We start from the raw sequence: 57671 nt of genomic DNA on the forward strand, positions 1-57671 counted from the left end.
CCCTTTTCAGACACCCTCTAGCAGATATAAGCACAGCTGGTGCCGAGCCTGTGGCGCAGGGCTGACCGGTGCCGGGGGGAAACCTGCCAGCCGTCTCTCAACGTGCCTTGAACTCCACTCGCCCTGCGTCCATGACGAAGGTTCCGTCACCACGGAGGACCGGTCGTCGCTCGCTGCGGGGACGCGAGTATGTCTCCACGTGTTCGATGACGGCCTCCTCCTCGGCGGTGAGGTCGATGCGCGCTATCGCAACCCAGTAGGAGAAGCTGTTCCGGTGGTACAGAGGTGTTTGTATCACCGAACCGGCATGGTCGTCGACCTCCACGACCGCCCGGAATCCACGGAACGACCCGATGCCGTTCTCGACCGCCGAGTACGCGCAGATGAGGATGTGTCGGAAGGCGCTCGGCCGGGCGATCACGATCGCCTCCCGGCCCCGATGGCGGTCTCCGGTCGTCAGGCAGATGTGCGGCGGCCGCTTGAGGGAGCCCTGGTCACGGTAGTAACAGACACCCTCGCGACCGTCGCTGTCGATGTAGAGCGCGTAGAGGTCGAGGTCCTTGTCCTTGCGTCGCCAGGTCAGCTCCGCTGTGATCTCGTGCTGGGGCCTTTTGATGGTCGCGGACGCGCCGGGCAGCAGCTTCACGTCCCCGAGTGGAGTTACCGCACGAGCGGAGGAGGCGCGTCGTTCGGCCTTCTCCGACCTGCTCTCTTCCTTGCCCTCGGCCGCGTCCGGTGCCACATCGGTGGCAGGAACCTGCTGACGCCGCAGTATGTCGTTGATCGGGACCGCGAAGCGGAAGCTCAGACCGGTCAGCCCGTCCGTGAATCCGAATCCGACCGCCCGGTAGTACCAGCCGTCCGCACGCCGGTACAGCTCGCCGGGTATGTGGACGAGGTCCGCCGGGCCCGGGGCGAGATCGATCCGGAGTATCTCCGTGTTGTCTTCCGCGTCGATCAGGCGCAGCCGTGTTTCGGCCGCGTCGACCACGCGGCCGCCCGTGGCCGACAGGGCCATCAGGATCTGGTCGTACCGCGGGGGGACGGCGTTCAGGTCGACCTGGGCCCGGTCGGTGGACACCGCCGCGTCCGTCCTGCCCAGATGCCGTACCGCCGCGCTGGAATCAGTGGGATCCGTAGGATCGGCGAACTGAATCGCGCGCGCGGACCCCGCCACCCCGGCATTGTTCGCGGGGAGCACGAGGATGAGGTCGAGCTGGGGTGTGGTAGGGGTTTTCACCCAGTTCAGAACCACGTGGATCCGCCGCGGGCGGAGCGCGATCTGGGGGAGCATCGTCAGCGACACGAGCAGTACTCTCCTGAGTCGCTGTGATGGTAACCCCGGACCGGTCCGGGGTGTGCCCGGTCCGCCGAACTGGTTACGCGGGTACCGCCATGGTGACAGCCGGCCGGGCCGGGACGAGTATCTGGGTAGGCTTGCCGTGTGGAAGGCGGTGCTGAGATGCCGACGGTGAACGCTGACGCGGGGTTGGTGCCGCTGCGCAGGGCTCTCGCGGCCCGACTCGCGCCGCGAGCCTGGGAACGGTTCGGTGTTCTCGTCGATAATCTGGAAACCGCATGGTCCGCGGCGGACAGTGGCGAATTCGACAATGCCGTGCTGCGGCTGGATCTCGCGGTGCGCAAGCGCGCCAGCCGGCTCGGCGAGGAGCCGCTTGTTCCCATGACGCCACCGGTCCGGGAACGGGTGAACAGAATGATTCATGTTCTCACCGAGGTGTCGGGCCGCGACGCCGTCGGCCCCGGGAACCGTCGGCGCCCCGGGTCGTCGGAGATCCCGGCCCCGGCCGACACCGGCCACTGAGGGTGGCCGGACGCTCGGGGTCGGTTCCACCGGCCGGCCGGACCGCGGGTGCCGGGCCTGAACCAGCGGCGCACGAGCTCTGGGGGGCCGAACTCGTTGTCCACCTGTTTGCTCCGGTGGATGGGCCCGAAGCGGCGGACGCGTACGGGTTTCTCCGGGACGTCTGGTCGGCGTGCCGCCGCACTCTGAAGATGGGATCGGCTCTCGACCGGTTGGGAGTGCCCGCCGACCTGCCGGGTTCGGTTGGCGACCTGCCTTCCCGAGGTCTGCTCGCCGCCCAGCTCAACCTGGGCGACGGGACGCACCAGGCGCTGTTCCGGCGGGACCATGACCTGCTCTGTCTGTCCGTGATGCTCGCCCCGGCGGTGGACGACGGTGCCCTCGACTGGTCCGCGCCGGAGGACCAGTGGAGCGGCGTGGCGGATGAGCCGCCCGCCTCGCTGGTCGGCGCCGTGCGTCTCTACCAGGGGCATCTCGGCCGCTCGGAGGCGGGTCCGCGGGCGGTGGTGACCGCGGCCCCCGAGCTCGCCCGCACCTGCGCCAACGCCTGGTCCGGGTGGCACCAGGCGCCCGGATGGGAGGAACGCGGTGCCACCACCGGCCTGGGGTTCGCAGTGTGGGAACCGGCCGCTCCGGCGGACGACCAGATCGAGCGGAGGCTGCTTGTCCTGGTTCCGGGCTCACGGGACGGAGAACTGGTCGCCTGGACGTGGAACCGCCGGGACGCCGCCGCGCCCGCTTTCCAACGCTATCTGGCCGGGGCGGCGAAGGTCCGCTACCAGTGGCGTGTTCGGGACGGCGGGGACGCGGTCCACGGCCTGCGCGACCGGCTCGACGAACGGGGAGCACGGCTGCGGGAGTTCCTGCGCGACCCGGTCCCGTTCCCGGACCGCGTCGCCGCCTGTGTGCAACAGCTTCACGTCGACCAGGTGGACCTGACGACCGTCACCACGAGGATGACGGAGATGCGGCACAGCGTGAAGATCTCCGGGGCCAACATGGCGGCGATCCTGGCGGCCGATGGGACCGTGCCTCGCGACGGCGACCCGTTCGCCACTGACCGGCGGCTGGTGGAGCACGTGGTCGACCAGCTCGACGACGACCTGGTCTTCCTCGGCGCGGCGGGCACGCGCGTCGAGGCGGTCCTGGCCCTCGCGGCCCGGTCGACCCGGCACGTCCGGTCTGCCGAGCACGTCCGGCCGGCACCGGACATCCAACTCGATCCGGAGGAGATGACCCAACTGCGCGCGGAGCTCGCGGCGGCCTTCGGCGCCGGGGTACGGGCGTCTCAGCTGCTCGAGGAGATCGGTCTGCCCCGCGCGCGCCAGTTCGTCCAGGGCGGTGCGACTCCGCTGGAATGGTGGACCGAGATGCTCCGGGAGCTCGGCAACGGCGCGGTCGACCGGCCGTACCGCAGCACGCTGGAGGCCGCGCTGCGGGAGTACGGGTACAACGACGTCTTCGTCCGGCTGGCCCGTCGGCACGGGCTGCGCTGACCTCGGCGCCTGTCCCGGAAGGCGTCTCCCGGATCGCGGCCGAGGCCGGCAGCGACAAGGCGCAGATCTACCACTACTTCGGCAGCAAAAACGGCCTGGTTGAGGTGGGTGACAGCGTATCGCGCCTGTTCAGGACTGTCGGATGACGATGAGGCAGGTGTCGTCGTCGGTGTCCGGGGTGGTGTGCGCGAGCAGGTGATCGGCCCGGTGCGAGACGTCGAAGCCCGGTGCGGCCGCGATCCGCAGCAGCGCGTGGAGGGATTCGTCCAGCCCGGTTCCGCGGCGTTCGATGAGGCCGTCGGTGAAGAGAAGCAGGACGTCGTCCGGCTCAAGGACGTGGACGGTTTCCTGGTAGTCGACATCGGGTTCGACGCCGAGCAGGAGCCCGTCGGGCATCGGAAGGGCGTGGGCGGAGCCGTCCCGGACGAGCACGGGCGGCAGATGCCCGGCGCGGGCCCAGCGCAGCGCACGCTCGGCGGGACGATAAAGGCCACAGATGACGGTGGCGGTGATGTTGTCGGCGAGGTGGTAGGTGACGTTGTTGAGCCAGCGCAGCAGCTGCCCGGGGCCGGCGCCGGTGACCGCGAGGCCGCGCAGGCTGTTGCGCAGGGTCACCATGCCGGCCACGGTCCTGATGCTGTGCCCGGCGACGTCACCGACGACGAGCAGGACCTCGCCGGTCGGCAGGGTGACCGCGTCATACCAGTCGCCACCGACAAGGTGCTCCTGCTCGGCGGGGCGGTAGCGGACGGCGACCGCGAGGCCGCCGAGGTCGACGGGCTCCTCGGAGCTGGGCAGGATCGCCCGCTGCAGGGCGAGCGCGAGCTGATGCTGGCCGTCGGCCCGCGCCTCCGAATCGGCGAGCTGGTCCCGGGTGGCGTCAAGGACGACCTGCGTGCGGTAGTGGCTGGTCAGGTCCTGGTAGATGCCGCGGACGGCGACCGTCACGCCGGCGGCGTCGGTCACCGGCTCGGCGAAGGCGCGGAGCTGGCGCAGCGTCCCGTCGCTGCCGATGACCCGGAACGATCCCGAGGCGGCCCGGCCGAGCCGTAACAGCGCGTCACGCAGGTGGTCCACGGTCGCCCGGTCGTCCGGGTGGATGTGCGGATCGAGGTCGTCGAGCGGGACGGGTGACATCGTGCGGTCACGCTGGAAGAGCTCGTAGACGTGGTCGGTCCAGCGCACGGCCCCGGTGCGGACGTCCTCCTGCCAGCCGCCGAACCGGCCGAGGCGTTGCAGGTGGCCGGCCAGGGAACCGCCCGCGCCACCGCCGCCGACCGGCCGCCAACTGATCACGACTCCGTCGAGGAAGGGGGCGATGCGGACGTCGAGCTCCTCGGCGACGAGCACGTCGTCGACCAGGACGAGCAGGGCGATGCCGTCGGCCTGGTACTGCTCGCCGGTACGCACGACCGCCACGGCCCGCTCGAGCAGGCCGGCGTCGGCGGCCATGAGCGGGTAGAGGTCGAGCAGGCGCCGGCCACGCAGCTGGGCCGGGTGCCTGCCGGCCGGGTCGACGAAGCCCTCGTTCACGTGGTCGACGTGGAAGTCGAGGATCTCGCCGTCCTCGGCGCGCACCGCGTGGGCCAGCAGCACCGACCCGGCGACGGCGTCGAGGAGGGCGGGCAGCCAGGCCGTTCGCCCGCCGAGGGTCTGTGGCTGCGCCGAGCGGGTGTCGGCGGAGAATCCGCCCGGGTGCAGGCCGCGCAGGCACAGGTCCGCGAGCGCGACGAGCTCGCGTCGGAGCCCGGCGGTGAACTCCGCGAGCGGGGCGGGCCAGCAGATCTCCATGGCGCCCACGACGGCGCCTGCCTGCAGGAACGGCAGCGCCGCCCGCGCCCCGAGCCAGGGACCCACCCGCGGCACCGAGCCGACGCCCGCCCGGCCGCCCGCCGGGATGTCGGTCGGGACGTCGGTCGGATCGTTCGCCTCGGGCGGTGAGCCCTCGGGCCACCACTGCGGCGTGGCGCCGCGGGCCGCGCGCATCGCCACGCAGTCCAGCTGCGGCGGGATGCGTTGCCACCGGCTCGCCTCGAGCGGCCCCAGGCCGGTCTCGCCCACCAGGGTGAGCGCGCCATCGGATTCCAGCATCCAGAAGGCCACGGCGACGGCACCCTGATGGGCCAGGACCTCGGTGAACACGGCCTCGGCGACCGGGCAGCCATCGGTGGCGTGGCTGACCGCGGCCTCGGCCAGCCACAGGCGGCGCCGGGCGCCGTCGTCGAGCGGGGGTCGATGGAGTGTTCTGGTGGTCCCGCCGAGCACCTCGGCGGCGAACTCGTCCGGGGTGACCCCGGAGGCGGATGCGAGACGGCGCAGCTGGTCACCGGCCTCGGTGACCGAGCAGCGCAGCCGTTCGGCCAGGACCCCGACGGCCATGTCGATCAGAGCGTCGGCGGCGGACCGCGCCCGGAGCTCCGCCAGCTCCCGCTGCTGACGGGCGATCACATGGAGTAGCCCCGTCGCGGTGTGGTCGCGGGGGTCGGCGCTACTCTGCGACGCCCGGGACACACCTCTCCTCGTCCGCTCCGGGTAGTGGGGTTTCGGGGAGTGGCGGTCTGACCAGGCAGCGGTATGTGACCGAGAAGTGAGACTTAATCCGTCTACTCTACTGCGGGACATCCGCGAGGATCGGGACATCTCTCATGCCGCTTCTCGCGCCGCTTGGCACAGCGGCCGCACGACCGGGCTGGAGGACGACACGGTGACTGAGGTAACGGCGCGTAACCAGACCCCGGCCCAGCTGGACGACCCGGCGCTGCGTCAGTTGCTCGCCGGTCTCACCGCCGTGCGGGGTGGGGATTTCGGAACCCGGCTGCCGCGCGTCGGCGACGAGCTGATGGACGAGATCGCCACCGTCTTCAACGGGATGATCGACCAGCTCGCGCTGTTCACCTCCGAGGTGACGCGGGTGGCCCGGGAGGTCGGCACCGAGGGAAAGCTCGGCGGGCAGGCCGAGGTGCCGGGCGTCTCCGGCTCCTGGAAGGACCTCACCGACAACGTCAACGCGATGGCCGGAAACCTGACCGGCCAGGTCCGTGACATCGCGCAGGTCGCGACGGCGGTCGCGGAGGGCGACCTCTCCCAGAAGATCACCGTGCAGGCCCGGGGTGAGATCCTGGAGCTCAAGAACACCATCAACACGATGGTCGATCAGCTTTCGGGTTTCGCGGACGAGGTGACGCGGGTTGCCCGGGAGGTCGGCACCGACGGTCGTCTCGGTGGTCAGGCGGACGTCAAAGGTGTGTCGGGTACCTGGCGCGACCTCACCGAATCCGTCAACGTCATGGCGGGGAACCTCACCAGCCAGGTGCGTTCCATCGCCCAGGTCGCGACGGCGGTCGCGCGGGGTGACCTCTCCCAGAAGATCCGCGTCGATGCCCGGGGCGAGATCCTGGAGCTGAAGGAGACCATCAACACGATGGTCGATCAGCTTTCGGGTTTCGCGGACGAGGTGACGCGGGTTGCCCGGGAGGTCGGCACCGACGGTCGTCTCGGTGGTCAGGCGGACGTCAAAGGTGTGTCGGGTACCTGGCGCGACCTCACCGAATCCGTCAACGTCATGGCGGGGAACCTCACCGACCAGGTGCGTTCCATCGCGCAGGTGACGACGGCGGTCGCGCGGGGTGACCTCTCCCAGAAGATCCGCGTCGATGCCCGGGGCGAGATCCTGGAGCTGAAGGAGACCATCAACACGATGGTCGATCAGCTTTCGGGTTTCGCGGACGAGGTGACGCGGGTGGCCCGCGAGGTCGGCACCCAGGGCAATCTCGGCGGCCAGGCCAACGTCCGCGGTGTGTCGGGGACCTGGAAGGACCTGACCGACAACGTGAACGTGATGGCCTCGAACCTGACCGCCCAGGTGCGCTCCATCGCCCAGGTGGCCACCGGCGTCGCCCGGGGTGATCTCTCGCAGAAGATCACGGTGGAGGCGAAGGGTGAGGTCGCGGCGCTCGCCTCCACCATCAACACCATGGTCGACACCCTCGGCGCCTTCGCGGACGAGGTCACCCGGGTCGCCCGCGAGGTCGGCACCGACGGCCGCCTCGGCGGCCAGGCGAGCGTCAAGGGCGTCTCCGGCACCTGGAAGGACCTGACCGACAACGTCAACTTCATGGCGAACAACCTCACCAGCCAGGTGCGCAACATCGCCCAGGTCACCACGGCCGTCGCCCGCGGTGACCTGACCAGGAAGATCGACGTCGACGCCCGCGGTGAGATCCTCGAACTGAAAACGACCATCAATACGATGGTGGACCAGCTCTCCTCGTTCGCGGACGAGGTCACCCGGGTCGCCCGCGAGGTCGGCACCGACGGCCGCCTCGGCGGCCAGGCGGAGGTCGAGGGACTCTCCGGCACCTGGAAGCGCCTGACCGAGAACGTCAACGAGCTCGCCGGGAACCTCACCCGCCAGGTCCGGGCCATCGCCGCCGTCACCAGCGCGGTCGCCACCGGCGACCTGACCAGGTCGATCACGGTCGACGCACAGGGCGAGGTCGCCGAGCTCAAGGACAACATCAACGCGATGGTCCGCTCCCTGCGCGAGACCACCCGCGCCAACCACGAACAGGACTGGCTGAAGACCAGCCTCGCCCACATCGCCGGACTCATGCAGGGCCACCGCGAGCTGGAGACCGTCGCGCAGCTGGTCATCGACGAGCTGACCCCGATGCTCGACGCGCAGCACGGCACCTTCTTCCTCGCCGACGCCGGCGTGGACGCCCCGGCGCTCACCCTCATCGCGAGCTACGGGTACCGGCCCACCCCCGACATGCCGCGCAGGTTCGAGTTCGGCCAGTCGCTCGTCGGGCAGGCGGCGCGGACGAAACGGTCCATCGTGGCCCGCACCCCCGCCGACTACCTGAAGATCGCCTCCAGCCTCGGCGAGGCGACCCCGGTGACGCTGATCGTGCTGCCGATCCTGTTCGAGGACCAGGTGCTCGGCGTCGTCGAGCTCGCCTCCTTCACCCCGTTCACCCAGGTCCACCTCGACCTGCTGAACCAGCTGACGGAGACGATCGGCGTCAACGTCAACACGATCATCGCGAACTCGCGGACGGACGCGCTGCTCGAGGAGTCCCAGCGGCTCGCGGGCGAGCTGCAGGCCCGGTCCGAGGAGCTGCAGTCCCGCCAGGAAGACCTCCAGCTCTCCAACGCGGAGCTGGAGGAGAAGGCCACCCTGCTGGCCAGACAGAACCACGACATCGAGGTCAAGAACGCCGAGATCGAACGGGCCCGCCAGGAGCTGGAGGAACGCGCCCGGCAGCTGGCGCTCGCCTCCAAGTACAAGTCCGAGTTCCTGGCGAACATGTCGCACGAGCTGCGCACACCACTGAACAGCCTGCTGATTCTCGCCCGCCTGCTGGCGCAGAACCCGAGCCGCAACCTCACCGCCAAGCAGGTGGAGTACGCCCACGTCATCCACACCGCCGGCTCGGATCTCCTTCAGCTGATCAACGATATTCTCGACCTCTCCAAGGTCGAGGCCGGGAAGATGGACATCCACCTGGAACGGGTCGTTCTGCGTGATCTCGCCGAGGACATGAAGAGCACCTTCTCGCCGATCACCGCGGAGAAGGGCCTGCGGTTCACCGTGGATCTCGCCCCCGGCATACCGGCCGATCTCCTCACCGATCAGCACCGCCTCGCGCAGGTGCTGCGCAACCTGCTCTCCAACGCGGTGAAGTTCACCGAGCGCGGCAGCGTCGAACTCGCCATCGTCACCACCCCGGGCGGCGACCCGTCACCGGCCACCCCCGGCGTCACCTTCAAGGTCACCGATACCGGCGTCGGTATCGCCGAGGAGAACCTCGAACGCATCTTCGGGGCGTTCCAGCAGGGCGACGGCACCACCAGCCGCCGCTACGGCGGCACCGGCCTCGGCCTGTCCATCTGCCGTGAGGTCGCCGCCCTCCTCGGCGGCGAGATCGAGGCCCGCAGCGAGTTCGGCAGGGGCAGCACCTTCAGCCTGCGGCTGCCGCTGGCTCCCCCGCCGCCGACTGAGCCCGAGATGGTTCCTCGGCCCCGCCGCACGCAGGCCCTGAGTGACACCGAGCCTTCGTCAGGCGACCCGCGCCCCGTCGGCGCGCCGTCCGCCCTCGCCGCCCCTGCGTCGCCCGCGGACGACCGGCGTCCGCCGCGGCAGGCGGCCTACAACAACGACCAGCTGACCGGGCGCACGGTGCTGGTGGTGGATGACGACGTGCGCAACGTCTTCGCCATCACCAGCATCCTCGAGCTCTACGGGCTGAACGTGATCCACGCCGAGAACGGTCGCCGGGGCATCGAGATGCTGCAGTCCGATCCGAGCATCGACCTGGTCCTGATGGACATCATGATGCCCGAGATGGACGGCTACACGACCATGACCGCGATCCGCACCATGCCGCGGATCGCGGATCTGCCGATCATCGCCGTCACCGCGAAGGCCATGCCCGACGACCGGCAGAAGTGCCTCGACGCCGGCGCGACCGACTACATCACCAAGCCCGTCGACGTCGACGAGCTCCTCGCCTGCATCCGAACGAGGCTGGTCACCGGTTCGGGCGTCGGCGGGCGGCGGGCAGGAGGGCTGGGTGCCGGGTGAAGTGGTCGATCCCGCGGCTCGGTTGGCCAGCTATAGGAGAGTAATGATCAAGCGGATATTACTGGTCACCCGGGGGTGCGCACCGGACGACTTCGTGCCCGCCTGGCGCGCCGCCATGGGTGCCGCCACGGCCGCACCGCCGGACGTCCGGCCCTCCCGGGTAACCGCGGGAATCGTGCTGGACGAGGTCACGCCCGAACCGCGTCATCACGCCGTCGGCCAGGAGTGGTTCGACGACGAGGAGCACCTGAAGCGGTTCGAGTCATGGCTGGCGTCACCGGAGGGCGCAGTGGTCGACGAACTGCTCGGCCGCGCGGTTGAACGGGATGCCAGCGGAATTGTGGTGGCCAGCGAGCACGTGATGCGCGGTGAGGAATGGCTTTCGCGGCGGTGGCGGGACGGTGGTGAGAGCCTGAAGCACATGGCTCTCGCGACGCGCGCGGCGGGCCTCACCCAGGCGGAGTTCTTCGACCGTTGGCGGAATCGCGCGGGCCTGGTCGGGGCGGTGCCGATTCCCCCGGTGGCCCGCGGGCAGGCATATATGCAGAACCATCCGTTGCCGCGGGACGTGGGCGACTGGCCGTACGACGCCGTGAACGAGGTCTATTTCGACAATCTCGACGACCTGCGCGCGCGGATCGCGTGGTTCGCGGAGAACCTTGCCGGGAACGAGGACGACCTGGTCCGGGAGTCCTGGTTCGTCGCGGTCCGCGAGGAGGTCCTGTGGCCCGATCCGCCGCGTAGCCCGGCCCTCGGCTCGCCCACTCCCACCGCTGCTCGGCAACGGCCGGTGAGCCGGTGACGACCACCGGCCCGGCGGTGGGGCTGATGCTTCCCACGGTGGCGAACCCGGGCACGGGCGCGGTCGACACCGCGCGGGTGGTCGAGGCGGCCCGGCGGGCGGAGGCGGCCGGTTTCGACGGCGTCTACATCGGCGACCACCTGCTGCACCCGCATCCGATGCTGGAGTCGGTCGTCACCCTTTCCGTCGTGGCGGCGCGGACCGAGCGGGTCTCGTTCGGGCCGTGCGTGATGCTCATGGGCCTGCGGAATCCCGTGGCCCTGGCGAAACAGCTCGGAACACTGGCGGCGTTCGCTCCGGGCCGCCTGCGCGTCGGAGTCGGCGTAGGGGGCGAATACCCCGGCGAGTTCGAGGTGGCGGGTGTCGCGCTGCCGGAGCGCGGACGTCGCATGGAGTCGGTTCTCGGCCAGGTGCAGTCGCTGCTGAGATCGGGCGCGCAGCGTCCGGACGTGACAATCGCGCCGGGCGCGCCGGACGTCCCGTTCCTCCTCGCGGGCTGGAAAGAGGTGTCGCTGCGTCGGGCGGCGACGTACGGAGACGGCTGGATCGGTTATCTCCTCGCCCCCGACAGCTTCGCGCGGCGCCGGGCCTTTCTGCTTGAGCATCGGGAGAAGCTGGGGCGGGTCGAGGTCCCTTTCACGACTGGAATGCTCGTCCCGGTACACGTGGATCCGTCGGGTGGTGCCGCCGTGAGCGCCGCGGCCGCGTGGGCGAAGATCACCGACTCCGAGGCCGGGTTCCCGGCGCGGCTGTTCGCCGCCGGCCGGCCGGGCGAGGTCGTCGAGCAGCTGCACCGCTACTGGGCGGCCGGCTGCACCGAGCTCGTCCTGGCGCCGGCCGATCAGGGCGAGGGCTACCTCGAGCAGGTGAGCATGCTGGCTGGGGAGGTACTTCCACAGGTGAAGGCCTTCTCATAGGACGCCCTGGGACATCCCAGGGAGCGGCCCGCCCAGGTGCTCAGGTGCTCAGGCGCCGGTAGCGGGCGAGGCGGCGGACCCCGTCCGCGGCGGGGCGACCAGGGCACGGCTGGAGGGCCGCCTCGAGACGGGCGCGGACGGCGGCCTGGTCGAGACGCATGCCGATCGCGACCAGACCGCTGGCATCGTCCGCCGCGGGCCTGACAGCGCCGGGCCTGACAGCGCCGGGTCTGGTCGCGACATTGATCTCCCGTCCGACGACGTTGACCACATAGCCGCGCGGTCCCCGCGCCGTCTCCACGGTCACGGTGCCCTTGAGTCGGTAGACGTTCGCGGGGGGATCCTCGAGCAGGTCGACCAGCGGGCCGGGATCGATCGGACCGGCGGCGGGAACGGTCACCGCGTCGACCCGCGGGTGCGGGTCGTGACCGTCCTCGTGGTCGTGGTCGTGGTCGTGCCGGGCCAGGGCCGCGAGCGGGAGCTCGTCGACCGGGTCGTACGGGTTCGCGGCGTCGAACACGAGCACCGGGTCGACGCGGCCGTGCGTCGTGTCGACGACGTGGGCGTGCGGGTTGCTCTCGCGCACCCGGCCGGTGATCCGCGCCAACGTCTCGGCACGCCGCGCCGGCGGGATCCGGTCGGTCTTGTTGATGACGACGAGCGAGGCGGACGCGAACCGGGCCGGCGGCAGCCCGCCCGTGTCGACGGTGTCGAAGTAGGCGGGGGCGTCGATCACGTCGACGAGACCGCCGGGGCGCACGCGGTCCACACCGCTGAACCGGATGAGCCTGGCCAGCGCCGGCGGGTCGGCGACGCCGCTGGCCTCCACGATCACCGCGTCCAGCCGCAGCCGGGGATGGCTCAGCTTCTCCAGCGCCTGGTCCAGGCCGTCCGTGTCCGGCAGGCAGCACAGGCAGCCGCCCGCGATCGAGGCCGGCTGGTCCACCTGACCGGAGACCAGCGCGGCGTCCACGTTGATCGCCCCGAAGTCGTTGACCACGACCCCAAGGCGTGCCCCAGGGGCCTGGAGCAGGTGGTTGAGCACCGTCGTCTTGCCGGCACCCAGGTATCCGGTCAGCGCGATCACGGGCACCCGCACGACCATTCCCACCCGCCTCCTCCCGCGCCGCGGCCAGCCATCCGTATCGACTGGTCCCACGGATTTCCGGACTCAGGCTACGAGGACCGTCCACCCGGGCTGCCGGCGACGGCCGTCGGCGGTCAGAAGGGCGTGAGCCACAGGGTGGCGGACGTCGGCGCGGTGTCCTGGATGTAGGAGGCGAAGCCGGCGACGTCGTCGAAGGCGAATCCGTACGCTCGGCCGTCCGCGCTGTGCTCGTGCAGGACCCGGGCGTAGTGGTTGGTCGTCGGGTCGCGGTAGAAGCCCGCGGGTTCGGTCGCCGGCTGGGCTGGCTGGGTGAGCAGCGTCGAACGGTTGAAGCCGGCTCCCAGTACGGCGGCCACCGGCCCGGTGACGCCGTCGTTCGGCGCCGCGAGCGCGCCGTCGCAGAACAGGACGTCGCGGGTGCTCGGCCGGACGAACGGCGCGACCCCGCCGTCGAAGCGCAGCAGGCCGCCGTTCACCGTGCCGACCCGGGTGCCCGTCCCGACGTCCACCGTGAGCTGGCGCGACGTGTACTGGTTCCACACCGCGTCGATGTAGCCGTCGAAGTAGGTGGCGGGGAAGATGCCGGCCTCCAGGCCGTGGCCCGGCGCGATCACCCGGGTGCCCTCCCCGCCGGCGTCGTCGACGACCAGCGGGGCGAACACCGGGTGTGCCCGCATCGCGTCGAAGACGGCGGCCCGGCCGCCCGGCGCCAGCCGTCCGGTCGTCTGGTCGGCGCTGCCGCGCAGCCCGATGGCCATCGGCACGCTGAACATGTCGACCGCCGTGGTGTTGCAGAACATGCCGGCGTCGTTGTGGGTGAACTCGACGAAGTCGTGCACCACGCCGAAGCTGGGGTCGGCGCGCACCCAGCCGGCCGGGTGCTGGAGCGCCGCGTTGCCCGCGCCGTCGACCACGACCTTGAAGCGCAGCTTCGAACCGGTCGACACGTAGATCCGTCCGGACATCCCGTTCGGGACGACGAACTGCGTGTCGCCGTCCGCTACCAGGGGGATGGAGAGGTCGGCGAAACCGTCCGGTCCGTTGTCCGCGAGCGAGACCTGGGCGAGGCCGCCGTCCCGGCGGGCGTACACCTGGCGGCCGGTGATCAGGTCGGTGCCGACGACGTAGAGCCAGATCTGGTTGTTGGCGTACCGGTAGGTGTGGTTGACCACGGTCAGCGGCAGGCCCGCGCCGGCGGCGAGCGCGGCGTGCTCCCGGCTGCCGGCGGCGGCCCACGCGGCGCCTCCGGCGGTACCCGCGACGGCGGCGGAGGCCGCCAACAGGAACGTGCGGCGGTTCGGCATGGCGGTCCCCTTCACTGGGCGGCTTCTCACCGGGCGGCTTCTCACCGGGCGGCGTTGAAGGCGCGGGTGAAATCGAACGGCTGCGCCTCGATGCCGCCGCAGGTCGGCTGCGCGTACGGCACCGGCCCGCCGGGGCAGGGCTGGTCGCGGGTCAGCGACCACATCGACAGCCAGGCGAGGTCGACCTGGGACGCGAACCGCACCAGCTGCCGCGCGTCGGCCAGGGTGAACACCTCGCTGGCGACGTCGTTCACACCGATCATCGGGGTGACGGCCACCCGCCTCCACGCCTGCGCGTCGGACAGCTCGAACACGCCCTTGACCTGGGCCTGGGTCGCGGTGGCGGCGTCGATGGCGTACTGGCCCATCCGGCCCGCCGGGTTCGGCGCGGCGCCGTCGCCGTAGTCCATCGCCATGATGTTGACGGCGTTCACCGTCACGCCGTTCTCCCGGGCGTTGGCCAGCAGGTCCACGCCGGCCTGGGTCAGGCCGGACGGCAGCACCGGCAGCGTGAACGAGACCTCCAGCGGCCGGCCCCCGGCCGCGGCCTCCTGCTGAAGCCGGGCGATCGCCTGGGCGCGCCGGGTGTTCGCGGCGGCGTCCGGCAATGCGCCGCCCTCGACGTCGAAGTCGAGGCGGGTCACCCCGTAGACGTCGACCACCTTGCGGTACGCGGCCGCGAGGTCGCCCGCGCTGCCGCAGGCACTGGCGAGCTCGGTGCCGGACGCCCCGCCGAACGACACCCGGACGTCGCCGCCCAGCTCACGGAACCGGCCGATCTGGCCGGGCACGCCGTCCATGGTGAGGTCGCTGACCCCGCCCCACTTCGGCGTACAGCCGCCTCCACCGGCCACGACGAAGGCCAGCGTGACGTCACGCAGGCCGGCGGTCCGCGCCGCCGCGACCAGGTCGAACGGCGGGTACAGCGAGGTGTCGACGTACGGCGCGAACCCGCCCGAGCCGCCGGAGCCGCCGGAGCCGTTCGACGGCGGTGCCGATGGGGACGGCGGTGCCGGCGGCGCGGCGGTCGAAACGGGCGGCATGCTCGGGGTGCTCGTCGGAGCGCCGCCCGGCTGGCCGGTGCCCGGGCCGCCCGGGCCCGCGGTGGGCCGCGGCGCCGTGTCGGGTGGCGTGGCCGGGTCGGTCGGCGACGCGTTCGGCGGCGGGGACGACGGTGCGGCCGGCCCGGTGGCCGAGGGCGCGGGCTCCGGGCCCGGGTCGCCGTTGCCGGAGCCGGGCGTGCAGTCCTCGCCGTTGATCCGGCATCCGAGGGGGTCGGTGGCGCCGCCCGGAGCGGCGATGACGAAGCCGACGTCGACCGACTCCCGTGGCGCGAGTGTGGTCTGCCAGGCCGGCGGGGTGACGGTCACGTGCCGGCCGTCCACCTGGTAGGCGGCGTTCCACAGCGAGGTGAGGGTCGCGCCGTCCGGCAGGTCGAACTCGAGAGTGAAGCCGTCCGGCGAGTCCGCGGAGTTGGTGACCTGATACTGGGCGGAGTAGCCGGTGCCCCAGTCGCTGGTGCGGCTGTACGCGGCGTCGAGGCCGGCGGCGTCCGCTGTGCCGGGCACCACCACGGCCAGGCCGACCGCACCGCCAAGGGTGAGCAGGGCCGCGGTACCCGAAATGATCTGACGACGACGGCGTCGGTGCCGACCTCGCAAAGGCGACATGGCGTACATACCTCCCGCAATGGCGAATTGCGGCAGGACGCTAGTTGCGGGCGCGCCGCCGACCGGCCCTGCTGAGGCAGCGCAGAAACGCTCTTAAGACCCGCTTAGGGATGCACCCCGATTGCGGGCCCGGAAGCCACGGCGGTGGCGCAGGCGGCGTCCACGGCCGTCCGGCGGGCGGGTGGACGACGTGCGCAGGCGCATCCGCACCTCGGCGCCACCGAGCTGGGACCGGCCGATCGTCAGCTCACCGCCGGTCGACTCGGCCACCCGCCGGGCGATGTCCAGCCCCAGCCCGGTCGAGCCCGCGCCCCCGGCCCCGCCGCCCCGGCGCAGCGCCGCCGCGGGGTCGACGACCCCCGGGCCGGCGTCGAGCACGCGCACCCAGACGGCGTGGTCGGTCAGCCGCAGCTCGACCGCGAACGCCACACCCTCGGCGGTGTGCCGGAACACGTTGCCGAGCAACGCGTCCAGCGCGGTCGCCAGCTCGGCGCGCGCCACCGGCACCGGCGCCGGCCGATCGACGCCGGACACCGCCCACCCGCGCCCCTGGTCCTCGGCCAGCGCGGACCAGAAGTCGGCGCGGTCGCGCACGACGTCGGCCGCGTCGCAGCGCTGCGCCGCCACCTGCTCGTCACCGAGCGCCCGGGCGGCGCGGATGACGTAGTCGACCTCGTGCTCGAGCTGCGCCACCGCGTGCCGGGTCGCCTCCGCCGCCGCGGCGGCAGCGGCGTCGCCGCTACCGCCACTGCCGCCGCCGAGGGCGGCCGTGTTGAGCCGCAGCACGGTCAGCGGGGTGCGCAGCCGGTGGGACAGGTCGGCGGCCCGTTCCCGCTCGGCCGCGAGCAGCTGGCGCACCCGGTCCGCCATCGCGTTGAAGGCGACGGCAGCCTCGTGCAGCTCGGCGGGAGCCGCCCGGTCGGACGTCGGTGCGCGGGCGGTCAGGTCACCCGAGCCCAGTTCCCGGGCGGCGCAGGCGAGCCCGCGCGCCGACCGCACGATGCGGGTGCCCAGCCGGTCCGCGACCAGCACCGAGGCCAGCACCAGCGCCGCGGCGACACCCCCGAGGACCAGGCACGCCCTCGCCACGCCCCGGCCGAGCTCGGCCTCGGGCACGAACACCTCGATCACCGCGATCCGCGCGTCGGCGACCGCGACCGGCCGCAGCAGGACGGATCCGCCCGGCACCGCCACCACCGAGGAACTACCGGCACCCGCCACCGCGGCCAGCTCCGCCGCCCCGGCCCGCGACCGCCCGACGGCAACCAGCGCCGAAGGCTGGGCGGGTGCCGGCACGTGCACCGCGACCAGTCCTTCCGCCCCGCCGCGCGTGCTGGCGAGGGCCCGGCCCAGCGCCGCCTGGTCAGTGGTGATCGCCAGCGCCGGCCCGAGCTCGGCGGCCTGGCGCTCGGCGTCGGTGAACGCCCGGTCGTGCGCCGTCCGCTGGACCGTCAGCACCAGCGGGACGAGGAAGGCCAGCGCCACCATCGTGGTCACCGCGATCGACACCTTGGCGAGCGCCCACCTCATCGCGCTCTCACCCGTGCCCTCACCGTGCCCTCATCTCGCCCTCGCCTGGCCATTGCCGAGCCCGCATCGTGCCGTCGGCCGACTCACGGCCGAGGCGCCTCGAGCTTGACCCCGACGCCACGCACCGTGTGGAGGTACTTCGGCCGGGCGGCGGTCTCCCCGAGCTTGCGGCGCAGCCACGACAGATGGACGTCGATCGTCTGGTCGCCGCCGTACGCCTGCTGCCACACGGCGGCCAGCAGCTCCCGGCGCGGCACCACGTCGCCGGGGCGGGCGGCCAGGTAGGCCAGCAGGTCGAACTCGCGCCGGGTGAGGTCGAGATCCCGCCCGTCAAGCACCGCCGTGCGTTGCCGGGGGTCGACCACCAGCTCACCCACCCGGAACGCCGGTACCCGGCCGGTGGCGGCGGCCGGACTCGTGCGGCGCAGCACGGCGGTGACGCGCGCGTCGAGATGCTCCGGCGAGAACGGTTTCACCAGGTAGTCGTCGGCACCGCTGCGCAGCAGCCGGACCATCGCCGGCTCGTCCCCGCGGGCCGTCGCGACCACCACCGGGACGTCGCTGACGCCGCGCAGCATCCGCAGTGCGGCCGCGCCGTCCAGATCGGGCAGGCCCAGGTCGAGCACGACGAGGTCGCAGCCGACCTGCGTCACCTCGCGCAGCGCGTCGAGCGCCGCGCCGACGCTGCGCACCGCGTGCCCGGCGCTGGACAGGTGCCGCACCAGCGCGGCACGCACGTACGGGTCGTCCTCGACAACCAGGATCGTCGCCACGCCCGGCTACCCGGTCGCCTGCGGAGTCATCGGCGTGGCTCCTCTCGGGCGGCGGCGGTACGACGTGTCGGTAGCTGACGACGTGTCGGTAGCTGACGATGCGTCGATACCTGAACAGGGCGAATGTGGCAATATCGCACCGCTATGGCTTGGACTCTGCTCCGCCTGGCCGCCTGGGTGGTCGCGACCGCGCTGGCCGTCACCCTGTCCTGGTTCGCCGTCAACGGGGTACTCGCGGGCGACACCTTCGCCACGCCGTCGTCAGCCGTCGCCATCGACCCGCCGGACGTCCCGCCGCTCCCGTCGGTCAACCCGCCCCCGGGGCTGTCGCCGTCCGCGACGGTGGCGCAGTCCGGGACGGCGGTGCCCGCTGGGACGGCGGTGCCGTCGGCGACGTCCACCCTGTCGTCGACCGCGCTGCCCAGCGCATCCGCCCCGCCGACGCCGCGACCGCGGGCAACGGCCCTCCCGGCCCCGGCCGCAGCGTCGCCGTCAACCGGCCCCGTGGCCGCGCCGCCGCCCGCGGCCCCCGCACCGGCCGGCACCGCCACAGCCACCGCGCAGAGCTACCAGCTTGACGGCGGACGAGTGGTGATCGAGACCACCGACGTCTCGGCCCGCCTGGTGTCCGCGACGCCGGACGTCGGCTGGAAGGTGCAGGCGTGGCAGGCCGAGGGATGGCTGCGGGTCGACTTCAGCCGCGACGGCAGGACGTCCTCGTGCTTCGTCACCTGGAACGGACATCCACCCAGCGTCCAGATCACCTGAACCCCGGCCTGGCCCGCGGCGCGGGGTGCCGCGGGCCAGGCCGGGCGGATGATCAGCCGACGGTCGGCACGGTGCCGCCGTCGACGGTGTGCTCGGCGCCGGTGATGGCGGCCGCACGGTCGGACACGAGGAAGGCAACGAGTTCGGCGACCTCGGTGGGCTGCGCGGGGCGGCCGAGTGGGATGCCGCCGAGGGAATCCATGACCTGCTCCAGCGCCTGCCCGCGGGAGATGGCCTGGCTCGCTGCGATGCGATCGATCAGACCGTCGGCGCCGGCGGTCTGGATGAAGCCGGGGGACACGACGTTCACCCGAACGCCACGCGGACCGACCTCGTTGGCCAGGCCCTTGCTGTAGGTGGTGAGCGCGGCCTTGGCCGCCGCGTAGCCGAGGGTCGCCTCGTACAGGGGCATTCGCCGTTGGATGGACGACACGTGCACCACCGCCCCGCCGCCGGCGTCGATCATCGCCGGCAGCAGGGCACGATCCAGCCGGACGGCGGCGAGCAGGTTGAGACGCAGCTCGTGGTCCCGGTGCTGGTCGGTGAGGGCGGCGAAACCACCAGGTGGGGCCTGTGATCCGCCGAGGGTGTGCACGACGATGTCCAGCGTGCCGAACCGGTTCCGCACCTGGTCGACGACGGCGGCGACGCCCTCGGCGGTGGTGAGGTCGGCGGGGATGAACAGGTCCGGCCCGGCCTGGCCGGACGGGCGGGTGCGGGCGGTGGCCAGCACGATCGCGCCGGCCTCGCGGAGCCGGTCGGCGATGGCGGCGCCGGTGCCCCTGCTGGCTCCGGTGACCAGCGCGCGGCGGCCGTCGAGCCGGTCACTGATGGTCATGGCGGCCCACCCTGCTCCGATCTGCTCCGATCTGATTCGTCATGCGGCCACCGTCGAGCAGATCCCGTCCGCCCAGGTGATCCACCGGCTGCGGGAGCTGGACATGCCGCTGGCCGACGTCGCCCGGATCCTCGCCAACGAGGACCCGGGCGCGCGGGCCGAGCTGGTCGCCGGACATCTCCAGCGGCTGGAGGCCGAGCTCGACCGCACCCGGGCCGCCGTCGCCTCACTGCGCCAGCTGCTGCGGCCGGACGTCGCGGAGCTGGCGGTACGGCTGCGTTCCGTCCCGGCCCGGACCGTAGCCGCGATCAGCGGCACCGTCGACCACGACGATGTCCTGGCGTGGTACGCCGAGGCGATGACCGAGCTCGACGCGGCCCTGGCCGGGCGCGAACGGCTCGGCCCGCCCGGCGGCTGCTTCGACAACGAGCTGTCCACCGCCGGCCGTGGCACGGTTCTGGTCTACCGGCCGTCCGCCGACCCACCGGCGCGGGGCCGCGTCACCCCGCGGACCCTGCCGGCCGTCGAGCTGGCCACCGCCGTCCACCACGGCGCCCACGACGACATCGACGTCACCTACGGTCGGCTCGGCGCCTGGGTGGTCGACCACGCCCTCGCCGTCGACGGCCCCGTCCACGAGACCTACCTGACCGGCCCACGCGACGATCCCGCGCCGCGGTCCTGGCGCACCGAGATCGGCTGGCCCATCTTCCGCCTCACGCCGTCCTGACCACGACGGGATGTCCGCCCGCGGCCCGGGCCGGTCAGATCCCGGTCTGCTCAGGCCCCGTCGGCGGCGGTCTGGTCCGCTGCCGACCCGTCCGCCGGGTCAGCGTCCGGCAACGAGTAGGGGATGTACGGCGGGTCGCCCATGGGGTACGCGCCCGTCATGGTGGCTGAGGCGCTTCCGGTCTTGTCCAGAGTTACTGTTGCCTCGCCGGGCCGGAATCCGTGCCAGATGCGCACTGTTCCGGACGGTGGTGTTCCGCGGAACACCAGACCCCCGCGGACTGCGGTCACCACGAACCATGATTGATCCTGGTGTTCCGTGGAACACCAGAAAGGAGCGGGGCTTACAAGGTGGCGATCTGGCCCAGGCCGACAAACGGCAGCGCGACATACCCGTCCGCGGGAATTCCCTGGTCGTGGACGTACTGTTCGAGTGCGTCGAGGTCGACGAACGGTGCCATCACCCCCGCGCCGGGTACCACCAGCGCCCACACCTCCGACGGGATGATCGAACCCCGGATGTTCACCAGCCGTGCCAGCCCGGCCTCGATAGCCGCCGTCATCACACTCGGGCTCACCGTCGCCCCCCGTTCCCGTTGTCGCGCTCGGGCCCCCGTTGTCGTGTTCCGGCCCTCGTCGTCTCTACGGTCATGGTGTGTCGGATCCCCCTGGACTAGTTAGCCCGTAGGGTTCCCCCCGAACGCGGGGCTGCGCGGGATCGCTTTCAGTCCAGGCAGAACTCGTTGCCCTCGGGGTCGGTCATCACGATGTGGCCGGCGCCCATTGGGGGAACGGGTTCGTGGCGGCTTACCCGCTTGGCGCCGAGCGCGACGAGCCGGTCGCACTCGGCCTCCAGCGCCGCCATCCGCTCGTCGCCCTGTAGCCCGGGAGCCGCCCGGACGTCGAGGTGGACGCGGTTCTTGGCGGTCTTGTCCTCCGGCACCTGTTGGAAGAACAGCCGTGGGCCGTGCCCGTCCGGATCCTCGATGGCCGATCTCGTGTTGCGCTGCTCCGGCGGGACGCCGGCCCGCGTGAGGAAGTCGTCCCAGGCGGCCAGCGGGTCGGCGCCCTCGGGCAGGTCGACGCCGGGCGGGCCGGGGTGGACGTAGCCCAGCGCGTCGCGCCAGAAGGACGACAGCGCGCGCGGGTCGTGGGCGTCGAAGGTGACCTGGATGTGGCGGCTCATCGGGCTGCTCCTCTGCTGGCGGGTGGGTGACGACACGGCCTTCCGCCGCCGACATCGTCCCGCACGCGGCTGTGATCGCCCCCGCACACACCCGGCGCCCGTCGGGCTGCCCGGCCCGTCGGTCGGCACGGTGGCTTGAGTCGTTGGCCAGCGGGCAAGCCCGATGGCATGGGAGACGTGACCAACGAACCGGACCCGCGTCTACTCGGTACCTACCTGAACGACCATTTGGCCGGTGCCGGCGCGGGGGTCGATCTCGCGTCCCGGATCGCGCGGGTGCACCAGGGCACTCCCTCCGGCCCCGCGCTCGCGCACGTGGCCGCTGAGATAGCGCGGGATCGGACGGCGCTGCTGCAGATCATGAAGGATCTGGGAGTGCCGCGGCGGCGCACCAAGGCTTTGCTCGGGCGGCTCGCGGAGAAGGTGGGCCGGCTCAAGCTGAACAACCGGCTGCTGCGGCGGTCGCCGATGAGCTCCGTGGTCGAGCTGGAGACGCTGTGGCTCGGTGTGAACGGCAAGTCGCGGCTGTGGCGCTCGTTGGGGGCTGTCGCGGCGGGTGACAACGGGCTCAGCCCGCAACTCCTCGATCACCTGCTCGACCGGGCCCGGCAGCAGGCTGACGATCTCGAGGACCTCCGGATGCAGGCGGTCGAAGAGGTGTTCGGCGCACTGTCCCACCGCATGTGATCGTTCTACCGTGTAGGGCCGTCCCACCACTCGTCCCCGGCTGGTCTCCCGCCTCCCCGGCGGGGCGTTGCTGGTCGCGATCCCCGGTGTGGGTCGCATGGTCCAACTGCGCCGGGTGGCACGCCGTCACCGAAAGGCCGAGAACATCCCGCCGCCACCGTGACCGACGACGAGCGAGAGTTCGGCACGCGGGCCGCCTGGTCGCGGAAGGTGACGCGCGGGTGTAGCGTTTCGAGCGAGCGAGCGCGCCGGCACCGGCGTGAGGCATCGGTCTGAAAATCGCACCGAGCAAGCTCTCTTCTTGTTCCGTGCTCCCGGCGAGGTCAGCGTCACACCCGAAAATCGGCAATCGGGAGAAAGTAGTGTGACCGTCGGAAGAATCCTGTTGGATGCCGCGGCGTCGTTGACCACGCCACTGCTGCCCGATGATTACCTCGGACTGATTGATCCGCTCTGGTCGCGGCGCGGGTTGCGGGGGCGGGTCGAGGCTGTCCGGCGGGAGGCCGCCGGCGTCGCCACGCTGGTGATCCGTCCCGGCGCGGGCTGGAACGAGCATCGCGCGGGTCAGTACGTCCGGATCGGCGTGAATGTCGACGGCGTGTGGCACTGGCGCCCCTACTCGGTGTCCTCGGCCCCGAGGGATCCCGGCGGTGTCATCTCGATCACGGTCAAGGCCCTCCCGGACGGGAAGCTGTCCGGTCGTCTCGTGGAAGGGGTCCCGCCCGGCGCGATCGTGCGCCTGGAGAAACCACGGGGGTGTTTCGTGCTGCCGCAGGTGCTTCCGCCGCGGCTGCTGTTCGTGACCGCTGGCAGCGGCATCACGCCGGTGATGTCGATGCTGCGCGGCCTTGCGCAGGGTGGCGAGATGCCGGACGCGGTCGTCGTGCATTCGGCGCCGACGCGGGACGATGTCATCTTCGGCACCGAGCTACGAGAGCTCGCGGCCCGGTTCCCCACCCTTCGGCTTCACGAGCACCACACCAGGGTGCCCGGCGGGCCCGCCCGGCGTCTCACCATGGCGGCGCTGCCCGCGATCTGCCCGGACTGGGCGGAACGGCCGGCCTGGGTCTGCGGACCCCCAGGGATGCTCGCGGACGCCGAGGCCTGGTGGCGTCGGGCGGGGATCGCGGACCACCTGAGGGTGGAGCGGTTCCGTCCCGCCGAAGCGCCCGGTGGCGGGACCGGAGGGCGGGTCCGGTTCGCCAGGAGTGGCCGGCAGGCTCAGGCTGGCGGCAACACATCGCTGCTGGCGGTGGGTGAGGACGCCGGCGTTCTCATGCCGAGCGGCTGTCGCATGGGTATCTGCCACAGCTGTCTGGCCCAGCTCACCTCGGGCCGGGTGCGGGACCTGCGCACCGGGCGGGAGCACGGTGCGCAGGGCGAACTCGTCCAGACCTGCGTGTCGGGCGCGGCCGGCGACGTCGAGATCGACCTTTGAAGGGGTGGGCAATGGCCAGGCGGACGGCACTCACCGCAGCCGAGGCCGACGAGTTCGGCCGCGCGCTCGACCAGCTCCGGGAGGAGGTTCTCGCCGGCCGAGGGGAAGGCGATGCCCGGTACATCCGCAGGGTGATCGCCGTTCAGCGGGGCCTGGAGATGGGTGGGCGGGTGGTGCTGTTCGCGTCTCTGCTGCCACCGGCATGGCTGGCGGGCACGACGATGCTCGCGACCGCCAAGATCCTGGAGAACATGGAGATCGGGCACAACGTCCTGCACGGCCAGTGGGACTGGATGTGCGATCCCGAGATCCACTCGGCCACCTGGGAATGGGACTCGGCGTCACCCGCCGCGCAGTGGAAACACTCGCACAACTACGTGCACCACACCTACACGAACATCCTCGGCAAGGACCGGGACATCGGATACAGCCTGCTGCGCGTCAAGTCGGAGCAGCGCTGGCACCCCGCGTACCTCGCCCAGCCGCTCTATAATCTCGCGCTCGCGGCGGTCTTCGAATGGGGGATCGCCCTGTACGACACCGAGATCGAGCGGGCCTGGCGGGGGGAGAAAAGCTGGGGCCAGACGTGGGCGCAGCTCCAGGTGTCGCTGCGCAAGGCCGGGCGGCAGGCGGTCAAGGATTACGTGGCATTCCCGCTGCTGGCCGGCCCGGCGTTCCTGCCCGTCCTGTTCGCCAACCTCACCGCGAACGTCACCCGCAACGTCTGGGCACACACGATCATCTTCTGCGGTCACTTCCCGGAGGGAGCGGAGGCCTTCACCGAGGAACAGGTCGAGGGGGAGACCCGCGGCGGGTGGTACGCGCGGCAGGTGCTGGGCTCAGCCAACATCGACGGCCCGGCACTCCTGCACCTGATGAGTGGGAACCTGAGTTTCCAGATCGAGCACCACCTGTTCCCCGATCTACCCAGCAACCGGTACGCACAGCTCGCCCCGCAGGTACGCGCCCTCTGCGAACGCTTCGGCCTCCCGTACACCACCGGAGGACTGCTGCGACAGACGGCCAACGTGTGGAAGCGCGTCATCCGGCTCTCGCTCCCCGGACCCGCCCCGGCGGTGGCCGACTCCGCCACGTCGTAGCCGACGCCGGTGCTCGCCGGGGCCGTTCCATGATCCGGTTACGGGGCCGGCGGACGGGCGGGTTCCGTGCGCAGATAAAGGTCGCGCAGCAGGCAGACCTCGGCCAGATGGTGGATCAGCTCGCGGTGGATGTGCAACACCAGATCGGCCATGGGCGCCTCGGGGAAGGGCTCCTTCGCGCCGACCGGGACCCGCAGCCCGGCCTCGCAGAGGCCGCGCACCCCGGCGAGCCAGACGTCGAGCTGGGCGTCGAGCTGGTCGAGCGCGGTGGCCGCGCTGCCCGCGTACTCCCAGGTGTCGTACGACGCCGCCGGCGCGCCGAAGTGCGCCGCGTTGCGTGCGGCGAGCACGCCGACGATGACGTGACCGAGCCGCCAGGCGATCGTGGCGAAGGCCGCGGGGACCGGGTTGGGCCAGGCGAAGTCAATCGTGAAGCGCCCGGCGCCACCCTGCACGGGCGCCGTCGAGGTGCCGCGCGGTCGCACGCTCCAGGCGTCCGGTACCGGCGACCAGAAGTACTCGTCGTCGGTGAGGCCGTTGAGTCGGGGCCGGAGCTGATGGTTTCAGTGGAACTCCCACTACTCGCGCAGCGACCGGTTCCAGTCGAGTTTGTCTGCGTCCATGTCACTCACCCTGACACGCCTTGCGGACAGGATCGGTCCGCGATCCATGTCAGGGTGAGTGACGCGCCGACAGGGAGATCGAGGGGGCGGGAGAGTCAGAGGAGTTCGATGGCGACGTCGTACTCGCCGATGACGACATCCTTCATGATCTCTTTCCTTTCCTCGCCTCGTGTCACGTCCGGGCGGGCTCCGTGTCGGGGTGGTCGCTCTACGCGGTTTCGTGATCTGGCCGGGAAATTCTGAAGGTAATTAAGCTGCGAGTCGGATTGATGTTTCTTGTTTTGATGCGCTGACACGAGTTTCCAGGATCGATTCTGGTCGACGTGGGCCTTCGATCGGGTGGGCCCATGAGGTGGTGCCACCGGAAGGCAACGGTGGCGGTCGGCCCCGGGGGTGGGCGGATTCCTTGCTAGAGTCGGCTCATGGTGCTGGCTGAGCGCTTTCCCGAGGCCGCTGAGGGCTGTTCCGGCAGTCTTGTCGTGACCAGTTCCGGCGGGCGTCGCGGAAGGGAGTTCCGGTGAGCGGGAAGGTCGACTGGCTCGTCTGCAAGGTGGGCTGCATTGAATGCGGCATGATAGAGGACCCTGCGCTGCTGATTATCGGAGTTTATGCGGACGAACAGCAGGCCGTTTCCGTCGCGCGCGACGCCGCCCACACAATCGCACAGCGCTGGGGGATGACCAACCCCGAGGAGCCGTACCGGGTGAACGCGGCCCAGATGCTGGGCTCGGGGATGGGCGCCGGCTGGATGTGGACGCCCGCGGACCACGAGCAGGTCTACGCGGTGCGGGTCTCGTCCTGACCGGCCGGCGGCTCCTCAGCCGGTCTGCGGGCTGAGCCCGACCGCCTCGATGCCGGCGACGGCGACCAGCTCGTCATTGTCCGACGTGTCGCCGGAGACGCCGACCGCGCCCACCAGCTCGCCGTCGGCGGAACGCACGAGCACCCCGCCCGGCACCGGCACCAGGGCGCCGCCGATGGCGGACGTCGCGGCCGCGATGAAGTACGGCTGCTGTTCGGCGCGGGCCATGAGCGCCCGGCTGCCGAGGCCGAGGGCCACCGCGCCGTGCGCCTTGCCGAAGGCGATCTCGAACCGCTTCGTCGACGCGCCGTCCTCGCGCTCGACGGCGACGACGTGGCCGCCCGAGTCCAGCACGACCACGGTGAGCGGCTTGAGGTCGTGCTTACGCCCCGCCTCCCGGGCCGCGGCGACGATCTGCCGGGCCACATCCAGCGGCAGTGCCGTCATGAGCGGACCATCTCCTTGTTCTTCTGGGCGCGCCGGTGCTCGTGCAACAGCGGTTCGGTGTAGCCGTTCGGCTGGTCGGCGCCCTCGAGTAGCAGCGCCCGCGCGGCGGCGAAGGCCAGCTCCTCGAAGGCCGGGGCCATCGGCCGGTACCCCGGCTCGCCGGCGTTCTGCGCGTCGACAAGCGCGGCCATCCGGCGCAGCGACTCCTCGACCTGCTCGCGGGAGACGATGCCGTGCCGCAGCCAGTTGGCCACGTGCTGGGAGGAGATGCGGCAGGTGGCGCGGTCCTCCATCAGGGGTGTGCCGGTCAGGTCGGGCACCTTGGAGCAGCCGATACCGAGCTCGACCCAGCGCACGACGTAGCCGAGCACGCCCTGGACGTTGTTGTCGACCTCGGCGGCGACCTCCTCCGGCGACCAGGCGGCCGCCGGTTCCGCGAGCGGGACGGTGAGCAGCTCCAGCCGGTCGGCCGGGCGGCGGCCGGCCAGCTCGCGCTGCCGGTCCGCCACGGAGACCTCGTGGTAGTGCAGTGCGTGCAACGCCGCGGCGGTGGGCGAGGGCACCCAGGCGCAGGACGCGCCGGCCAGCGGGTGCCCGATCTTCTGCGTCATCATGTCGGCCAGATTGTCCGGCGCGGCCCACATGCCCTTGCCGATCTGCGCCCGCCCGGGGAAACCGAGGGCGAGGCCGGCGTCGACGTTGTTGTCCTCGTAGACGCGGATCCACGTCGCCTCGCGCATGGCGGCCTTGCGGACCATCGGCCCGGCGAGCATCGAGGTGTGGATCTCGTCGCCGGTCCGGTCCAGGAACCCGGTGTTGATGAAGACGACGCGGTCCCGGGCCTCGTACACGCAGCGCCTGAGGTTGACCGAGGTGCGGCGTTCCTCGTCCATGATGCCGAGCTTGATCGTCGCCGGCGGGAGCTGGAGGAGGCGCTCGACGCGGGACATCAGCTCGACGGTGAAGGCGACCTCGTCCGGGCCGTGCATCTTGGGCTTGACCACGTACGCCGAGCCGGTGCGGGAGTTGCCGCCGGCGGTGTCGCCGCGCAGGTCGTGCACGCTGCCCAGGCCGGTGACCAGCGCGTCGAGGATGCCCTCGGGCACCGGCCGGCCGTCGCGGTCGAGCACCGCGTCGGTGGTCATCAGCAGCCCGACCTGGCGGATGAGCAGCATCGACCGGCCGGGCAGGGTGACGGTGCCGCCGTCGGCGGTCGTGTACTCGCGGTCGGCGGCGAGGACCCGGGTGAAGGCGCGGCCGCCCTTGTCCACCTCGGCGGTGAGCCGGCGCTGCATGAGCTGCAGCCAGTTGCGGTAGCCGAGCACCTTGTCCGCGGCGTCGACGGCCGCGACCGAGTCCTCCAGGTCCATGATCGTGGTGACGGCGGCCTCGACGACGACGTCGCTGACGCCCGCGCGGTCGCCCGCCCCGACCGGGTGGTTCCGGTCGACCTGGATCTCGATGTGCAGCCCGTGATGGGTCAGCAGGACGGCCGTCGGCTCGTCGCCCTCGCCGCGGAAGCCGACGAACAGCGCGGGGTCGGCCAGCCGGACGGCGGCCCCGTCGATGGTGACGACGAGCCCGTCGGCGTCGACCGCGTACCGGGTCGCGTCCGCGTGCGAGCCGCTGGCCAGCGGGAAGCTCCGGTCGAGGATCTCCCGGACCCGGGCGATGACCGCGGCGCCGCGGGTCGGGTTGTAGCCGCCGGCGCGCTCCTTGCCGTCCGTCTCGTCGATGACGTCGCTGCCGTACAGGGCGTCGTAGAGCGAGCCCCACCGGGCGTTGGCGGCGTTGACCGCGTACCGCGCGTTGAGCAGCGGCACCACCAGCTGCGGGCCGGCCTGGGTCGCGATCTCGTCGTCCACGCCGTCGGTGGTGATGGTGAACGGCGCGGGCTCGTCGAGCAGGTAGCCGATGGAGGTCAGGAACTCGGCGTAGTCGCTCTGCGCCGGCCGGCCCGGCGTGCGCCGGTGGTAGTCGTCCACAGCCTGCTGGAGCTCGTCGCGCCGCGCGAGCAGCTCCCGGTTGCGCGGGGTCAGCTCGTTGATGATCTCCGCGGCGCCGGCCCAGAACGCGGCCTGGTCGACACCCGACCCGGGCAGCGCCTCCTCGGCGACGAACTGGTGCAGCTCGCTGGCGACGCGCAGTCCGACGACGTCGATGTAGTCAGGCACTAGCCCATCCCGAATTTCGTATGGTGGAATAGCCTTTTCGCTCATCGGACGCTACCGAGGGATGTTGGACGGTGTCAACACAGGCCGCGTCACCGCAGGGTGCGGCAACACAGGCCGCGGCAACACAGGTCGCGTCGCCGGAGGTCGCCTCGCCGGAGGCCGGCCCGCCAGAGGTCGCCTCGTCACAGGGGCCGGCCGTGCCCGGGGTGCAGTCGGTGCACCGCGCGTTGGACCTGCTCGAGATCCTCGCGGCGGCCGGCGGCCGGCTTCCCATGGCCGAGCTCGCGGCGCGCGCGCAGCTGCCGACGCCGACCGTGCACCGGCTGCTGCGCACCATGGTCGAGCGCGGGTACCTGCGGCAGCTGCCCGACCGCAGCTACGCGCTCGGCTTCCGGCTCGTTCCGCTGGGCGCCCGCGCGAACGCGATGGTCGGCGCCAACGCGTCCGGCGTGCTGCACGACCTCGTCGCCGAGCTGGGCGAGACGGCCAACCTGGCCGTGCTCTCCGGCGACCAGGCCGAGTACGTCGCCCAGGCGCCGTCGCGGTACGCGATGCGCATGTTCACCGAGGTCGGGCGGCGGGTCGACCTGCACTCGACCGGCGTGGGCAAGGTGCTGCTCGCACAGCTGGACGACGACGAGGCGCTCGGGATCATCCGCAGCCGCGGGCTGCCGCGGTACACGGCGCACACGGTGGGCACCGAGACGGCGCTGCGCGCGGAGCTGCGCCGCATCCGCGAGCGGGGTTTCGCGCTCGACGAGCAGGAGCAGGAGATCGGCGTGCGCTGCGTGGCCATCGCCCTCGACCCGGCGAGCGCGCCGGGGGTCGCGGTCTCGGTGTCCGGGCCGACGGCGCGGATGACCGACGAGCTGGTCGAGCGCGCGGTCGGGCTGCTGCGGGCGGCGGCGTCCCGGCTGGCCGGAGACCTGCGGGACTGACCCCCACTTCTTGACAGTGGGCCCACAGCGCTGTTCGTATCACGGAATAACTTTTCCATAAACTGGAAGATGCTGATGACCTCGCCGCTCGCCGCCAGCCCGCCCGCGTTGGCCCCGCTCATCGCCGACCTGCCGCCCGACTCGGTGATCGTCGACCCCGACCGGATGGCCGGCTACCGGTGGGACCGCGCCAATGATCCGAACGCCGGGATGCCCCTGGCCGTCGTGCGCGTGACCAGCACCTCCGACGTCCGGGCGGTGCTGCGCTTCGCGAGCGAGCACCGCATCCCGGCAGTGCCGCGCGGCGCCGGGACCGGCCTGTCCGGCGGCTCGTCGGCGGTCGACGGCTGCATCGTGGTCTCCACCGAGCGGATGCGGGAGATCGACGTCGACCCGACCACCCGCACGGTGCGGGTGCAGCCGGGTGCGCTGAACGCCGAGGTGAAGGCCGCCGCCGCGGCACACGGGCTGTGGTATCCACCGGACCCGTCCTCGTTCGAGATCTGCTCGATCGGCGGCAACCTCGCCACCAACGCCGGTGGCCTGTGCTGCGTGAAGTACGGGGTCACCACGGACTACGTGCTGGCGCTGACCGTCGTGCTCGCCGACGGGACGGTCGTCCAGCTCGGCGGCCCGCGGCTCAAGGACGTCGCCGGCCTCTCGCTGACCAAGCTGTTCGTCGGCAGCGAGGGCACGCTCGGGATCATCACCGAGGCGGTGCTCCGGCTGATCCCCGCGCAGCGGCCACCGGCGACCGTGGTCGCCACGTTCGGCTCCCTCGACCACGCCACCGCGACCGTCCTCGACATCACGCGGCGGATGCGCCCGTCCATGCTGGAGCTCATGGACCGGGCGTCGATCAACGCCGTCGAGGACGTCACCTCGATGGGGCTGGACCGCGCGGCCGAGGCGATGCTCCTGATCCAGTCGGACGAGCCGGGCGCCACCGCCGCGGCCGAGGTCGCCGAGATCGAGGCGCTGTGCGGCGCCAACGCGGCGCGGGAGGTCTTCGCCACCGACGATCCCGAGGTCGGCGACCAGTTCGTCGTCGCGCGCCGCATGGTGATCCCCGCGGTGGAGCGCCGCGGCTCGCTGCTGCTCGAGGACGTCGGTGTGCCGCTGCCCGCGCTCGGTGGGCTGGTGCGCGGCATCGCCGACATCGCCGACCAGCGGCAGGTCGAGATCGCGGTGATCGCGCACGCCGGCGACGGCAACACGCACCCGTTGATCATCACCGACCGCACCGACCCCGAGCAGACGGCTCGGGCCGAGACGGCCTACGGCGAGGTCATGGACCTGGCCATCGCGCTCGGCGGCACCATCACCGGCGAGCACGGGGTGGGCCGCCTGAAGAAGCCGTGGCTGCCCGGCTACCTCGGCCCGGACGTCCTGCGGCTGAACCAGCGCATCAAGGACGCCCTCGACCCGCTCGGCATCCTCAACCCGGGCGCGATGCTCTGAGCTCCGCACCGTCGGGTTGCCTCTACTGGCAGTCCGTGAGGCCCAGCGCGGCCACGAGGGCCGCGGTCAGGGGGGCGCGCAGCTCGTCGACCGACACCGCGGACAGCCGGGTCAGCGTCCCGGCGTCCCGGGCGACGCCGACCCCGAACAGCACGGCGACAGCCAGCTCGGCGGCCAGCTGCGGGTCGGGGCCGTCGGCCGCGCCGCGCAGCGGCTCGAGCACGGTGTCGAGCCGCTCGCGGGTCGCCTGGCGCGCGGCGTCGTCGACCTCCCGGCGGAAGACGTTCTGGGCGGCGGCGCTCACGCCGGTCGACGTCCACTTGTCGAACGCCCGGTCCACCATCCCGTGCACTGTCGCCAGCGGGCTCGCTGCCGGCTCGTCCGGAGGACCGGCGACCGCCCCGGCCACGGCCGCCCCGTCGTCCACGGCCCCGTCGTCCCCGGATGTGGCCGGCACCGGTGCGTGCGGGGCGGCCGGTGGGCCGTCCGCACTCGGAGCGGACTGTTCGATGAGCGGGTCGGCGGCGAGAACGGCCTGGTAGAGGCCCTCCTTGCCGCCGAAGTAGCGAGCGATGAGCGCCGGGTCGACGCCGGCGCGGTCGCCGACCGACCGGATCGCCGTCCCCGCGTAGCCGCGCTCGGCGAACAGGTCGGCCGCCGCGGCCAGCAGCGCCTGGCGGCTGCGCGCGGCGTCGCGCCGCCGAGTGGTGTTCATGACCGGACATCCTCCGCCATGATGAGTCCCGCGGCGGTGGAGCCCGCCGATTCCTCCTCCATCGTCTCCAGTTCCGTCCGGCGCGCCGCCCCCATCGGGCGGGTCGCCGCGGACGGGGTGCCGGGCAGGGCCAGTGCCGCGAGCGCGGCCAGCGCGCAGACCCCGCCGGCCACGACGAACGCCATCGTGTACCCGCTGTTGGTCGGCTCGACCGAACCGGCCGGTGTGTGGGCGGCGAGCAGCGCCGCGCCGAGCGCGCTTCCCACCGAGCCGCCAGCCGTGCGCAGCACCTGGTTGAAGCTGGTCGCGCTGCCCGTCTCGTGCGGCGGGACGGCTCCCATGATCAGGGCGGGCATCGCGGCGAAGGCCAGTCCGATGCCGACCCCGAACAGGAACGTGGCCGCGCCCAGCTCGACGAGGTGGTCGTGGCTGACGGCCAGGCCGAACAGGGCGAGGGCGACCGCCATCAGGCCGCACAACAGCAGGCCCCGCCCACCGCCGGTGCGCGGCCCCAGCCAGCGCGACCACCGGCTGGCCAGCACCGTCCCGGCCGACAGGGGCAGGATCACCAGGCCGAGCACGGCCGGTGACGCGCCGAAGCCGTAGCCGGTCGAGGTCGGGGCCTGCGCCAGCCGGTTGATCAACGTCATCGCGTTGAACATGCCGAAGCCGGCCAGCGCCGCGCACACGTCGGCGATGAGCACCGGCCGCGCCGCCAGGTACTTCAGATCTATCAGCGGGTTGTCCGTCCGCAGCTCGACCAGGGCCCAGGCCACCCCGCAGCCGATGCCACCCACGAGCAGCGCGATGACCGCCGGTGACAGCCAGCCCCACGACTCGCCCTCGCTCAGCGCGAGCAGCACCGGGCTCAGCGCCGCGGCGAACAGCACCGCGCCCCGCAGGTCGACCCGCCCACGGGCGGTCCGCGCGCTCGCCCGGCCCGGGACGACCACGAGCACGGCCGCCATCGCGGCGGCCGCCAGCGCGGCGGCGACCCAGAAGCCGGCGTGGTAGTCGAACGTGTCCGCGAGCAGCCCGCTCAGTGGGTAGCCCAGGCCGGCGCCGGTCGCGACCGTGATGGACAGGGCGGCGACCCCCGGAACCAGTTTGTGCGGGGGCAGCAGGTCACGCGCCAGCGCCAGCGCCAGTGGCATCAGGCCCATCCCGACGCCCATCAGGCCCCGCCCGACCAGCAGCTGCGCGAAGCCGTTGGCGGTGGCGGAGAGGACGGAACCGACCGCGACGGCGCCCAGGCCGGCGAGCATCACGGTCCGCCGGTGCGGCCCGTCGCCGAGACGTCCGATCAGCGGAGTGGACGCGGCGCCGGTCAGCAGCGTGAGGGTGAGCAGCCACTGGGCGCTGTCCAGCGAGACGTGCTGGGCGGCCGCGATCGTCGGGATCAGCGGTGTGCCCAGCGTCCCGATGACGGCGATCACGAGCCCGCAGTAGACGAGCACGCCCAGCAACATGCCCGGGCGGGGGTGCGGCCCCCCTCCGCCGGACGGCCGAGCCACCGCGGTGGGGCCCGGCGGCTTCGGCTCCGCGACTTCGTCCGCCGCCTCGTCCGCCGCTTCGTCAGCGGACGTCCTCGACCGGATGATGTCTCGTTCCGCGCGCACGTGGTGCCCCCAGTCTGGTCATCGCTTGATGTCATCATAAGAAGACATCGAACGAAGACAAGACCTGGCGCAACCTGTACCCGCAGGTCACGCTCGGTGTGAACATCGTCGGGGACGGGGGTGGCGCTGGGTGCGATGTTGTGGATCCCGCTCAACGGCGGAAGCGGACGAGATTGCCGCCTGCCGCCTGCCGCCTGCCGCAGGCGTGGCCGGCAGGCGGCGTCCTGTGTGTGGGCGTGGGTGTGGCGACCGTTTTCGCTTACCCGCAGACCCTGACGGACCGCGGGGGAACCCAGTGCCGCTGTCCGTTCTCCCAGACCCAGTGGCCATCCACATGACGCCAGTAACACCCGTACGCGGCGCCGGTGACATGGGCAGGCGGAGCGGCCTGTGCGGGAACCGCGAACAGAACCGAGCCCACCGCGGCGGCGGCGATCAGCGGCGGGCATTTCGAAATCTTCCGGCGCGCCATGTCTGCTCCCCCCGGTGCATTGCATACGAGCCGTCGAGGAAGTTCCGGCCTGACTGCACGCGAGGCATACCCGTCGCCTCCGCGAGACAACCGTGTTTCGCGCGGACCCACCAGATGATCGAAAATCATTCGTGTACGAATGGGTCGATCAATGGAAATCCATGCAGTAGACAATCGACCTGGTTGTTCATAGCCTGCGCATAGATTCCGCACGGGTTGCGCACAGGTACCCCCGAAATGCTCGCGGGCGTGCAGAATCAGACACCGGCCGAAGGCGCCCGGCGATGACATCCGTGGGCCGGCTGGCTGCGCGTCGTCGGCCACTGGTCGCGCTGGCCGTCGTGATCGTGGTGGCCGTCGCCGCGGGGATCACCATCCATGTGGTCGGCCGCGGTGGATCCTCGGACGCGGCGGCGACTGTCATCTCCCGGACCGTTACCGCGGAGATCGGGACGATCAAGCAGTCCATCTCCACCACCGGCACGATCGCACCGGCCACTCAGGCTGACCTGACCTTCCCGGCTTCGGGCAAGGTCACCGGCGTCCTGGTGAGCGAGGGCGACACGGTGACCACCGGGCAGCAACTCGCGACCATCGACTCGGCGTCGCTGGCGGCGAGCCTCGCCCAGGCCAAGCTGACGTTGGCCAACGGCCAGGAGAAGCTGGCCTCCGACCAGACGGCGGGGGCGTCCAGCGAGCAGCTCGCCGCCGATCAGGCGTCGGTCACGACCGCCACCGACGGGGTCACCGCGGCGCAGACGGCGCTGGCCGGGGCGACCATGACGTCACCGGTCAACGGAGTCGTGGTGAGCGTCTCGCTCGTGGTGGGTCAGCAGGTGTCGGGATCGTCCAGCGGGAGCGGCTCCGGATCCTCCGGCGGCGGGTCCGGCGCCTCGGCCGGTGGGATGGGTGCCTCCGGCGGGACGTCCGCCGGCTCGGGAGCGACGTCCACCGCGTCCACCTCGTCGTCGGGTGGGCAGATCACGGTTATCAGCACCGATTCGTGGATCGTCAACGCCAGCGTCGACTCCAACAGCGTCGGCCTGATCGCGAAGGGCAACCAGGCGACGATCGTGCCGGGCTCGGGCACCGCGACCGGCGTCGGGGGCTCCGGAGGTGCGGGCGGCACGATCTACGGGACGGTGTCCTCGGTCGGCCTGATCGCATCCAGTTCCGGGCAGACGGCGAGTTTCCCGGTAGTGATCAAGGTTACCGGCAGTCCCGGCGGGCTGCACGCCGGTGACACCGCGACCGTGGCGCTGATCTACAAGCAGCTGAGCAACGTCCTGGTGCTCCCGACGGCGGCCATCAGCCAGGAGAACGGGAAGTCCGTCGTCCGTGTCGTGTCGGGCACGACGACGACAACCCGGGCGGTGACGACCGGGGTCTCCGGTGGCGGCTCCACCGAGATCGTCTCCGGTCTGTCGGAAGGCGACCAGGTGCTCGTCGAGGTGGCGGGCGGCGCGGCCGGTCCGGGTGGATCCGGCGGGGGCACGGGGAGCAGAACCGGCGGCCAGGGCTACGGCGGTGGCGGGTTCCCGGCCGGTGGGTTTCCGAGCGGTGGCGGGTTCCCGGGCAGCGGTGGTAACTGACATGGCCAGGAGACCGCCCGAACGGGAACCCGCCGCCACGTCATCCCGGTCGCCCGCGACAGTGTCGCCACCGGAACCCCCGACCACTCCGGTCACGCGGCCCCGACCGAGCGCCGGTGCCGGTTCGGACTCGGGTGCTCCGGTCATCGAGCTGGACCAGGTGGCCAAGTCCTACCGCGCCGGAACGCTGGACGTCGCCGCGCTGCGCGGCGTCTCGGCCCGCATCGCCGAGGGCGAGTACGTCGCCATCGTCGGGCCGTCCGGCTCGGGGAAGTCGACGTTGATGCACATCATCGGCTGCCTCGACGTGCTCACCGCGGGGACCTACCGGCTCTCCGGCGAGGACGTGGGCGCGATGACCGAGGTCGAGCTGGCCGAGATCCGCAACCGTCGGATCGGGTTCGTGTTCCAGCAGTTCAACCTGCTGCCGTCGCTGTCCGCGTGGCGCAATGTCGAACTGCCGCTCGTCTACCGCGGGGAGCGGCGGGAGCTCCGCAGGCACCGGGCCGTCGCCGCGCTCGACCGGGTCGGTCTCGCGGACCGGATCGAGCACCGCCCGGGTGAGCTCTCCGGCGGCCAGCAGCAGCGGGTCGCGGTCGCCCGCGCGCTGGTCGGCGACCCGTCCCTCATCCTCGCCGACGAGCCCACCGGCAACCTGGACTCGACGGCGACCAGGGATGTGCTCAACCTCTTCGACGAGCTGCACGAGCAGGGCCGGACGATCGTCCTGATCACTCACGAGCAGGAGGTGGCCGACCGGGCCCGCCGGGTCGTGCGGATCCGGGACGGGCTGATCGAGTCCGACACCGCGGCCGGCTCACCGGCTCTCTTGGCCCCCGCGGCGGCCGAGGCGGCGACCCGCTGATGGGATGGCTCGAGACATTCCGTACCGGAGTGGACGCGATCCGTACCCACCGGCTGCGTTCCGGTCTGACGGTGCTCGGCATCCTGATCGGGATCGCCGCCGTGGTACTCACAGTGGGCCTCGGCGTGGGCGCCCAGGACAGGGTCGGATCGCAGATCAGCTCGCTGGGAAGCAACCTGCTGATCGTCTCGCCGGGCAGTTCGACCAGCTCCACCGGTGTGCGCGGCGGGTTCGGCTCCGCGTCGACGCTCACGGTCGCCGATGCTGCCGCGTTGGCCTCGAAGACCTCCGCGCCCGACATCGAGGGGGTCGCCCCGGTCAAACAGAGCTCGATGTCGGTGCTGAACGGTTCGGTGAACTGGACGACGACCGTGGTCGGCACGACCCCGTCCTGGCTGTCCGTCCGTAACCGCTCCATCAGCGCGGGCCGTTTCATCACCACGACGGACGACGCGCAGTCCGCGGCGGTCACCGCCTCGCCGCGGACACGGCCACCGAGCTGTTCGGCCGGCGCAGCCCGGTCGGTCAGAGCGTGACGATCAACAACATCCCGTTCACGGTCGTCGGAGTGCTCGTCTCGGCCGGCTCGGACAGTTCGAACAACCTCGACGACCAGGCGATCGTGCCGATGTCCACCGGGGCGAGCCGCCTGTTCGGCGGGACGACGCGCACCTCGGTCTCCTCGATCTACATCAGGGGGTATTCGGCGTCCACCCTGTCGGCGGCCTACCAGGAGGCGACGAGTCTGCTCCTGAACCAGCACGGCATCACGGACTCGTCCAGCGCGGACTTCACGATCACCACCCAGGAGTCCCTGCTGAGCACGGCGACGTCCGTGAGTCGGACGCTCACCGCCCTGCTGGCCGGGATCGCGGCGCTGTCCCTGCTGGTGGGTGGGATCGGCGTCATGAACATCATGCTTGTCTCCGTGACCGAGCGCACCCGCGAGATCGGGCTGCGCAAGGCGCTGGGCGCGCCGCCCGCGGCGATCCGGCGGCAGTTCCTCATCGAGGCGTCGTTGCTCAGCCTCGCCGGAGGAGCGATCGGCGCGCTGCTGGGCATCAGCGGCGCACTGGTGCTGCCCCAGTTCATCGACAACCCGGTGGCGATCGTCTGGTGGGCTGTGCTCGGCTCGTTGGCCGTCGCGGTCGCGATCGGCGTCGCCTTCGGCGTGTACCCCGCCAGCCGGGCCGCCCGGCTGGCCCCCATCGACGCGCTCCGCAGCGACTAGCCCCCATGACGAGGACAGACACCATGACTGGCCAGGTTCCGTTTTCCGTGCCGCCGGTCGGCGGCCGTCCCGCGCGGCGCTCCGCGGCCGTCGTGGCCGCCTCCGCTGCTGTACTGGTCGCCGTGCTGGCCGGCTGCGGCGGTTCCTCCGGGACGTCCACGGCGGACGCCACCCAGGCCGGCGCCACACCCGGGCAGGGCGGCGGCCAGCCAGGAACGGAGGCTCCCGCGTCCGGGCTCATCGCGGAGGTCGACTCCGGCACCATTCAGGTGCAGAGCCAGCAGTCCGGGCAGATCGCGGTGAAGTACGGCGAGAGCACCACGTTCACCGAGACAACGTCCGCGGCGCTCAGCGACGTCAAGGAAGGCGTGTGCGTCACCGCGGCGAACATGCCGGCGGACGGCGCCCGGCCGGCGGGCGGGCAGGTGTCGGGTGCGCCGGCCGGCGGGTCCGGCGCGCAACCCTCGGCGCGGCCCACCGCCATGCCCACGTCCTTCACCGCGACGACGGTAATGATCAGCCAGCCGACCGACGGTTCCTGCGCCGGGCCGAACGCCGCGGCGCGGCCCACCGGCCAGCCCCAGCCGAGTGGCCAGCCGCAGACCCGCCCCAGCGGCGGCCCGGACGGGCCGGGCGGTCAGAACGGGCAGGGTGCACCTGGCGGGCAGGGCGGCTTCGGTGGCGGCGGCTTCGGTGGTCGGGCAACCGGCAAGGTGACCTCGGTGTCCGGCTCCACGATCACCATCTCGGGCACCGATTTCGGCACCGACAAGGCCGTCACCTACACGGTGCTGGTCGACGGCGACACCAGGTACACGCAGTCGGTCGCGGCGACGTCGACCGGGCTGGCTGTCGGGAAGTGCGCGGTCGCGAACGGCGACACCGACGACACCGGCACCGTCACGGCCACCCGGATCGCGCTGAGCGAGGCCACGAACGGCGCCTGCGCCACCGGCTTCGGCGGGGGCTTCGGTGGCCGGGGCTCTGGCGCGGGTGGCAGCGGATCCGGCGGAACGGGCACCACGAATGGCTGACGCGACACAGCGGGCGGACGAGACCGCGCCAGCGGACGGGGCCCCCCGGGCCGGTGGGACCTTCCGGGCTGGTGGGACCTCGGGGGCTGGCGGCGGTTCGCGGCCGGCGCCGCGCCGGCCGCGCCGGCCCCGCAAGGCTGTCGTCGGCGGGGTCGCGGCGCTGGTGCTCGTCGGGGCGGGCGTCGGCGCGGGTCTCGCGGTCACCGCTGACGACGGGCCGTCCCACCGGCTCGCCGCCGCGACCACCTCGTCGGTCACCCAGACGCTGACCTCGGTCGGGACGCTGAGCACGGTCGACACGGCGACGCTCTCCTTCCCGGTCGGCGGAACGGTGACCGGGGTGCCGGTGCAGATCGGTGATCAGGTCAGCGCCGGGCAGGTCCTGGCGAACCTGGACCCGACCGCGCTACAGAGCGCGCTCAACACCGCGAACCAGAACCTGGCGAACGCGCGGCTCACACTGACCGACGACGCGTCCGGCCAGACGTCCACGGGAGGCGGGCAGGGCGCCACCGCGGCTGTGGCGTCCGCGTCGTCGAGCGCGGCGGGGCCATCGGGCTCCACGATCGGCCTGCTCGCGAACGCCTCGTCAGGGTCCTCGGGCACCGGCGCCGGGACCTTCGGCGTCCAACTGGCCAGCGCCTCCGCCGACGGATCCACGAAGCCGAGCGCGCTCGACACCGCTGTCACCACGGCTCAGCAGGAGGTCGTCGCCGCCCAGTCGGCGCTCGACGGCGTCCTGACCGACCTCGGCGCCGATCTCGGCTCGCTAACCGCCCAGGGCGGTGGCTGCGCGGTGACCGGCGGCTCGCCGCCCGAACCGATCTCCTACACGGCCACGCCAACCCCCGCCGACTCCTCGGCCAGGGCCGGGACGATCGGCGGCACGGTCGGTGACAAGGACACGGTGACCCTGACCAGGAACGGCACGGTGATCGCGACCCGGACTGGTCCCTACACGTTCAGGGGTCTCGACACCGGCGCCGTGTACACCGTCACGATCCAGCAGGCCGGCCTGGTCGGCACCATCGACGTCACGCGGTGCCAGAGCGCGATCAGCGGTCTCATCACCCGGTTCGGCGACGCGTCCAGCGCGTCGGGGGAGTCGAACCTGGCGGCCCTGGCGTCCCGGCTGGCCTCGGCGAAGGTCAACCTCGACACGGCGGTCGCCGCCCTGCACAGCGCCGGCGGCGTACCGGCCGGGCCTGAGGTCACTCCGTCGACCGGCCCGCAGCCCGGTGGGACGACCAGTCCGGTCACCGGTGGGACGGTCGCGCCGAGCCAGGGCGGCTCAGGCCTGGGAAGCCACCCCTCGACCGCGCCGTCCACGAAGCCGACCGTGACCGCCACCCCCCGGCCGAGTCCCAGTTCATCGGACGGCGGCTCGTCGCGCGGTGAGTCGTCAGGCGACGGCTCATCCGGCTCCGGCTCGTCGAGTGGATCCGATGCCCGGCCCACCCCGGCTCCGTCCGAGTCCGATCGTGCCGGCTCGGCGGGTTCCGGTTCCGGCGCGGGCGGCGGCGGCTTGGCCGGTTCCGGTTCCGGCGGCGGCTCGGGTGCCGGCACGGCGGGTGGTTCGGGCGGTGGGGCGATGACAACACGCGCGGCCCAGCCCGCCACCGCCGAACAGCTCGCCGCGGACCAGGCCGCCATCGACGCGGCCGTCGCGCAGGTCGCCGTGGCCCAGCAGAACCTGAACGGGGCCACGCTCACCAGCCCCATCAGCGGGACGGTGGCCGCCATCTCGCTAGCCCCCGGTGCCACCGTGGGCGCGTTCTCGACCAGTGGCACCATCACGGTGCTCGGGGACGGCGACAAGCAGATCACCACCACGGTCCCCCTGTCCGCCGTGGACACCGTCAAGGTGTCGAATCCGGCGACCGTCACCGTGGACGGGGTCAAGGAGCCGCTGACCGGCACCGTTTCGTCGATCGGCGCTCTGAACAGCACCACCGGCTCGACCACGACCTATCCCGTCAGGATCGTTCTGAAGCCGACGAGCACCCGGCTCTTCGACGGCACCGGCGCCACCGTGTCGATCACGGTGAAGGAGGTCAAGGACGTCCTGACCGTGCCGACGTCCGCCGTGCACCGGGTCGGACAGCTGGCCACGGTCACCGCGCTGAAGGACGGGAAGGCGACGGCGGTCCGGGTGGAGACCGGCGCGGTGGGCCCCGAGCGCACCGAGGTGATCTCGGGACTCCAGCCCGGTGACCAGGTCGTCCTCGCGGACATCAACGCCGACCTGCCCTCAGGCGGTTCGGCCCGGTCCTCCACCAGCGGCGGGCTGTTCGGCAACGGCAACGGCAACGGCGGCGGCGGTGGGCTCCTCGGCGGCGGTGGCACGGGCGGTGGCCCCGGGGGCGGCTTCGTCGGCGGTTTCGGTGGCGGCTCCGGTGGCGCTGGTGGCGGTGCCGGCGGGGGTGGCGGCCAGCGCTGACCGCCACCCGTAAAACCTCCGTTGACACCCTCGGTCCCGTGTCACTACGTTTCCGCTCACAACGGCCGTTCCATATACGGAACGGCACTGGAAGGAGCGGGCTGATGGCTGACGGCACCGACCGGCAGGGCAGGCAGGAGAAGCCCCGACAGTTCTTCTTCGACGTCAACGAGATGACCGGCCGCACGAACGTCGAGATCATGGGGGATTCCGAGGAGGCCGAGAAGTATTTCGACTTGTTCGGGCGGGATCTCGTCACCAAGGTCATTCTCCAGTCGCCGGCACTGTCCGTCTTCCATGAGTCGGCCAAGCCGGGTGAGCGGGTCAAGCCCCATCGTCACGGCACTCACCAGATGAATTACGTCCTCAGCGGGGAGCTGATTTTCGGCCGGCGGCGGGTGGGGCCCGGAATGGGATTCTTCACGCCCGACATGCTCTACTCGTGGCGGGCCGGGGAGGAAGGCGCCGAATGGCTCGAGATCCACGCCGGCCAGCCCGGCATCTTCGTGGAGCAACGGGATCTCTGACGGGCCTGCCCGCCACCGCGGAGGCGTTCGCGGTCCGCTGGGCGCCTGTGCCGCTCCGGAGCCACCGACCAAGTGAAGGACGTCGATTATGACCGGGTTATTCGAAGGCAAGGCCGCTCTCATCACCGGCGCCGGCTCCGGAATGGGCCGAGCCATCACCCTGCGACTCGTCGGGCAGGGCGCCTCGGTGCTCGCCCTGGACATCGACGCCGACCGGCTCGTCGAGACGAAAGCCCTCGCGGCAAAGGCCCTCGAGACGGCCCGAGTGGCGGGCACGGTGTCCGTCCGCCAGGCCGACGTCAGCGACCCTGGCGCATGCGCCGAGGCGGTGGCCGCCTGCGTGGCGGAGTTCGGGAAACTGGACGTGCTGGGCAACGTCGCCGGCATCTACCTCGCCGAGCACACCACCAAGGTCACCGTCGAGCAGTACCGCCGCGTGATGGCCGTCAACCTCGACGCCTGTTTCTTCCTGGCCCAGGCCGCCATCCCGCACCTGCTGGAGACGGGTGGCAACATTGTCAACATCGCGTCCAACGCCGGGCTCCAGGGCGTGCCTTACTCTGCGGCCTATTCCATGAGCAAGGGCGGTGTGGTTGCGCTGACCCGGTCGCTGGCCGTCGAGTTCCTGAAGACGCCGCTGCGGGTCAACGCCATCGCCCCGGCGGGCACCAACACCAACATCGCGACCTCGGGATCGTTCCCGTCCGGCATGGACCCCGACCTCGCCCGGCGGATGGCGGGCCTGCGCGGCCTGGCCGAGCCGGAGGAGATCGCCGCCCTGTTCTCGTTCCTCGCCTCCGCCGACGCCCGCTCGGTGACCGGCGCCGTCTACACCGTCGACAACGGCCTCACCGTCAGCTGACCGCCCAGCCGCCACCCGCCGCCGGCGGCCGGTTCGACTGCCGGCGGCGGGTCGCTGAAAGTTGTGGCCGGCCGGCCCCGTGACCTCGCCCTCGCCGCCGGCGCGTGGGCGCGTATGCCGCTGCGGATCCCGATGATCCGCGCGGCCCTCCCCGCCCGCCGCGCCGGGTGACGTCCGGGACGTCCTTTCACCGCACCGCGGTGTGCGGCCTCAGCGCGCGGCCTCATCCCCAGCCCGGGCGGCCGCCTGCTCGTTCCCGTGCGCGCGTAGCGGGGGGATCACCTCGTCGAGCAGACGGTGGACTATGCGGTCGGGGTCGCCGGTGCCTGGCGCGGGCATGAAGATGAAGTGCCGGGCGCCGGCGTCGACGAAGTCGCGGAGCTTGCTGGTGACCTCCTCCGCCGTCCCGGCCGCCGCCACGCTGTCGACCATGGTCTTGAAGTCCTGGTTGTAGGTGCCGCCCATCGTGCGCGCGGCCTCCTCGCGTGCTCGGTCGCCGTCGGGGTCGACGTTGACGAACACGAACGCGTACCACTCGAATCCGCTCAGATCACGTCCGGCGTCGGCCGCGGCCTGACGGATGGTCCGCGCCGAGGCCGCGTAGCGGCGGGGCGAGTACAGGTAGGGCATCCAGCCGTCACCGAGCAGCGCGGCGCGGCGCATCGCCGGCTCCTTCCGGCCGGCGACGATGACGGGCGGGCCGCCGGGCTGGGCCGGCGCCGGGTGGATCCGGACGTCCGTCATCGGGTAGAACGGCCCGTCGTGGGAGATCGTCTGGGCTGTCCAGAGCCGCCGGAGCAGGCCGATGGCCTCGTCGGTGCGCCGCCCGCGTTCCCGGACCGGAACCTGGCAGGCGCTGAACTCCTGCGGGTACTCGCCGCCGATGCCCACGCCGAGGACGAGCCGCCCGCCGGTGGCCCGGTCCAGGTCGGCGACCTGCTTGGCCACGATCGCCGGTGCGTACAGGGGGAGGAGCAGGATCGCCGTCCCGATGCGTACCCGTTCGGTCACCGCTGACAGGCGGGCCAGGCTCATCATCGCCTCGCCCGACGGGTTCCGGGAGGCGACGTGCCCGCCCGTCCACAGCGAGTCGATCGGCAGGTCCTCCAGCGCGGCGGCCCGTTTCAGATCGGCCCCGGCGACGAACCCGACCGAGATCACGCCGTCCTGTGCGGCCATCCGAACACCTCCGCGGCTCGCGCCGCCCCCGCCGCGCGCACTGGCGGGAGTCGGCTGGCCGAGCGTGCGGCAGACCGCCCGCCGCAGGCAACCGACCCGAGCGCGCGGCCCGCCGCCCGCGACCTCGGCACGGTATGAATTTCATGCCGGGAAGCGCGCATGGTGAACCCCTTTTGTTCTCGCGGTCACAAGGCCCTCCGGCTGTTTCCGGCAGCCCGTTCGTAGGAATTCTGCGGTAGCTCCGTCCCGGCCCTCCGGCTCGATGGTCTGGCGCGGCTCAGCCTTTTACTGATGGTGTCTCATCTCATCCCGGGAACCGCCTGCAAGTGACGCGGCGCGACATTGGTCGACACGTTCCGAAGCGTAGTATTTCGCGAGCCCTTGCGCTTCCTCCCGACGTCATCCGGCGCCGGGAAAGCGTGTATCCGTCGGCCGGAAACGGGAAGGAAGGGACTCGTGGGGGAGCGGGAGGCAGTACCCGCCGCGGGAGCATCCACCGCGGGCGTGCGCTACCACCACCTGGACGCGCTGCGCGGTGTCATCATGCTGATCGGCGTCTTCGTCCACGTGGCCACGCTCGGGGACGACCCCGTCTTCGACGGGATAGCGCGGGCCTCCGGCCTCTTCCGGATGGAGGCCTTCTTCGTCATCTCGGGTTTTCTCTCCGCGATGCTCACCGCGAAATACGGGCCCGGGCTCGCCCTCCGGCGCAGGCTGGCGGCGGTGGGCGTGCCGCTGGCGGCGACGCTCGTGCTGTTCAACCCGCCGACACTGTGGCTGATCTCCCGCTTCCACAACCGTAGCGACATCTCGTTCGCCGACTTCCTGCGAGCCTGCATGGCTCCCGCGTTCGAAGGCCGGTTGAACTGGTACCTGCACCTGTGGTTCCTGCTGGTGCTCCTCGGGTACGCGCTCCTCACACCCGCGGCGGTGAAGCTGCTGAGCAGGTTCGTCTCCACCCGGTGCTATCAACAGGCCACCGCGGGGCGGCTCCGTGCCATGACGGCGATCACGCTTCTCGTGCTGGGCACGATGGCGGCCGGCAGGATCGGCTGGGGCGAGGCCATCCGGCCCGTCATCGGGTCGGGATTTCATACGGACCTGGTCCGCCGCACCCTGGAGTTCCTGCCGTTCTTCCTACTCGGTCTCCTGCTGTTTCTGGACAGGGGCCGGCTCGTGCCGTCATTCCAGCGGCCCGCGCCGGTTCTTCTCTCGGTGTCGGGGCTCGTCCTGCTGGCGTCGTGGCACGGGTGGGTGGACACGCTCGCGATGGGCACCGGCCGGGTGCTGGCCGAGACGATGTTCGCCATTCCGGTGATCGCGACGATTTTCGCCGCGGCCAGTCGGTGGGGGTCGCGCCCGAGTCCCGCCCTGCGTTATCTGGCGGAAGCCTCGTACTCGGTCTACCTGCTGCATTTCTTCTGGATCTACGTGTTCGCGACCCTGCTCGGTTTCGATCCCGGTCTCGGCTCGGCACGGATGCTGCTGCTGGTCGTCGCCACCTACGCGGCCACCTTCGCGACCCACCATCTCGTGATTCTCCGGTTCCCGCTCCTCCGGCGAATCTTCAACGGCAGGTTCCCGTCGAAGGCCCGCCCCGGGTCGGAGCCGCCCGTGGCCGTGCCGCCGGCTCCGCCCGTGGCGGTACCGGCGGCTCCGCCGGTTCTCACCTCGACGCGTGGCGGGTGCGCCGCTGGTTGGGCACGGCCGCGGGCCGGGAGCGCCTCAGAGGATCCGAGCCAGGCGGGCTCGCCGGCCCAGCCGACACGGGCATCCCCGGCACCGCGCTGTACGTCCGGTGCCCGCCCGGCGCGGCACCCGCGGCGGCGCCCGGCACCGAGCCCATCGGGGACGGTGAGCCCATCGGGGACGCCGAGTCCGCCGGGCGCGTAGGCCGTCCCCCGGGGCGTGCCGCGGGCCGGGAGAGGAACCCTCCCAGCCAGGACGGCGCCGCCGCCGACTTGAGGGCGAGCGCGGGCGATTCGACGAGGTGCCAGCTGGCGACCGCGACCGCCCCGGAGAGGCCGATCGAGGCGACGATGTTGACGGTGACGTTGTCGTCGCCGACGCCGAGCTCGAGCAGGAGGAGCTGCAGCGGCCACGAGTAGACGTAGATGCCGTAGGAGAGGTCCCGCCGGCTCCCGACCCGCATGAGACGACGTCCGGTGCCCGCCCACAGCAGGAAGTAGGCCAGCGGCGCGGGCGCGAGGGGCAGGTAGGCGGCGGGAGCCGCGAGGGCGATGGCGAGCAGGCAGCAGCTCGCGGCGAGCAGCGGCCGGTTCAGCGGGATGCGGTCGGCGTAGAGGAACATCACCGCGCCGACGAGGAACATCGAGGCGAAGCGGAGCGCGTAGGCGTCGGCGAGGCGGTCCGCGCCGAAGACGGCGTCCGCGGCGGCGAGCACCCAGCAGGCGACGGCCAGGCCGAGGACGGCTGCCCGGCGCCGGCGCAGCAGCCCCACCGCCCCGAGGATCCCGATCATCAGGTAGCACAGCGCCTCGAAGAAGAGGGTGTGCAGGGAGCCGTCGAGCGCGCCGCCGCCGTTGAGGTCGCCGATGTTGAACTGGTGCATCCGCAGCAGGGCGTTGGCTGCGACGTAGGTCAGCGCCGAGTCGGCGCCCGTCCAGGGATAGCCGGCGAGGGTGTCCCGTTCGAGTAGCCACAGCAGCGGTCCGAGGATCACCGCGGTCACGGCGAGGCAGACCCAGAAGCCGGGCAGGATCCGCAGCAGGCGGTGCCACAGGAAACGTCCGGTCGAGCGGGCCCGCTGCCGGCTCCGAGTGATCAGGAAGCCGCTGAGCAGGAAGAATCCGTCCACGGCGACCTCGCCCGCCTCCGGCCCGCCGGTCAGCTTCCCGAGCGGGTCGTCCTCGTCCCGGACGAACCCCCAGGAGTGCGACACCAGCACGGTCGCCGCCAGGACGAGCCTGAGCGCGTTGAGGTTGTTGTGCCGCGGATCGAACGCCTGGCCCAGGGTCCGTGCGCCGGGCGTCGCCAGCCATCCCCACGGTCCCTGCGGCGCCCAGGGCCATCCGTGCCGCTTCCTGCGGTGGCGCGGACCTTCGGGACGGCCCGGGGCGCGGGCCGAGCTGGCGTGCGTCACGTCTGGTGTCCTCTCGAGGCCTCGGCCCAGCCGCGCCCGTGGACGGCGTTCCCGACGCCACCGCATCCAGAGGACTACCCTCCGCACCCATCTCGGGCAGGCGTCGCACGCGCGGGTGCGGCCATCTCCGTCAGAGGTACGCCTACCCCCGGACCAGCCCCCCACAAAAGGCGCGACTGTCCGATCCGACACAGCCGTCGCTGCTCAGGGCGCCTGAGGCGCCGCCGCCCGAGTTGCCGGAGGCACGGCTGTCCCGGTCGTCTCACCAGGACACTCGACGGCGGTCCGCTCGCCCGCCGCCGGGTCCCGCGACCCGACCAGGACGTCGTGGCCGCGCGCGGCGAGCTGGCGGGCGATCTCCCGGCCGAGGCCACGATTGGCCCCGGTCACCAGCGCCAGCGGCCGCCGCTCGGCTGTCTTCCGCCAGGTGGTGGCCGCGAAGCGGCGCGACGTTGCCAGGAAGGTCAGTAGCGCCAGGTAACGCTGCCGGGGCCGGGGTCGTCGAACCGGATGACGCCAAACTCCTCGGTGACGTCGAAGACGAGCGTTGTCGTGACGGTGGTGCCAGCGGAGAGCGGTCCGGTGGGGAACATCGCCTCCGAGAAAAGCGGGCAGGCTATTGTGTTGTCCGGCCCCACCGCGGAGAACATGAACCAGTCCGGCGCAACGTAGTCTCCGGTCACCTCGGCAGAGACATCCGCGACGAGATAGACGCCATTTTTTGGCTTCGGCGGGTATTCACTGCCTGGTGCGGTGGGCTGTTCACGCACATTCTCGACCGTGAGCGTGATAGCTGTGGGCTGCTCGCAGCCCAGTATCTTGTACTGGACGACGACAGTGTCACCCGCGGCAACAACGGGGTCGATCCCGTCCGGTGAACGCTGAGCCGCCTCGGTTCCCGGACTCGCCGGGCCAGCGGATTCAGGGCAGTCGGCCGGACTGGCGGCGCCCACACCACCCGCCGACAGATCCACGCTCGGTCCGTAATTCTCTTCATCCGTGAACGGAGCGTTTAGCTCGCGGACGACGTCATGGGCCACTTCATCGCTGTCGGTGCCGCCGCGGACCACCGCGACCGTACTCAACGCGACGGCGACACCGGACAGGACCGCGACGGCGACCAGCAGCCAGCCCTGCCATCGCGGCGACGACGAGGGCTGCGGCGGCGGTGGATACCAGCCGTAGGCGGGCCACGGAGCGACTGGAACATGGAGTGGAGTTCCCGTCGGCCTCGCGCCAGGTGCGGGCACCCCCCACCCCGCCGCCTGGTCCGCCGGGGAACTGCCAGATCCGGGGGCTGGGTTCTCAGTTGGTCGCGAGTCCTCCGCCGATGAAGAGGGCGATGGCGACCCATGCGCGGGAGGTATGGCCGCGGACGGGGAAGCGGCCTCCGGTCGTTCTCCTGATGGTTTCCCGCCGTCTTCCGCCACGCCCCGCCCTTCGCCCTGGATCCTCGGATCTCCGAACACCCGGCTGGTTGAACGGCTCACGCTAGCGGATTGAATGATAATCCGCGCGGCACCGCCTCGCCGGGCCCGGATTGGTTCACTCCTCGTCGTGGACGACGGCGACGGGGCAGGCGGCGTGCAGGATGGACTGGTGGCTGACCGAGCCGAGCAGCAGGTCGGCGAAGCCGCCCCGGCCGCGGCGGCCGACCACCAGGAGCTGCGCGTCGGCGGCCTCGCGCAGCAGGGCCGAGGTGGGCGCCTCCGCGGTGACGACCGTGTCGACAACGACCTCGCTGGCGTGGTGCAGGCCCTTCGCCACGGTCTCGTCCAGCATCGTCTGCGCCCGTCGCAGCAGATCCGACTGCCCGCTTATGACCAGCCCGGGGTACAGCGGCTCGGTGCGGCCCACGGCGTGGACGACCCGCAGCGGGGCCTGGCGCAGGGCGGCGGCCCGGGCAGCCCAGCGCAGGGCGCCGACCGAGTTCCGTGAGCCGTCGACGCCGACCACCACCGGTCGCCGGTCGGGGCGGGGCGCCCGGTCGGTCGAGCCCCGGACGACGACGACGGGGATGCGGGCATGGTTGACCGCGCCCTGCGCGACCGAGCCCGCCAGCACCCGGTGCACCGGGCCGTGACCGTGCGACCCGACCACTACCATCTCGGCCCCGGTCCAGTTCTTCTCCAGCGCGACCAGCGGCGGTGCCTCGACGACCAGGCGGCTCACGTCGACGTCGCCCGCGCCGACGCGCTCGACGGCCTGCTCGAGCGCCTCGGTTGCCGCGGTCTCGAGGGTCTCGTGATCGGCCCGGACGACGCGGCGGAAAACCTCTCGCGGCAGCCCGTCGCTGCCCCACGCCAGCAGCGCGGTGACGGGCCGGGCGCGCAGCCGCGCCTCGCGTAACGCCCACCGCAGCGCGTCTTCCGAACCTGTTGAACCGTCCACGCCGACGAGAATTGTCCTGTCCACGTCCAGTACCGCCTGTCTTCATCGGTTGCCGGCCCGAAAGCGACCGCCTCGAATCTCGCATCGCGGGCGGAGACGGACATCGGCCGTCCGGCAGGCGGTTTTCGGTTCGTCGGCCAGGTCTCGCCGGGACCATAGGCCCGCGGTCCGGATCACGCACTTTCCCGGGTCGGTAGGAAGACGGCCATCTCCAGGCCGCCTTCGGGCCGGGACACGGCCCGGACCGAGCCGCCGTGGGCGCGGACGATCGAGGCGACAATCGACAGGCCGAGCCCGGCACCGGGCTGGGCGCCGGGCTCGGCCCCCCGCGATCCCCGCCCGGCCTGGCTGAACGGTTCGAAAAGGTCGACGGCCGAGGACGAAGGCACTGGGGGACCGGTGTTGGCGACCCACAGCACCGGATCCCTGCCGTCGCGCACCCATACCGTCCCGCCGCGTCGGTTGTACTTGATCGCGTTGTCGACCAGGTTGGAGACCATCCGCTCCAGCAGCACCCGGTCGCCCCACACGAGATCGGGCGGCCGAGCGGAACGGTCGTGGCCGGTACGCTCCCACCGCAGGTCCACCCCGGCCTCGGCGGCGACCGCCCGGTGCGTGTCGACGACCGTCTCGACGACCTCGTCAAGGCACACCACCTGGCGGACCGCGAGGCCACGGTCGCTGCGCGCCAGCACCAGCAGCCCTTCGATGAGTGCCTCGATGCGCACGTTCATCGTCAACAGGCGGGTGCCGAGCTCGCGCAACGCCGGTTCGGCCCCGGGGCGGCCCATCGCGACCTCGACGAGGGTGCGCTGAGCAGCCAGCGGGGTGCGCAGCTCGTGCGAAGCGTTGGCCACGAACCGGCGCTGGCTGTCGAAGGACGCGGCCAGCCGGTCGAGCATCTCGTCGAACGTGTCGGCGAGCTCGGTCAGCTCGTCGCGTGGCCCGCGCAACCGGATCCGCGCATCAAGATTGTCCGCCCCGAGCCGGCGGGCCGTCGCGACCACCGCCTGCACCGGGCGCAACGTCCGGTCGGCCACCACCCACCCCAGCAGCAAAGCCAGGATCAGCGTGGCCCCGATCGCCACCCCTGACTGCACCAGCAGGGTGTTCAGCACACCCCCGCGGTAGTTGCGGACGGCCCTGACCACGGTCAGCACACCGGTCTCCGGGCCCGAACCGGTCCCGACGGTGCCGGGCAGTCCGGGACCCGACTGTCCGGGCATCGTGACCGTTCCCTCGAAGACATGCGCGGCGGGAGCGGCGGCTGGCGGCAGCGCGGAGCGAACCAGGAGGTAGTTGACGGCCAGCAGCACCACGCCGCTGAGGAGAAACAGGCCACCGCACATCAGCGCGAGCCGGATCCTGACCGACATCGCGACCGGCCGGGGTCTCCTCAGCCCTTCATGCGGTACCCGACCCCGGCGACCGTCTCGATCAGCGGGGGCGGCCCCAGCTTGCGGCGCAACGTCATCACCGCCATCCGCACGGCGTTGGTGAAGGGGTCGACGTTGGAATCCCAAGCCTTCTCCAGGAGCTCCTCGGCGCTGACCACGGACCCGTCGGCCCGCATGAGGACCTCCAGGACGGCGAACTCCTTGCGGGAGAGCGGGACGAAACGGCCGTCCCGCGACACCTGGTGCCTCGGCACGTCCAACTCGACGCCGGCGCGGGTCAGGACCGGCGGCACCGCGGCACGGGCCCGTCGACCCAGTGCCTGAACCCGGGCGACGAGCTCGGCGAACGCGAACGGCTTGGTCAGATAGTCGTCGGCCCCCACCCCGAACCCGTGGACCCGGTCGGCGATGTCCCCGGCGGCGGTCAGCATGATGACCCGGGTGTCGCCGCCGGCGGCCACCACGGCCCGGCACACGTCGTCGCCGTGCACCGCGGGTAGATCCCGGTCGAGCACGATCACGTCGTAGGGATGGAGCGCGGCCAGTTCCAGGGCGCTGGCCCCGTCCCCGCAGGTGTCCACCGCCATGGCCCGCTGGCGGAGGCCCTCGGCGATGGCCTCGGCCAGCATCGCCTCGTCCTCGACCACCAGGATCCGCACGCGACCGCCTCTCCGCTCACGTCGATCATCGGCGGTGGGCCATAAAGAAAGAGTAAGGGGTGACACTTACGGAACCCAGATCGCCCGGTCACTAGATCTGGTCGTGGCCGGCGGATCCGCGGCGGCCATGACACGGAGGTGGCTCATGAGACGACGATGGTCCGCACGCGTTCTGATCGGGACGGCGATCGTGTTGGCGGTCGGTGCGAGCGGCACCGCGCTGGCGATGGCCGCCCAGCCCGCTGACCCGACCGAGCCCGGCACGTCGTCCGGTGCTCCCGCCCTCCCGCCGGACGACTCCTTCACCCGGTGCCTCGTGGCGAACGGGGCCCAGGTGCACACCGACCCGACGGTGGACGGCCGACGCTCGGTGCGGGTGACGCTCGACCCGGCGCACCAGTCTCCGGCGCTGGACGCCTGCCAGCGGTTCGCACCCGCCCCCGGCACCATCGGCGGCGGCCCGGCCCCGATCCAGCCGTTGACCGCGGAACAGAACGCGACGGTGACGGAGTGTCTGCGGGCCGAGGGAGTGGCCTTCCCCGCTCCCGGGACCACCCAGGTGCTGGGCCTGCCGCCGGCGGACGAGCCGATCCCTCCGGGCTCCGCCCCCGCCGCCCCTGCTCCCGGCGCTGGCGCCGGCAGCGGCAGCGGTGCGGCACCGGCCCCCGGTTCCGGAGGCGGCCCCGTCCTGGTGCCCGGTCCGGTGGTCAGCGGAGGTCCGGGCGGGTACGGCGGCCTGGTGATCAGCAGGGAAGCGGGTGCCGGTGGCGAAGCGGCACCCGGCGGCCCCGACGTGCTCGGTGACGCACCTGACGTGCCCGGTCTGCCCGGTGACGCGCCTGGCGGACCCGGCGCGCCCGGTGACGCGCCTGACTCGAAGGTTCTCGGCGCGCTCGGCCGGTGCGCACAGGCCGCCGGCCTGCCCGGTCTCGCCCTGGAGACGCACTCGGCGGACAGGACCACCACAGTGGTGGCGATGGCGGTCGAGCCCCGCTCGTAGGCAGGACAGCGCTCCTCGGTCGCGTCAGGCGGGCGCGGCAGCCGTCGCCCGCCTGACGCGACCACAACCGGCGCCGGCCCGGCCCGGCCCGGCGATCCGGTGCCGGCAAGTCACAGCCCGGCGCTGGTGACCTCGGTGGTGTCCGGGACGCCGGGCCGGACGAGCAGCCCACAGAGGACGGCACCCGCGGCGAAGATCGCTGCCGACCAGGCGAAGGCGGTGGTGTAGCTGTGGACGGCGGCACGGGCGAGCAGGTCGGCGCCGGGTGCCCTGCCGCGGGCGTAGTCACTGGCGGCGGTGGCGGCGATGGTGCTGAGCACGGCGATGCCGATGGACCCGCCGATCTGCTGCGCGGTGTTGACGGTCGCCGAGGCCACCCCGGCGTCGTCGGGCTCGACACCCGCCGTGGCGGTGCTCATGGCCGGCGCCATCGCCAGCCCCAGCCCGACTCCGGCGATGACGAGGGCGGGCAGGATGTCGGCCAGGTAGGTGCTGTGGACCTCGAGCGTGGTGAGCCACAGCATGCCGCCCGCGGCGGTGAGCATGCCGAGGCCTATCAGCGGCCGTGGACCGACCCGGGGGAACAGGACACTGGTCGCCACGGTGGCGGTGATCATCACCGCGCCGACGATCGGGAGGAACGCCAGCCCGGTACGGATGGGCGAGAATCCGAGGTTCTGCTGGAGGTAGTAGGTCAGGAAGAGAAAGATCCCGAACACGCCGACGCCGACGACGAAGACCGTCAGGTAGGCGCCGGCGCGATTGCGGTCGAGCAGGACCCGCATCGGGAGCAGGGGATGCGTGACCTTTGTCTCCAGGGCCACGAACAGCGCCAGCAGTGCGGCTCCGGTGAGGAGCAGGGCCCAGGTGCCCGGAGCGGACCAGGAATGGGTCTGCGCGTTGGCGAAGCCGTAGACCAGGCTGAACAGGCCGGCGCAGACAGCAAGAGTACCGGGCAGGTCGAGGGCCGGATGTCCGTCGACGCTCTGGCGGCGAATCAGGCCGGCCGCACCGGCCATCGCCACCGCGGCGAAGACCAGGTTGACGTACAGGCACCAGCGCCAGTCGAGGTATTCGGTGAGGACTCCACCGAGCAGCAGGCCGACCGCACCGCCCGCGCCGGCGATCGCACCGTAGATGCCGAACGCCCGGGCGCGTTCCCGCGTTTCGGTGAAGGTCGTCGACAACAGGGACAGGCCGGCGGGCGCCAGCAGCGCGCCGAACATGCCCTGGCTGGCACGGGCGGCGACCAGCATGCCGAAATTGACGGCCGCCCCGCCGACGGCGGAGGCCGCGGCGAAGCCTGCCAACCCGGCCAGCAGGGCCATCCTGCGGCCGAACAGGTCGGCGATGCGCCCGCCGAGCAGCAGCAGGCTGCCGAACGCCAGCGCGTAAGCGGTTATGACCCACTGCCTCGCACCGTCGGAGAAACCCAGGTCGCGCTGGGCCGAGGGCATCGCGATGTTGACGATCGTCGTGTCGAGGATGACCATCAGCTGCGCGACCCCGAGAACAGCGAGGATCCACCAGCGCCGAGGATGATCAGGGTTGATCCCGTCGGTGGCCGCGGGCTCCTGGTGTGTTGTGCGGGAGTCGGTGAAGGTCATGGCGACCGCCCTGTCCTATGTGTCGTGCCCGTTCGGAACCCTGCTGACTCTCGGGGTGAGATGGGGCGGGACACCCGGGTGCCCGCGCGGTCAGAACTCGAACACCAGCCGGGCCGGGACCTCGCTGGCCAGAACCTCGTCCATGCAGACGTTGACGTCGTCGAGCTTCCGCCGGGCGGCGATCACCCTCGTCCGTCCGGCCGCGTGCAGCCGGAAGACCTCGGCGAGGTCATTGCGGGTGCCGACGATTGACCCGCGGACACTGATGCCCTTCAGCACGAGGTCGAAGATCGGGATGGACATCGTGCCGTCGGCGGGCAGCGCGACACAGACCAGCCGTCCGCCGCGACGCAGCGAGGCGAACGCCTGCTCGAACGCCCGCGGGGATGCGGCGAGAGCCACCGCGACATCAGCACCGCCGAGCTTCTGGATGGCCTCGACCGGGTCGGTGGACCGCGCGTTCACCACGTGGTCGGCGCCGAGCTCGGTGGCCAGGGCCAGCTTCGGCTCCGTGACGTCGACCCCGACGACGAAACCACCGGCGATGCGGGCGTACTGCAGCGCAAGGTGGCCCAACCCGCCGATGCCGAACACCGCGACGGTCTCGGCCGGGACGACACCGGCGACCTTGATGGCCTTGTAGGTGGTCACCCCGGCGCAGGTCAGCGGCGCGGCGTCGAAGGAGGAGACGCCCGCCGGGACCGGCACGGCGTAGTCCGCGTCGGCGACGGCGTACTCGGCGAACGCACCGTCCACCGTGTAGCCGCTGTTGTGCTGGCCCTCGCACAGTGTCTCCCAGCCGCCGATGCAGTAGCGGCACCGGCCGCAGGCATAGCCCAGCCAGGGGATGGCGACCCGGTCGCCGACGGCACGCCCGGTCACCCCGGCACCGAGGACTTCGACGACTCCCACTCCTTCATGCCCGGGGACGAACGGCGGAGTGGGCTTGACCGGCCAGTCGCCGTGAGCGGCGTGAATGTCGGTGTGGCACAGGCCGCTGGCCTCGATCCGGACCAGGACCTGGCCGGGCCCCGGTGTGGGAACGGGCCGGTCGACGATCTGCAGCGGTGCGCGGAAATCGGTGACAACGGCTGCCTGCATGACGTCCTCAATTCCTCGCGGTGGGGCGTGCTGCCGTCGGCCCCTTGGGAGAGTGTTAAGCATGGAGAAGGGTGGGTCCGTTCGCCCTGGATGGCGCCCGGTCCGTAAGGTCGACGATGCTGTCCGGCCTGCCGGAAACAATGTGTGTCATGACAGCCCTTCTGACCCACTCGCCGGAAAGGTTTTTACCGGCGCATCACCGACCGTGTCTCATGTTTCTCCGTCGGCAAGATCTGCTCATGCCACGTAGGTCCCGGGCCGGGGGGGACGGATGGTCCATGCGGGTGGGTCGAACGGTCACGTACCGCGGAGGTGGCGGGCGCGCAGGAGGCGGGCTCCCACCTGTGCCCGGCGGTCCCGTCCGGACTGGGACCATCCGCCCATAGGTGGCGGGATGTAGCTCACTCGGACGGAAGTCCGGTCCCCGACATGCTGGTGGTCATCCCGATCGAGGAGGACACGATGCCTGTCACCACCGGTACGAAGGCCACTGCCGCGGTCCGCTCGCCCCTGGCCGACCTCAACCGCCACCACCACCCGGGACGCCACAGCCTCGCCGTCGACGTCCTGCTCGCGGTCACCCGGGTCAGCCTCGGCTGGATCTTCCTGTGGGCGTTCCTCGACAAGCTGTTCGGCCTGGGCCACGAGACCCCCTCGGCCCAGTCCTGGGTCAACGGCGGCAGCCCCACCGAGGGCTTCCTGGCCCACGCGGCCGCCGGACCGTTCGCCGGGATCTACCACGACATCGCCGGCGCGGCCTGGGCTGACTGGCTGTTCATGATCGGTCTGGCCGGTATCGGCGCGGCCCTCGTCCTCGGCGTCGGGATGCGCGCCGCCGCCGTCGCGGGTGCCACCCTGCTCGTCCTCATGTGGACCGCGGTTCTTCCCCCGGAAAACAACCCCTTCATGGACGACCACCTCGTCTACGCTCTGGTCCTCGGCCTTCTCGCCGCCTTCGGCGCTGGTCGTTCCTTCGGTCTCGGCGGCTGGTGGGAGCGCACGGCTCTCACCCGTGGCCGGCCCTACCTGATCTGAAGTACTTCGTCCCGTGGCGAGATGGACCCGAGGTGGTCCCGAAAACGCGGCCGCCGGATGGGCCGAACGCGGATCCATCCGGCATCGCCGGGCGGGCTGATTCTTTCTGGAAGGGCGGCGGTTATGCGTGCCGGAGAACTGATGACGCGCAAGCTCAGCATCGTGACACCCGACGTGCCGGTGAAGGACGTCGCGCGGCTGCTCGCACTGCGGGGGGTCGGCGCCGCACCGGTGGTGTCGCCTCAGGGCGAGCTGGTCGGCATCGTGACGGAGGCGGATTTCATCGCGCTGGAGGCTCGGCCTGACTTGAGGCTGCACGCCCGCCGTGACCGCAGTCCGCGGCCGGCCGCACCGGGCACTGTCGGCGAGGTGATGTCGTCGCCGGTCGTCACGGCCGGGGTCGACGCCGACATCGCGGACATCGTCGGCGTCATGCTGGCCGAGCACATCTCGCGTGTGCCGATCCTGGACGAAGCGGGAACGCTGGTCGGCATCATCAGCCGCAGCGATCTGCTCCGGCTGCTCGCCCGCCCGGACCGGCTGGTCGCCGAGGACGTCCGCGGTGCGGTGGAGGCGGCCGGGGTGCGCGGTTCGCCGCGGATCGAGGTGCTGCACGGGCGGGTCCGGATCTCGGACGTCGACACCTCGGATCCCGCGCTGCTGCGGCGACTCGTGCGCGACGTCCCCGGGGTGCTGGGCCTGGAGATCGCCCAACCGGTCGGTGCGGCCGGAGCGAGCGGCAGGGAGGACGAGCTGTGAGCGAGCGTCGGTGGATCGCGTGGTTCAAGGAGATCGGCGCGGACGACGTCGACCAGGCCGGGGGCAAGGGCGCGAACCTCGGAGAGCTGACCCGCGCCGGGCTGCCCGTGCCACCGGGATTCGTGATCACGGTGTCCGCGTACCTGGACGTCGTCGACGCGGCCTGGATGCGCTCGGAGATCGCCGCCCGTGCCGCGGGCATCGACCCTGACGACCACGCGCAGCTCGAACAGGTCGCCGGGGAGTTGCGGGCGCACATCGTCGCGGCGCCCGTCCCGGAGGCGCTGCGCCGCGCGATCTCGGAGGCGTACCGGGAACTGGGCGGCGGCTCGGTGGCGGTGCGGTCGTCGGCGACGGCCGAGGACGCGGCCGGCACGTCCTTCGCGGGCATGAACAGCACGTTCACCAACGTCTCCGGCGAAAAGGAACTCCTCGCGCGGGTTCGTGAATGCTGGGCCTCGCTGTACGGGCCGCGAGCCGTCGCCTACCGGGCCAGCCGCCACATGGTGGCCGAACCGGAGATCGCGGTCGTGGTCCAGCGGATGGTCGACGCGGAGCGGTCGGGCGTGATGTTCTCGGCCGACCCGACGACCGGTGACAGGTCCCGCATCGTGATCGAAGCGGCCTTCGGGCTCGGCGAGGTCGTCGTCGGCGGCGAGGTCATCCCGGACACCTACGTCGTGGACAAGGACGGCCCGCGGCTGGTCGACGTCCGGACCGGCGCGCAGACCCATCAGATCATCCGTGGCGCCGACGGCCACGACCTGCTCGTGAACCTGCTTCCGACGGAGGGACGCCACCGGATTCTCACCGAGGACGAGATACTGGACCTGGCGCGGCTGGCTCTGCGCGTCGAGGCGCACTACGGCGAGCCGCAGGACGTC

The 57671-nt window shown here is 71.8% G+C and carries 48 protein-coding genes and 3 pseudogenes (1 of these 51 running past the window's edge); 26 read left to right on the plus strand and 25 right to left on the minus strand.

Annotation, left to right across the window (positions count from 1 at the left end; translation table 11 throughout):
• Nucleotides 1-97: 97 nt before the first annotated feature.
• The gene (locus tag E0504_RS29640; RefSeq protein ID WP_165938648.1) at nucleotides 98-1306 is read right to left on the minus strand and encodes a TerD family protein; all 1209 of its coding nucleotides are present in this window, start codon (nucleotides 1304-1306) and stop codon (nucleotides 98-100) included.
• A 165-nt stretch (nucleotides 1307-1471) separates the two neighbouring features.
• On the opposite strand from E0504_RS29640, the gene E0504_RS50575 reads away from it, so the two are divergent.
• The 3 genes from E0504_RS50575 to E0504_RS54390 are packed head-to-tail and all read left to right on the plus strand — an operon-like array spanning nucleotide 1472 to nucleotide 3464.
• The gene (locus tag E0504_RS50575) at nucleotides 1472-1822 is read left to right on the plus strand and encodes a CATRA system-associated protein (RefSeq protein WP_157904315.1); all 351 of its coding nucleotides are present in this window, start codon (nucleotides 1472-1474) and stop codon (nucleotides 1820-1822) included.
• Between the two features lie 2 nt (nucleotides 1823-1824).
• Entirely contained in the window at nucleotides 1825-3318 is a 1494-nt protein-coding gene (locus tag E0504_RS52365) for a CATRA conflict system CASPASE/TPR repeat-associated protein (protein WP_306769278.1), read from the plus strand.
• A gap of 32 nt (nucleotides 3319-3350) precedes the next feature.
• Nucleotides 3351-3464 carry a TetR family transcriptional regulator gene (locus E0504_RS54390; RefSeq protein ID WP_373693954.1) on the plus strand — a complete coding sequence of 38 codons (114 nt, stop codon included), beginning with the start codon at nucleotides 3351-3353 and terminating at the stop codon, nucleotides 3462-3464.
• Here E0504_RS54390 and E0504_RS29650 read toward each other — a convergent pair.
• On the minus strand, nucleotides 3448-5829 hold the full coding sequence (locus E0504_RS29650; protein ID WP_131626233.1) for a SpoIIE family protein phosphatase: 2382 nt from the start codon (nucleotides 5827-5829) through the stop codon (nucleotides 3448-3450). The genes E0504_RS54390 and E0504_RS29650 overlap by 17 nt on opposite strands.
• A 193-nt stretch (nucleotides 5830-6022) precedes the next feature.
• On the opposite strand from E0504_RS29650, the gene E0504_RS29655 reads away from it, so the two are divergent.
• The 3 genes from E0504_RS29655 to E0504_RS29665 are packed head-to-tail and all read left to right on the plus strand — an operon-like array spanning nucleotide 6023 to nucleotide 11623.
• The gene (locus E0504_RS29655; RefSeq protein WP_207974608.1) at nucleotides 6023-9904 is read left to right on the plus strand and encodes a HAMP domain-containing protein; all 3882 of its coding nucleotides are present in this window, start codon (nucleotides 6023-6025) and stop codon (nucleotides 9902-9904) included.
• A 43-nt stretch (nucleotides 9905-9947) separates the two neighbouring features.
• Nucleotides 9948-10706, plus strand: coding sequence for an EthD domain-containing protein (locus E0504_RS29660; RefSeq protein ID WP_243657676.1), 759 nt, complete (start codon nucleotides 9948-9950; stop codon nucleotides 10704-10706).
• Nucleotides 10703-11623, plus strand: a complete 921-nt coding sequence (locus E0504_RS29665; RefSeq protein WP_131626234.1) for an LLM class flavin-dependent oxidoreductase — start codon at nucleotides 10703-10705, stop codon at nucleotides 11621-11623. Before E0504_RS29660 ends, E0504_RS29665 begins: the two co-directional genes overlap by 4 nt.
• Nucleotides 11624-11663: 40 nt before the next feature.
• Here E0504_RS29665 and E0504_RS29670 read toward each other — a convergent pair whose 3' ends face one another.
• The 5 genes from E0504_RS29670 to E0504_RS29690 form a co-directional block, all read right to left on the minus strand.
• Nucleotides 11664-12728, minus strand: coding sequence for a GTP-binding protein (locus E0504_RS29670; RefSeq protein WP_131626252.1), 1065 nt, complete (start codon nucleotides 12726-12728; stop codon nucleotides 11664-11666).
• A gap of 116 nt (nucleotides 12729-12844) precedes the next feature.
• On the minus strand, nucleotides 12845-14035 hold the full coding sequence (locus tag E0504_RS29675; protein WP_131626235.1) for a glycoside hydrolase family 64 protein: 1191 nt from the start codon (nucleotides 14033-14035) through the stop codon (nucleotides 12845-12847).
• 41 nt (nucleotides 14036-14076) lie between these two features.
• Complete coding sequence (locus tag E0504_RS29680; protein WP_131626236.1) at nucleotides 14077-15705, minus strand: cellulose binding domain-containing protein; 1629 nt, start codon at nucleotides 15703-15705, stop codon at nucleotides 14077-14079.
• A 93-nt stretch (nucleotides 15706-15798) separates the two neighbouring features.
• Complete coding sequence (locus E0504_RS29685; protein WP_131626237.1) at nucleotides 15799-17235, minus strand: HAMP domain-containing sensor histidine kinase; 1437 nt, start codon at nucleotides 17233-17235, stop codon at nucleotides 15799-15801.
• Nucleotides 17236-17318: 83 nt separating this feature from the next.
• Nucleotides 17319-18008 carry a response regulator transcription factor gene (locus E0504_RS29690; RefSeq protein WP_131626238.1) on the minus strand — a complete coding sequence of 230 codons (690 nt, stop codon included), beginning with the start codon at nucleotides 18006-18008 and terminating at the stop codon, nucleotides 17319-17321.
• Between the two features lie 144 nt (nucleotides 18009-18152).
• Here E0504_RS29690 and E0504_RS29695 point away from each other — a divergent pair, with 144 nt between their 5' ends.
• On the plus strand, nucleotides 18153-18776 hold the full coding sequence (locus E0504_RS29695; protein ID WP_235014906.1) for a hypothetical protein: 624 nt from the start codon (nucleotides 18153-18155) through the stop codon (nucleotides 18774-18776).
• A gap of 52 nt (nucleotides 18777-18828) precedes the next feature.
• Here E0504_RS29695 and E0504_RS29700 read toward each other — a convergent pair whose 3' ends face one another.
• Nucleotides 18829-19614: an SDR family oxidoreductase gene (locus E0504_RS29700; protein ID WP_112108898.1), complete on the minus strand. Its 786-nt coding sequence runs from the start codon at nucleotides 19612-19614 to the stop codon at nucleotides 18829-18831.
• Between E0504_RS29700 and E0504_RS29705 the strand changes: the two genes are divergently transcribed.
• Nucleotides 19613-20344 (plus strand): MerR family transcriptional regulator, encoded by a 732-nt coding sequence (locus E0504_RS29705; protein ID WP_235014907.1) that lies wholly within the window; start codon nucleotides 19613-19615, stop codon nucleotides 20342-20344. The two genes, E0504_RS29700 and E0504_RS29705, sit on opposite strands and share 2 nt — an antisense overlap.
• Nucleotides 20345-20394: 50 nt before the next feature.
• Here the strand turns inward: E0504_RS29705 and E0504_RS51445 are convergent, their stop codons facing one another.
• The 3 genes from E0504_RS51445 to E0504_RS29715 form a co-directional block, all read right to left on the minus strand.
• Nucleotides 20395-20637: a hypothetical protein gene (locus E0504_RS51445; RefSeq protein ID WP_207974609.1), complete on the minus strand. Its 243-nt coding sequence runs from the start codon at nucleotides 20635-20637 to the stop codon at nucleotides 20395-20397.
• A 50-nt stretch (nucleotides 20638-20687) separates the two neighbouring features.
• Nucleotides 20688-20906, minus strand: coding sequence for a hypothetical protein (locus E0504_RS29710; protein ID WP_020464378.1), 219 nt, complete (start codon nucleotides 20904-20906; stop codon nucleotides 20688-20690).
• A gap of 161 nt (nucleotides 20907-21067) precedes the next feature.
• The gene (locus tag E0504_RS29715; RefSeq protein WP_071065144.1) at nucleotides 21068-21529 is read right to left on the minus strand and encodes a VOC family protein; all 462 of its coding nucleotides are present in this window, start codon (nucleotides 21527-21529) and stop codon (nucleotides 21068-21070) included.
• Nucleotides 21530-21697: 168 nt separating this feature from the next.
• On the opposite strand from E0504_RS29715, the gene E0504_RS29720 reads away from it, so the two are divergent.
• The 3 genes from E0504_RS29720 to E0504_RS29735 all read left to right on the plus strand — a co-directional run bounded on the left by E0504_RS29720 (nucleotide 21698) and on the right by E0504_RS29735 (nucleotide 24754).
• On the plus strand, nucleotides 21698-22216 hold the full coding sequence (locus tag E0504_RS29720) for a hypothetical protein (RefSeq protein ID WP_112108900.1): 519 nt from the start codon (nucleotides 21698-21700) through the stop codon (nucleotides 22214-22216).
• Between the two features lie 364 nt (nucleotides 22217-22580).
• Nucleotides 22581-23654 carry a ferredoxin reductase gene (locus E0504_RS29730; RefSeq protein ID WP_112108901.1) on the plus strand — a complete coding sequence of 358 codons (1074 nt, stop codon included), beginning with the start codon at nucleotides 22581-22583 and terminating at the stop codon, nucleotides 23652-23654.
• 11 nt (nucleotides 23655-23665) lie between these two features.
• Nucleotides 23666-24754, plus strand: coding sequence for an acyl-CoA desaturase (locus E0504_RS29735; protein ID WP_131626239.1), 1089 nt, complete (start codon nucleotides 23666-23668; stop codon nucleotides 24752-24754).
• Between the two features lie 38 nt (nucleotides 24755-24792).
• Here the strand turns inward: E0504_RS29735 and E0504_RS29740 are convergent.
• Nucleotides 24793-25377: pseudogene (locus E0504_RS29740) on the minus strand (DinB family protein).
• Nucleotides 25378-25894: 517 nt separating this feature from the next.
• Between E0504_RS29740 and E0504_RS29745 the strand changes: the two are divergent.
• The gene (locus E0504_RS29745; RefSeq protein WP_071065150.1) at nucleotides 25895-26179 is read left to right on the plus strand and encodes a hypothetical protein; all 285 of its coding nucleotides are present in this window, start codon (nucleotides 25895-25897) and stop codon (nucleotides 26177-26179) included.
• A 15-nt stretch (nucleotides 26180-26194) separates the two neighbouring features.
• Here the strand turns inward: E0504_RS29745 and E0504_RS29750 are convergent, their stop codons facing one another.
• Both E0504_RS29750 and E0504_RS29755 read right to left on the minus strand, forming a co-directional pair.
• Entirely contained in the window at nucleotides 26195-26626 is a 432-nt protein-coding gene (locus E0504_RS29750) for a heme-binding protein (RefSeq protein WP_112108902.1), read from the minus strand.
• Entirely contained in the window at nucleotides 26623-28800 is a 2178-nt protein-coding gene (locus tag E0504_RS29755) for a malate synthase G (RefSeq protein WP_112108903.1), read from the minus strand. Before E0504_RS29755 ends, E0504_RS29750 begins: the two co-directional genes overlap by 4 nt.
• A 71-nt stretch (nucleotides 28801-28871) precedes the next feature.
• Here E0504_RS29755 and E0504_RS29760 point away from each other — a divergent pair, with 71 nt between their 5' ends.
• Both E0504_RS29760 and E0504_RS29765 read left to right on the plus strand, forming a co-directional pair.
• Nucleotides 28872-29738 (plus strand): IclR family transcriptional regulator, encoded by an 867-nt coding sequence (locus E0504_RS29760; RefSeq protein ID WP_243657678.1) that lies wholly within the window; start codon nucleotides 28872-28874, stop codon nucleotides 29736-29738.
• Between the two features lie 75 nt (nucleotides 29739-29813).
• Entirely contained in the window at nucleotides 29814-31199 is a 1386-nt protein-coding gene (locus E0504_RS29765; protein ID WP_112108936.1) for an FAD-binding oxidoreductase, read from the plus strand.
• A 22-nt stretch (nucleotides 31200-31221) separates the two neighbouring features.
• Here the strand turns inward: E0504_RS29765 and E0504_RS29770 are convergent, their stop codons facing one another.
• Both E0504_RS29770 and E0504_RS29775 read right to left on the minus strand, forming a co-directional pair.
• Nucleotides 31222-31914 (minus strand): TetR/AcrR family transcriptional regulator, encoded by a 693-nt coding sequence (locus E0504_RS29770; RefSeq protein ID WP_071065155.1) that lies wholly within the window; start codon nucleotides 31912-31914, stop codon nucleotides 31222-31224.
• Nucleotides 31911-33533 (minus strand): MFS transporter, encoded by a 1623-nt coding sequence (locus E0504_RS29775; RefSeq protein ID WP_112108904.1) that lies wholly within the window; start codon nucleotides 33531-33533, stop codon nucleotides 31911-31913. Before E0504_RS29775 ends, E0504_RS29770 begins: the two co-directional genes overlap by 4 nt.
• A 756-nt stretch (nucleotides 33534-34289) precedes the next feature.
• Here E0504_RS29775 and E0504_RS29785 point away from each other — a divergent pair.
• The 7 genes and pseudogenes from E0504_RS29785 to E0504_RS29815 all read left to right on the plus strand — a co-directional run bounded on the left by E0504_RS29785 (nucleotide 34290) and on the right by E0504_RS29815 (nucleotide 42556).
• Nucleotides 34290-35597 (plus strand): efflux RND transporter periplasmic adaptor subunit, encoded by a 1308-nt coding sequence (locus E0504_RS29785; protein WP_131626240.1) that lies wholly within the window; start codon nucleotides 34290-34292, stop codon nucleotides 35595-35597.
• A gap of 1 nt (nucleotide 35598) precedes the next feature.
• Entirely contained in the window at nucleotides 35599-36462 is an 864-nt protein-coding gene (locus E0504_RS29790) for an ABC transporter ATP-binding protein (RefSeq protein ID WP_071065159.1), read from the plus strand.
• Nucleotides 36462-37693, plus strand: a pseudogene (locus tag E0504_RS53575) (ABC transporter permease). The gene E0504_RS29790 and the pseudogene E0504_RS53575 overlap by 1 nt, the downstream one beginning before the upstream one ends.
• Before the next feature lie 23 nt (nucleotides 37694-37716).
• On the plus strand, nucleotides 37717-38727 hold the full coding sequence (locus E0504_RS29800) for a DUF5666 domain-containing protein (protein ID WP_235014910.1): 1011 nt from the start codon (nucleotides 37717-37719) through the stop codon (nucleotides 38725-38727).
• Nucleotides 38720-41167 carry an HlyD family efflux transporter periplasmic adaptor subunit gene (locus E0504_RS29805; protein ID WP_131626241.1) on the plus strand — a complete coding sequence of 816 codons (2448 nt, stop codon included), beginning with the start codon at nucleotides 38720-38722 and terminating at the stop codon, nucleotides 41165-41167. Before E0504_RS29800 ends, E0504_RS29805 begins: the two co-directional genes overlap by 8 nt.
• Before the next feature lie 104 nt (nucleotides 41168-41271).
• The gene (locus tag E0504_RS29810) at nucleotides 41272-41694 is read left to right on the plus strand and encodes a cupin domain-containing protein (protein WP_112108909.1); all 423 of its coding nucleotides are present in this window, start codon (nucleotides 41272-41274) and stop codon (nucleotides 41692-41694) included.
• 88 nt (nucleotides 41695-41782) lie between these two features.
• A complete protein-coding gene (locus E0504_RS29815; protein ID WP_112108910.1) occupies nucleotides 41783-42556 on the plus strand; it encodes an SDR family NAD(P)-dependent oxidoreductase in 774 nt (257 codons plus the stop codon).
• 210 nt (nucleotides 42557-42766) lie between these two features.
• Here the strand turns inward: E0504_RS29815 and E0504_RS29825 are convergent, their stop codons facing one another.
• Nucleotides 42767-43735, minus strand: coding sequence for an LLM class flavin-dependent oxidoreductase (locus E0504_RS29825; protein ID WP_112108911.1), 969 nt, complete (start codon nucleotides 43733-43735; stop codon nucleotides 42767-42769).
• A 456-nt stretch (nucleotides 43736-44191) separates the two neighbouring features.
• Between E0504_RS29825 and mdoC the strand changes: the two genes are divergently transcribed.
• On the plus strand, nucleotides 44192-45628 hold the full coding sequence (mdoC, locus tag E0504_RS29830; RefSeq protein ID WP_131626242.1) for a glucans biosynthesis protein MdoC: 1437 nt from the start codon (nucleotides 44192-44194) through the stop codon (nucleotides 45626-45628).
• 124 nt (nucleotides 45629-45752) lie between these two features.
• Here mdoC and E0504_RS29835 read toward each other — a convergent pair.
• The 6 genes and pseudogenes from E0504_RS29835 to E0504_RS29860 form a co-directional block, all read right to left on the minus strand.
• A pseudogene (locus E0504_RS29835) lies at nucleotides 45753-46904 on the minus strand (acyltransferase family protein); the annotation flags it as partial.
• A gap of 138 nt (nucleotides 46905-47042) precedes the next feature.
• Nucleotides 47043-47228, minus strand: a complete 186-nt coding sequence (locus E0504_RS29840; protein ID WP_235014911.1) for an SDR family NAD(P)-dependent oxidoreductase — start codon at nucleotides 47226-47228, stop codon at nucleotides 47043-47045.
• Between the two features lie 74 nt (nucleotides 47229-47302).
• A complete protein-coding gene (locus E0504_RS29845; protein WP_131626243.1) occupies nucleotides 47303-47923 on the minus strand; it encodes a hypothetical protein in 621 nt (206 codons plus the stop codon).
• Between the two features lie 460 nt (nucleotides 47924-48383).
• Entirely contained in the window at nucleotides 48384-49253 is an 870-nt protein-coding gene (locus tag E0504_RS29850; protein ID WP_112108915.1) for a universal stress protein, read from the minus strand.
• Between the two features lie 149 nt (nucleotides 49254-49402).
• A complete protein-coding gene (locus E0504_RS29855; protein WP_112108916.1) occupies nucleotides 49403-50605 on the minus strand; it encodes a HAMP domain-containing sensor histidine kinase in 1203 nt (400 codons plus the stop codon).
• A gap of 20 nt (nucleotides 50606-50625) precedes the next feature.
• Entirely contained in the window at nucleotides 50626-51285 is a 660-nt protein-coding gene (locus E0504_RS29860) for a response regulator transcription factor (protein ID WP_112108917.1), read from the minus strand.
• Nucleotides 51286-51430: 145 nt separating this feature from the next.
• Between E0504_RS29860 and E0504_RS29865 the strand changes: the two genes are divergently transcribed.
• Entirely contained in the window at nucleotides 51431-52285 is an 855-nt protein-coding gene (locus E0504_RS29865; protein WP_131626244.1) for a hypothetical protein, read from the plus strand.
• 110 nt (nucleotides 52286-52395) lie between these two features.
• On the opposite strand, the gene E0504_RS29870 is transcribed toward E0504_RS29865, so the two are convergent.
• Nucleotides 52396-53892, minus strand: a complete 1497-nt coding sequence (locus E0504_RS29870; protein WP_131626245.1) for an MFS transporter — start codon at nucleotides 53890-53892, stop codon at nucleotides 52396-52398.
• 90 nt (nucleotides 53893-53982) lie between these two features.
• On the minus strand, nucleotides 53983-54993 hold the full coding sequence (locus E0504_RS29875) for a zinc-dependent alcohol dehydrogenase (RefSeq protein ID WP_112108920.1): 1011 nt from the start codon (nucleotides 54991-54993) through the stop codon (nucleotides 53983-53985).
• Nucleotides 54994-55422: 429 nt separating this feature from the next.
• On the opposite strand from E0504_RS29875, the gene E0504_RS29880 reads away from it, so the two are divergent.
• The 3 genes from E0504_RS29880 to ppsA form a co-directional block, all read left to right on the plus strand.
• A complete protein-coding gene (locus E0504_RS29880) occupies nucleotides 55423-56028 on the plus strand; it encodes a DoxX family protein (protein WP_112108921.1) in 606 nt (201 codons plus the stop codon).
• Between the two features lie 141 nt (nucleotides 56029-56169).
• Nucleotides 56170-56787 (plus strand): CBS domain-containing protein, encoded by a 618-nt coding sequence (locus E0504_RS29885; protein WP_235014912.1) that lies wholly within the window; start codon nucleotides 56170-56172, stop codon nucleotides 56785-56787.
• On the plus strand, nucleotides 56784-57671 hold the beginning of the coding sequence (gene ppsA / locus E0504_RS29890) for a phosphoenolpyruvate synthase (protein ID WP_131626246.1). Its footprint extends 1545 nt past the window's final position; the window shows 888 of its 2433 coding nt (coding positions 1-888); its start codon is at nucleotides 56784-56786; its stop codon lies beyond the right edge, outside the window. The genes E0504_RS29885 and ppsA overlap by 4 nt, the downstream gene beginning before the upstream one ends.

The sequence above is a fragment of the Parafrankia sp. BMG5.11 genome, assembly GCF_004337455.1.

Excerpts from the sequence above, each read along its gene's own strand:
- E0504_RS29810 (WP_112108909.1), top strand. The coding sequence starts at position 41,272 with ATGGCTGACGGCACCGACCGGCAGGGCAGGCAGGAGAAGCCCCGACAG.
- E0504_RS29715 (WP_071065144.1), bottom strand. The coding sequence starts at position 21,529 with ATGAGCCGCCACATCCAGGTCACCTTCGACGCCCACGACCCGCGCGCG.
- E0504_RS29670 (WP_131626252.1), bottom strand. The coding sequence starts at position 12,728 with ATGGTCGTGCGGGTGCCCGTGATCGCGCTGACCGGATACCTGGGTGCC.
- E0504_RS29815 (WP_112108910.1), top strand. The coding sequence starts at position 41,783 with ATGACCGGGTTATTCGAAGGCAAGGCCGCTCTCATCACCGGCGCCGGC.
- E0504_RS29735 (WP_131626239.1), top strand. The coding sequence starts at position 23,666 with ATGGCCAGGCGGACGGCACTCACCGCAGCCGAGGCCGACGAGTTCGGC.
- E0504_RS29790 (WP_071065159.1), top strand. The coding sequence starts at position 35,599 with ATGGCCAGGAGACCGCCCGAACGGGAACCCGCCGCCACGTCATCCCGG.
- E0504_RS29660 (WP_243657676.1), top strand. The coding sequence starts at position 9,948 with ATGATCAAGCGGATATTACTGGTCACCCGGGGGTGCGCACCGGACGAC.
- E0504_RS29870 (WP_131626245.1), bottom strand. The coding sequence starts at position 53,892 with ATGACCTTCACCGACTCCCGCACAACACACCAGGAGCCCGCGGCCACC.
- E0504_RS29765 (WP_112108936.1), top strand. The coding sequence starts at position 29,814 with ATGACCTCGCCGCTCGCCGCCAGCCCGCCCGCGTTGGCCCCGCTCATC.
- E0504_RS29705 (WP_235014907.1), top strand. The coding sequence starts at position 19,613 with ATGGCGGCCCACCCTGCTCCGATCTGCTCCGATCTGATTCGTCATGCG.
- E0504_RS29685 (WP_131626237.1), bottom strand. The coding sequence starts at position 17,235 with ATGAGGTGGGCGCTCGCCAAGGTGTCGATCGCGGTGACCACGATGGTG.
- E0504_RS29750 (WP_112108902.1), bottom strand. The coding sequence starts at position 26,626 with ATGACGGCACTGCCGCTGGATGTGGCCCGGCAGATCGTCGCCGCGGCC.
- E0504_RS29675 (WP_131626235.1), bottom strand. The coding sequence starts at position 14,035 with ATGCCGAACCGCCGCACGTTCCTGTTGGCGGCCTCCGCCGCCGTCGCG.
- E0504_RS29700 (WP_112108898.1), bottom strand. The coding sequence starts at position 19,614 with ATGACCATCAGTGACCGGCTCGACGGCCGCCGCGCGCTGGTCACCGGA.
- E0504_RS29855 (WP_112108916.1), bottom strand. The coding sequence starts at position 50,605 with ATGTCGGTCAGGATCCGGCTCGCGCTGATGTGCGGTGGCCTGTTTCTC.
- E0504_RS29875 (WP_112108920.1), bottom strand. The coding sequence starts at position 54,993 with ATGCAGGCAGCCGTTGTCACCGATTTCCGCGCACCGCTGCAGATCGTC.
- E0504_RS29885 (WP_235014912.1), top strand. The coding sequence starts at position 56,170 with ATGACGCGCAAGCTCAGCATCGTGACACCCGACGTGCCGGTGAAGGAC.
- E0504_RS29805 (WP_131626241.1), top strand. The coding sequence starts at position 38,720 with ATGGCTGACGCGACACAGCGGGCGGACGAGACCGCGCCAGCGGACGGG.
- E0504_RS29865 (WP_131626244.1), top strand. The coding sequence starts at position 51,431 with ATGAGACGACGATGGTCCGCACGCGTTCTGATCGGGACGGCGATCGTG.
- E0504_RS29825 (WP_112108911.1), bottom strand. The coding sequence starts at position 43,735 with ATGGCCGCACAGGACGGCGTGATCTCGGTCGGGTTCGTCGCCGGGGCC.
- E0504_RS29680 (WP_131626236.1), bottom strand. The coding sequence starts at position 15,705 with ATGTCGCCTTTGCGAGGTCGGCACCGACGCCGTCGTCGTCAGATCATT.
- E0504_RS29720 (WP_112108900.1), top strand. The coding sequence starts at position 21,698 with ATGGGAGACGTGACCAACGAACCGGACCCGCGTCTACTCGGTACCTAC.
- E0504_RS29695 (WP_235014906.1), top strand. The coding sequence starts at position 18,153 with ATGGCTTGGACTCTGCTCCGCCTGGCCGCCTGGGTGGTCGCGACCGCG.
- E0504_RS29785 (WP_131626240.1), top strand. The coding sequence starts at position 34,290 with ATGACATCCGTGGGCCGGCTGGCTGCGCGTCGTCGGCCACTGGTCGCG.
- E0504_RS29770 (WP_071065155.1), bottom strand. The coding sequence starts at position 31,914 with ATGAACACCACTCGGCGGCGCGACGCCGCGCGCAGCCGCCAGGCGCTG.
- E0504_RS29800 (WP_235014910.1), top strand. The coding sequence starts at position 37,717 with ATGACTGGCCAGGTTCCGTTTTCCGTGCCGCCGGTCGGCGGCCGTCCC.
- E0504_RS29880 (WP_112108921.1), top strand. The coding sequence starts at position 55,423 with ATGCTGGTGGTCATCCCGATCGAGGAGGACACGATGCCTGTCACCACC.
- E0504_RS29710 (WP_020464378.1), bottom strand. The coding sequence starts at position 20,906 with ATGACGGCGGCTATCGAGGCCGGGCTGGCACGGCTGGTGAACATCCGG.